This window comes from Streptomyces sp. NPDC127117 (genome assembly GCF_042677325.1).
In the GTDB taxonomy this organism is placed as follows: Bacteria; Actinomycetota; Actinomycetes; order Streptomycetales; family Streptomycetaceae; genus Streptomyces.
Genome location: NZ_JBHXTM010000003.1, coordinates 110921 through 168591 on the forward strand (window position 1 = coordinate 110921; position 57671 = coordinate 168591).

Annotated in this window: 48 protein-coding genes and 3 tRNA genes (1 of these 51 cut by a window edge); 29 read left to right on the top strand and 22 right to left on the bottom strand. The window is 71.4% G+C overall.

Annotation, left to right across the window (positions count from 1 at the left end; all coding sequences use genetic code 11):
- Positions 1-79: 79 nt before the first annotated feature.
- Complete coding sequence (locus tag ACFVH0_RS04000) at positions 80-490, bottom strand: hypothetical protein (RefSeq protein WP_385817877.1); 411 nt, start codon at positions 488-490, stop codon at positions 80-82.
- A 79-nt stretch (positions 491-569) separates the two neighbouring features.
- A complete protein-coding gene (locus tag ACFVH0_RS04005) occupies positions 570-2054 on the bottom strand; it encodes a DHA2 family efflux MFS transporter permease subunit (RefSeq protein ID WP_385817879.1) in 1485 nt (494 codons plus the stop codon).
- Positions 2055-2124: 70 nt separating this feature from the next.
- Between ACFVH0_RS04005 and dusB the strand changes: the two genes are divergently transcribed.
- The 4 genes from dusB (at position 2125) to ACFVH0_RS04025 (ending at position 8675) form a co-directional block, all read left to right on the top strand.
- Positions 2125-3273 (top strand): tRNA dihydrouridine synthase DusB, encoded by a 1149-nt coding sequence (gene dusB, locus ACFVH0_RS04010; RefSeq protein WP_385817880.1) that lies wholly within the window; start codon positions 2125-2127, stop codon positions 3271-3273.
- Between the two features lie 602 nt (positions 3274-3875).
- Positions 3876-6623 (top strand): pyruvate, phosphate dikinase, encoded by a 2748-nt coding sequence (gene ppdK, locus ACFVH0_RS04015; RefSeq protein ID WP_385817881.1) that lies wholly within the window; start codon positions 3876-3878, stop codon positions 6621-6623.
- A 533-nt stretch (positions 6624-7156) separates the two neighbouring features.
- Complete coding sequence (locus ACFVH0_RS04020; RefSeq protein ID WP_385817882.1) at positions 7157-8131, top strand: ArsR/SmtB family transcription factor; 975 nt, start codon at positions 7157-7159, stop codon at positions 8129-8131.
- A gap of 130 nt (positions 8132-8261) precedes the next feature.
- A complete protein-coding gene (locus tag ACFVH0_RS04025) occupies positions 8262-8675 on the top strand; it encodes a VOC family protein (RefSeq protein ID WP_385817883.1) in 414 nt (137 codons plus the stop codon).
- Positions 8676-8706: 31 nt separating this feature from the next.
- Here the strand turns inward: ACFVH0_RS04025 and ACFVH0_RS04030 are convergent, their stop codons facing one another.
- Positions 8707-9636: an oxidoreductase gene (locus ACFVH0_RS04030; protein WP_385817884.1), complete on the bottom strand. Its 930-nt coding sequence runs from the start codon at positions 9634-9636 to the stop codon at positions 8707-8709.
- A 183-nt stretch (positions 9637-9819) separates the two neighbouring features.
- On the opposite strand from ACFVH0_RS04030, the gene ACFVH0_RS04035 reads away from it, so the two are divergent.
- On the top strand, positions 9820-10608 hold the full coding sequence (locus ACFVH0_RS04035) for a sulfite exporter TauE/SafE family protein (RefSeq protein ID WP_385817885.1): 789 nt from the start codon (positions 9820-9822) through the stop codon (positions 10606-10608).
- A gap of 25 nt (positions 10609-10633) precedes the next feature.
- On the opposite strand, the gene ACFVH0_RS04040 is transcribed toward ACFVH0_RS04035, so the two are convergent.
- The gene (locus ACFVH0_RS04040) at positions 10634-11257 is read right to left on the bottom strand and encodes a class F sortase (protein WP_385817886.1); all 624 of its coding nucleotides are present in this window, start codon (positions 11255-11257) and stop codon (positions 10634-10636) included.
- A gap of 99 nt (positions 11258-11356) precedes the next feature.
- Complete coding sequence (locus ACFVH0_RS04045; protein ID WP_385817888.1) at positions 11357-12169, bottom strand: hypothetical protein; 813 nt, start codon at positions 12167-12169, stop codon at positions 11357-11359.
- 621 nt (positions 12170-12790) lie between these two features.
- Between ACFVH0_RS04045 and ACFVH0_RS04050 the strand changes: the two genes are divergently transcribed.
- The 4 genes from ACFVH0_RS04050 to ACFVH0_RS04065 all read left to right on the top strand — a co-directional run bounded on the left by ACFVH0_RS04050 (position 12791) and on the right by ACFVH0_RS04065 (position 18546).
- On the top strand, positions 12791-13774 hold the full coding sequence (locus ACFVH0_RS04050; protein ID WP_385817889.1) for an ABC transporter permease: 984 nt from the start codon (positions 12791-12793) through the stop codon (positions 13772-13774).
- A 13-nt stretch (positions 13775-13787) separates the two neighbouring features.
- Entirely contained in the window at positions 13788-14717 is a 930-nt protein-coding gene (locus tag ACFVH0_RS04055; protein WP_385818062.1) for an ABC transporter permease, read from the top strand.
- Positions 14714-16795: a dipeptide ABC transporter ATP-binding protein gene (locus ACFVH0_RS04060; protein ID WP_385817890.1), complete on the top strand. Its 2082-nt coding sequence runs from the start codon at positions 14714-14716 to the stop codon at positions 16793-16795. The genes ACFVH0_RS04055 and ACFVH0_RS04060 overlap by 4 nt, the downstream gene beginning before the upstream one ends.
- 68 nt (positions 16796-16863) lie before the next feature.
- On the top strand, positions 16864-18546 hold the full coding sequence (locus ACFVH0_RS04065) for an ABC transporter family substrate-binding protein (protein WP_385817891.1): 1683 nt from the start codon (positions 16864-16866) through the stop codon (positions 18544-18546).
- A gap of 60 nt (positions 18547-18606) precedes the next feature.
- Here ACFVH0_RS04065 and ACFVH0_RS04070 read toward each other — a convergent pair whose 3' ends face one another.
- A complete protein-coding gene (locus ACFVH0_RS04070; RefSeq protein ID WP_385817892.1) occupies positions 18607-19434 on the bottom strand; it encodes an aminotransferase class IV in 828 nt (275 codons plus the stop codon).
- A gap of 85 nt (positions 19435-19519) precedes the next feature.
- Between ACFVH0_RS04070 and ACFVH0_RS04075 the strand changes: the two genes are divergently transcribed.
- Both ACFVH0_RS04075 and cutA read left to right on the top strand, forming a co-directional pair.
- The gene (locus ACFVH0_RS04075) at positions 19520-20146 is read left to right on the top strand and encodes an NADPH-dependent FMN reductase (RefSeq protein WP_385817893.1); all 627 of its coding nucleotides are present in this window, start codon (positions 19520-19522) and stop codon (positions 20144-20146) included.
- A 103-nt stretch (positions 20147-20249) separates the two neighbouring features.
- Positions 20250-20588 (top strand): divalent-cation tolerance protein CutA, encoded by a 339-nt coding sequence (cutA, locus tag ACFVH0_RS04080; protein WP_385817894.1) that lies wholly within the window; start codon positions 20250-20252, stop codon positions 20586-20588.
- Positions 20589-20615: 27 nt separating this feature from the next.
- Here cutA and ACFVH0_RS04085 read toward each other — a convergent pair whose 3' ends face one another.
- Entirely contained in the window at positions 20616-21326 is a 711-nt protein-coding gene (locus ACFVH0_RS04085) for a vancomycin high temperature exclusion protein (RefSeq protein WP_385817895.1), read from the bottom strand.
- A gap of 174 nt (positions 21327-21500) precedes the next feature.
- Here ACFVH0_RS04085 and ACFVH0_RS04090 point away from each other — a divergent pair, with 174 nt between their 5' ends.
- From ACFVH0_RS04090 to ACFVH0_RS04115, 6 genes are all read left to right on the top strand, one after another.
- Positions 21501-22298 (top strand): Cof-type HAD-IIB family hydrolase, encoded by a 798-nt coding sequence (locus ACFVH0_RS04090; RefSeq protein WP_385818063.1) that lies wholly within the window; start codon positions 21501-21503, stop codon positions 22296-22298.
- A 68-nt stretch (positions 22299-22366) separates the two neighbouring features.
- Positions 22367-22558 carry a hypothetical protein gene (locus ACFVH0_RS04095; RefSeq protein ID WP_385817896.1) on the top strand — a complete coding sequence of 64 codons (192 nt, stop codon included), beginning with the start codon at positions 22367-22369 and terminating at the stop codon, positions 22556-22558.
- Between the two features lie 65 nt (positions 22559-22623).
- Positions 22624-23943: a deoxyguanosinetriphosphate triphosphohydrolase gene (locus ACFVH0_RS04100; protein WP_385817897.1), complete on the top strand. Its 1320-nt coding sequence runs from the start codon at positions 22624-22626 to the stop codon at positions 23941-23943.
- A gap of 199 nt (positions 23944-24142) precedes the next feature.
- Positions 24143-25402 carry an NAD(P)/FAD-dependent oxidoreductase gene (locus ACFVH0_RS04105; protein ID WP_385817898.1) on the top strand — a complete coding sequence of 420 codons (1260 nt, stop codon included), beginning with the start codon at positions 24143-24145 and terminating at the stop codon, positions 25400-25402.
- A gap of 127 nt (positions 25403-25529) precedes the next feature.
- The gene (gene dnaG, locus ACFVH0_RS04110) at positions 25530-27440 is read left to right on the top strand and encodes a DNA primase (RefSeq protein WP_385817899.1); all 1911 of its coding nucleotides are present in this window, start codon (positions 25530-25532) and stop codon (positions 27438-27440) included.
- A 204-nt stretch (positions 27441-27644) separates the two neighbouring features.
- Entirely contained in the window at positions 27645-28745 is a 1101-nt protein-coding gene (locus ACFVH0_RS04115; protein WP_385817900.1) for an RNA polymerase sigma factor, read from the top strand.
- Positions 28746-28807: 62 nt separating this feature from the next.
- Here ACFVH0_RS04115 and ACFVH0_RS04120 read toward each other — a convergent pair whose 3' ends face one another.
- The 4 genes from ACFVH0_RS04120 to ACFVH0_RS04135 all read right to left on the bottom strand — a co-directional run bounded on the left by ACFVH0_RS04120 (position 28808) and on the right by ACFVH0_RS04135 (position 34502).
- Entirely contained in the window at positions 28808-30739 is a 1932-nt protein-coding gene (locus ACFVH0_RS04120; RefSeq protein ID WP_385817902.1) for an ABC transporter ATP-binding protein, read from the bottom strand.
- On the bottom strand, positions 30739-32472 hold the full coding sequence (locus ACFVH0_RS04125) for an ABC transporter ATP-binding protein (protein ID WP_385817903.1): 1734 nt from the start codon (positions 32470-32472) through the stop codon (positions 30739-30741). Before ACFVH0_RS04125 ends, ACFVH0_RS04120 begins: the two co-directional genes overlap by 1 nt.
- Positions 32473-32640: 168 nt before the next feature.
- Positions 32641-34086: an FGGY family carbohydrate kinase gene (locus ACFVH0_RS04130; protein ID WP_385817904.1), complete on the bottom strand. Its 1446-nt coding sequence runs from the start codon at positions 34084-34086 to the stop codon at positions 32641-32643.
- A gap of 116 nt (positions 34087-34202) precedes the next feature.
- Positions 34203-34502, bottom strand: a complete 300-nt coding sequence (locus ACFVH0_RS04135; RefSeq protein WP_385817905.1) for a YtxH domain-containing protein — start codon at positions 34500-34502, stop codon at positions 34203-34205.
- Positions 34503-34707: 205 nt separating this feature from the next.
- Here ACFVH0_RS04135 and ACFVH0_RS04140 point away from each other — a divergent pair.
- From ACFVH0_RS04140 to ACFVH0_RS04165, 6 genes are all read left to right on the top strand, one after another.
- Positions 34708-34780 (top strand) — tRNA-Asn (locus ACFVH0_RS04140).
- Positions 34781-34785: 5 nt separating this feature from the next.
- Positions 34786-34858, top strand: a tRNA-Asn gene (locus tag ACFVH0_RS04145).
- A 233-nt stretch (positions 34859-35091) separates the two neighbouring features.
- Positions 35092-35165: transfer RNA gene (locus ACFVH0_RS04150), tRNA-Ile, on the top strand.
- Positions 35166-35622: 457 nt separating this feature from the next.
- A complete protein-coding gene (locus ACFVH0_RS04155; RefSeq protein ID WP_385817906.1) occupies positions 35623-35832 on the top strand; it encodes a hypothetical protein in 210 nt (69 codons plus the stop codon).
- 131 nt (positions 35833-35963) lie between these two features.
- A complete protein-coding gene (locus ACFVH0_RS04160) occupies positions 35964-37847 on the top strand; it encodes an ABC transporter ATP-binding protein (RefSeq protein WP_385817907.1) in 1884 nt (627 codons plus the stop codon).
- 95 nt (positions 37848-37942) lie between these two features.
- Positions 37943-39208: an MFS transporter gene (locus ACFVH0_RS04165; RefSeq protein ID WP_385817908.1), complete on the top strand. Its 1266-nt coding sequence runs from the start codon at positions 37943-37945 to the stop codon at positions 39206-39208.
- Between the two features lie 16 nt (positions 39209-39224).
- Here the strand turns inward: ACFVH0_RS04165 and ACFVH0_RS04170 are convergent, their stop codons facing one another.
- The 3 genes from ACFVH0_RS04170 to ACFVH0_RS04180 are packed head-to-tail and all read right to left on the bottom strand — an operon-like array spanning position 39225 to position 43269.
- A complete protein-coding gene (locus ACFVH0_RS04170) occupies positions 39225-40577 on the bottom strand; it encodes a carboxyl transferase domain-containing protein (protein ID WP_385817909.1) in 1353 nt (450 codons plus the stop codon).
- The gene (locus ACFVH0_RS04175; protein ID WP_385817910.1) at positions 40570-42024 is read right to left on the bottom strand and encodes an acyl-CoA synthetase; all 1455 of its coding nucleotides are present in this window, start codon (positions 42022-42024) and stop codon (positions 40570-40572) included. Before ACFVH0_RS04175 ends, ACFVH0_RS04170 begins: the two co-directional genes overlap by 8 nt.
- Before the next feature lie 36 nt (positions 42025-42060).
- Complete coding sequence (locus ACFVH0_RS04180) at positions 42061-43269, bottom strand: nitrate/nitrite transporter (protein WP_385817912.1); 1209 nt, start codon at positions 43267-43269, stop codon at positions 42061-42063.
- Positions 43270-43417: 148 nt separating this feature from the next.
- On the opposite strand from ACFVH0_RS04180, the gene ACFVH0_RS04185 reads away from it, so the two are divergent.
- Positions 43418-43849, top strand: a complete 432-nt coding sequence (locus ACFVH0_RS04185) for an Lrp/AsnC family transcriptional regulator (protein ID WP_124717831.1) — start codon at positions 43418-43420, stop codon at positions 43847-43849.
- Here ACFVH0_RS04185 and ACFVH0_RS04190 read toward each other — a convergent pair.
- From ACFVH0_RS04190 to ACFVH0_RS04205, 4 genes are all read right to left on the bottom strand, one after another.
- The gene (locus tag ACFVH0_RS04190) at positions 43827-45419 is read right to left on the bottom strand and encodes a GAF domain-containing protein (protein ID WP_385817913.1); all 1593 of its coding nucleotides are present in this window, start codon (positions 45417-45419) and stop codon (positions 43827-43829) included. The genes ACFVH0_RS04185 and ACFVH0_RS04190 overlap by 23 nt on opposite strands.
- Before the next feature lie 11 nt (positions 45420-45430).
- Entirely contained in the window at positions 45431-46468 is a 1038-nt protein-coding gene (locus ACFVH0_RS04195; protein WP_385817914.1) for a rod shape-determining protein, read from the bottom strand.
- A gap of 149 nt (positions 46469-46617) precedes the next feature.
- A complete protein-coding gene (locus ACFVH0_RS04200; RefSeq protein WP_385817915.1) occupies positions 46618-47178 on the bottom strand; it encodes a hypothetical protein in 561 nt (186 codons plus the stop codon).
- Complete coding sequence (locus ACFVH0_RS04205; protein WP_385817916.1) at positions 47175-47648, bottom strand: MarR family winged helix-turn-helix transcriptional regulator; 474 nt, start codon at positions 47646-47648, stop codon at positions 47175-47177. Before ACFVH0_RS04205 ends, ACFVH0_RS04200 begins: the two co-directional genes overlap by 4 nt.
- A 151-nt stretch (positions 47649-47799) precedes the next feature.
- On the opposite strand from ACFVH0_RS04205, the gene ACFVH0_RS04210 reads away from it, so the two are divergent.
- From ACFVH0_RS04210 to ACFVH0_RS04225, 4 genes are all read left to right on the top strand, one after another.
- Complete coding sequence (locus ACFVH0_RS04210) at positions 47800-48819, top strand: NADP-dependent oxidoreductase (RefSeq protein ID WP_385817917.1); 1020 nt, start codon at positions 47800-47802, stop codon at positions 48817-48819.
- 98 nt (positions 48820-48917) lie between these two features.
- Entirely contained in the window at positions 48918-49346 is a 429-nt protein-coding gene (locus tag ACFVH0_RS04215; protein ID WP_385817918.1) for an organic hydroperoxide resistance protein, read from the top strand.
- Positions 49347-49514: 168 nt separating this feature from the next.
- Positions 49515-50306, top strand: coding sequence for an EI24 domain-containing protein (locus tag ACFVH0_RS04220; protein ID WP_385817919.1), 792 nt, complete (start codon positions 49515-49517; stop codon positions 50304-50306).
- 15 nt (positions 50307-50321) lie between these two features.
- Positions 50322-50930, top strand: coding sequence for a LysE family translocator (locus ACFVH0_RS04225; RefSeq protein WP_385817920.1), 609 nt, complete (start codon positions 50322-50324; stop codon positions 50928-50930).
- Positions 50931-50951: 21 nt separating this feature from the next.
- On the opposite strand, the gene ACFVH0_RS04230 is transcribed toward ACFVH0_RS04225, so the two are convergent.
- Together ACFVH0_RS04230 and ACFVH0_RS04235 are read right to left on the bottom strand one after the other, a co-directional pair.
- The gene (locus ACFVH0_RS04230) at positions 50952-52907 is read right to left on the bottom strand and encodes a flavin monoamine oxidase family protein (RefSeq protein ID WP_385817921.1); all 1956 of its coding nucleotides are present in this window, start codon (positions 52905-52907) and stop codon (positions 50952-50954) included.
- Positions 52908-53026: 119 nt separating this feature from the next.
- Positions 53027-53623: a TetR/AcrR family transcriptional regulator gene (locus ACFVH0_RS04235; RefSeq protein WP_385817922.1), complete on the bottom strand. Its 597-nt coding sequence runs from the start codon at positions 53621-53623 to the stop codon at positions 53027-53029.
- Between the two features lie 152 nt (positions 53624-53775).
- Between ACFVH0_RS04235 and ACFVH0_RS04240 the strand changes: the two genes are divergently transcribed.
- Positions 53776-56247, top strand: a complete 2472-nt coding sequence (locus ACFVH0_RS04240; protein ID WP_385817923.1) for a glycoside hydrolase family 3 protein — start codon at positions 53776-53778, stop codon at positions 56245-56247.
- A gap of 47 nt (positions 56248-56294) precedes the next feature.
- Here ACFVH0_RS04240 and ACFVH0_RS04245 read toward each other — a convergent pair whose 3' ends face one another.
- Together ACFVH0_RS04245 and ACFVH0_RS04250 are read right to left on the bottom strand one after the other, a co-directional pair.
- On the bottom strand, positions 56295-57293 hold the full coding sequence (locus tag ACFVH0_RS04245; RefSeq protein WP_385817924.1) for an aldose epimerase family protein: 999 nt from the start codon (positions 57291-57293) through the stop codon (positions 56295-56297).
- Positions 57294-57304: 11 nt separating this feature from the next.
- Positions 57305-57671, bottom strand: partial view of an SGNH/GDSL hydrolase family protein gene (locus ACFVH0_RS04250; protein ID WP_385817925.1) — the 3' portion only. Its footprint extends 542 nt past the window's final position; only the last 367 of its 909 coding nucleotides appear in the window; the start codon falls outside the window, past its right edge — the gene reads right to left on this strand; it ends in the stop codon at positions 57305-57307.

The window sequence follows — 57671 nt, forward strand, 5'->3', positions numbered from 1 at the left end:
CCTCGTGATCCGGGCCCACGCCCGTGTCCGCCCCGCGCTCACGCCACCCTGCGCGGCAGCCGCAGGCTCAGCAGCGTCGTCAGCGCCACCGCGCCCGGCTGCACCAGCAGCGCCACGGCCGGCGCGTCCCGCATCCCCACGGCCCGGGACCAGGGCGAGGAACAGTGCCGAGCGTGGCCACCCCCGGGGCGAGCGCGGCCTGCTGGGTCGTCGCGGTCACTCCGCCGCCCACCCCGGCCCGCGCGGCCGGTACGTCGAAGAGCACGATCCGGAACAGGGCGGACAGCGGGAGCCCCTGCCCGGACCCCGCGATCGCGACCCCCGGCAGCAGCCCCGGTGCCCCGAGGCCGGACCGCTCGCGCCGCACGGTGATCGCCGGCACCAGCACCCCCGTCGCCCGGACCGGCCCGCCCGGCGTCACGACCCGGCTGCCGTGCCGCGGGATCAGCCGTGGACCGGCCGGCGACGCCACGAAGGACGCCATCGCCATCGGCGCCACCGTCGAGCGGGCCGCGGACGGTGACGTACGCCCCCGCCGACGAGGGGACCAGGCAGCGCCTCGACCGGCTTCAGGCCTTGGAGCTCGCCGACGTCTGATCCCCGGCCGGCGCGTCCGCCGGCCGCTCCAGCCGCTGCGCGGTCCGCAGTGCCGTCTCCCGCGCCCAGCGCCCACTGGTCAGCGCCCCCACCAGCAGCACGGACAGCCCGCACCCGCCGATGATCCACCAGGCGGGCTTGCTCGCGTCCACGAAGGCCGCCGCGTATCCGGCGCCGCGCGGCGACCCGGTGCCGGCCACCCCGGCCGCCAGCACCGCACCGATCACGGCGACCCCGAGCGTCCCGCCGATCTGCCGGCTGGTCGAGGCCACCGCGGCCGCCACCCCGGCCTGTGAGCGGGGCATCCCGGAGACGGCCGTGTTGGTGATCGGCGCGTTCACCATGCCGAAGCCGAGGCCGAACAGCACATAGCCGGTGAACAGCAGGACGTTGTTCGTCTCGGCGTCGAACGCGGCGAACAGCAGCCCGCACGCCGTCATGGCCACGCCCGCCACGAGCAGTGAGAGCCGGGGCCCGCGGTTGCCGACGAGCCGCCCGGACAGCGGTGCGCAGACAAAGGTCAGGGCCGCCATCGGCAGCATGTACAGACCGGCGTGCAGCGCGCTCAGCCCCCGCACGTTCTGCAGGTACAGGGTGTTGAGGAAGAGAAACCCGCTCAGCGCGGCGAAGGCGCTGACCGCTATGACGGTGGCACCGCTGAACGGGGCGCTGTGGAAGAACCGCAGATCGATCAGGGGCTCGGCCCGCCGGGACTCGTAGAGCAGCAGGCCGATGAGCGAGCAGGCGGCGAGCGCCGCGAAGGCCAGGATGCGCGCCGAGGTCCACCCGGCCGAGGGCGCCTCGATGATCGCGTACGTGAGCGAGCCGAGCAGCCCGATCACCAGCAGCTGCCCCACCGGGTCGGGGCGGCGCGGCTTCGGGGCGCGGGACTCGGGGACGTACCGCCAGGTGAGCAGGAGTGCGGCGAGGCCGACCGGCAGATTGATCCAGAAGATCGACCGCCAGCCCACCGAGTCCACCAGCAGACCGCCGACCACCGGTCCCGCCGCCATGGAGATGCCGACGACGCCGCCCCACACTCCGATGGCGCGGGCCCGCTCGCGGGGGTCGGTGAAGGTGTTGGTGATGATCGACATCGCGACCGGGTTGAGCATCGAACCGCCGACCGCCTGCACCATCCGGAACGCCACCAGCGACTCCAGGTTCGGCGCCACGGAGCAGAGCAGCGAACCGAGGGTGAACAGGACGAGCCCGATCTTGAAGATCTTCCGGCGCCCGATCCGGTCGGCGGTGGAGCCCGCGAGCATCAGCAGCGAGGCCAGTACGAGGGTGTAGGCGTCGATCGTCCACTGCATGCCCGCGACGGTGGCGTGCAGTTCCTTCTGCATGGACGGGAGGGCGACATTGAGCACGGTGTTGTCGAGACTGACGATCAGCAGACTCATGCAGCAGATCGCCAGTACCAACTGCCGTCGGCGGTGGCTCAGCTCGGACATACATGGATAGTACGGTTAACTAACGAACTCCGCTGCCGGGGAGCCCCGCTCCGTACGCGACAATGGAGCAATGACCACGCTCGCCCCCTCGCTCCCGCTGCTCCGGATCGGCCCGCACACCGTGCAGCCGCCGGTGGTGCTCGCCCCCATGGCCGGCATCACCAATGCCCCGTTCCGCACCCTGTGCCGGGAGTTCTCCGGCGGCAAGGGGCTGTTCGTCAGCGAGATGATCACCACGCGGGCGCTGGTCGAGCGCAACGAGAAGACCATGCAGCTGATCCACTTCGACGCGAGCGAGACCCCGCGTTCGATCCAGCTGTACGGAGTGGACCCGGTCACCGTCGGCAAGGCCGTCCGCATGATCGTCGACGAGAACCTCGCCGACCACATCGACCTGAACTTCGGCTGCCCGGTCCCCAAGGTGACCCGCAAGGGCGGTGGCTCGGCGCTCCCGTACAAGCGGCCGCTGCTGCGCGCCATCCTCAACCAGGCGGTCTCCAACGCGGGCGGTCTGCCGGTCACCATCAAGATGCGCAAGGGCATCGACGACGACCACATGACGTACCTGGACGCGGGCCGGATCGCGGTCGAGGAGGGCGTCACGGCCGTCGCCCTGCACGGCAGGACGGCCGCCCAGCACTACGGCGGCACCGCCGACTGGGACGCCATCGCGCGCCTCAAGGAGCACGTCCCGGAGATCCCCGTCCTCGGCAACGGCGACATCTGGTGCGCGGACGACGCCCGCCGGATGATGCGCGAGACCGGCTGCGACGGCGTGGTCGTGGGCCGGGGCTGCCTGGGCCGCCCCTGGCTCTTCGGCGACCTGGTGAGCGAGTTCGAGGGCACGGGGACACGGCAGGCGCCCGGGCTGCGGGAGGTCGCCGACGTGATGCTGCGGCACGCGACGCTGCTGGGGGAGTGGATCGGCGACGAGACGCGCGGCGTGATCGATTTCCGCAAGCACGTGGCCTGGTACCTCAAGGGCTTCGCGGTCGGCTCGGAGATGCGCAAGAAGCTCGCGATCACCTCCTCGCTGGAGGAGCTCGGCGGGCAGCTGCGGGAGCTGGACCTGGACCAGCCGTGGCCGGACGGCGCGGACGGGCCGCGCGGGCGCACCTCGGGCAACAACCGCGTGGTGCTGCCGGACGGCTGGCTGAAGGACCCGTACGACTGCGCGGGCGTGAGCCCGGACGCGGAGCTGGACACCTCGGGCGGCTGAGGGGGTCCGCCCGGTCTTCCGGGCCGCTCTCGGGCACGCGGCGCCACAGGCACCGCGTGCCTCTTCTTTTGCCTCGCTCATCTGAGCGCTACATTCGGCCGGATTCGGTGGTGGTTCGGTCGGCACGCGACCCGAACGAGTCGGAAACGGGCAGCACGCGAGGACTCAGCCCTCCCTGGTTTCTCCTCGGTGATCACGACGTGACGGGCAGTCGCTGATCGGGCGTCCGGATGGTGACATCTGAGCGCCGACCGTAGAGTGATTCTCGCCACCCTGAGAGTCAGTGTGCTCAGATGAGCGCAATTTTGAGGGCTGCATTTCTCAAATGATGGCACTGGGTGCCAAGGGCCTCCAGTTTGATCGATCGACGCTTCCGTCGCGCAGTGTCATCAAAATGGTGGACATCGATATCTCTCGGTGTTTATGTGTTCAGGAGTTGAACGCATGCTGCCGATCGGGCTACAGGTCGTGTCACTTTCGATCTGCTGGCGGACGGGTGGTTGAGACCTCATGACGCGCAAGTGGACGTACCCAGACACCTTCGATCTGGGTATGTTCCTCGCCGTCAGGGCAGCCACCGCGTCCTCGAGGAGTCGAGACCCGTGTCGGAAAACAAAGATCCCCACGTAGCCACCCCGGAATCCCCGGAGCTCAAGGGCGAGAAGTTCGTTTATGACTTCACCGAGGGCAACAAGGATCTGAAGGACCTCCTCGGCGGCAAGGGTGCGAACCTCGCCGAGATGACCAACCTCGGGCTTCCCGTCCCCCCGGGATTCACCATCACCACCGAGGCGTGCAAGGTCTACCTGGAGAGCGGCGAGGAGCCGGCCGCGCTCCGCGCCGAGGTCAGCGCGCATCTCGACGCCCTCGAAGCGCGGATGGGCAAGAAGCTCGGCCAGGCCGACGATCCGCTGCTGGTCTCGGTCCGCTCCGGCGCGAAGTTCTCGATGCCCGGCATGATGGACACGGTCCTCAACATCGGCCTCTCCGACGAGTCCGTGGTCGGTCTCACCGCCCAGGCCGGCGACGAGCGGTTCGCGTGGGACTCCTACCGCCGCCTCATCCAGATGTTCGGCAAGACCGTCCTCGGTGTCGACGGCGACCTCTTCGAGGAGGCGCTGGAGGCGGCGAAGGAGGCCAAGGGCGTCACCGTCGACGTCGACCTCGACGCGGCCGACCTGAAGAAGCTGGTCAAGCAGTTCAAGAAGATCGTCGCGCGGGACGCCGGACGCGACTTCCCGCAGGACCCGCGCGAGCAGATGGACCTGGCCATAAAGGCCGTCTTCGACTCGTGGAACACCGACCGGGCCAAGCTCTACCGCCGCCAGGAGCGCATCCCCGGCGACCTGGGCACTGCCGTCAACGTCTGCTCGATGGTCTTCGGCAACCTCGGCCCCGACTCCGGTACGGGCGTCGCGTTCACCCGCGACCCGGCCAGCGGCCACCAGGGCGTGTACGGCGACTACCTGCAGAACGCGCAGGGCGAGGATGTCGTCGCCGGTATCCGCAACACGGTGCCGCTCGCCGAGCTGGAGTCGATCGACAAGAAGTCGTACGACCAGCTGATGCAGATCATGAAGACGCTGGAGACCCACTACAAGGATCTCTGCGACATCGAGTTCACCATCGAGCGCGGCCAGCTGTGGATGCTCCAGACCCGGGTCGGCAAGCGCACCGCCGGTGCCGCCTTCCGGATCGCGACCCAGCTCGTCGACCAGGGCCTGATCGACGAGGCCGAGGCGCTCCAGCGGGTCAACGGCGCGCAGCTCGCGCAGCTGATGTTCCCGCGGTTCGATGAGGACGCGAAGACCGAGCTGCTGGGACGCGGTATCGCGGCGTCCCCGGGTGCGGCGGTCGGCAAGGCCGTCTTCGACTCGTACACCGCGGTCAAGTGGTCCCGGTCCGGCGAGAAGGTCATCCTGATCCGCCGTGAGACCAACCCCGACGACCTCGACGGGATGATCGCGGCCGAGGGCATCCTGACCTCGCGCGGCGGCAAGACCTCGCACGCCGCCGTCGTCGCCCGCGGCATGGGCAAGACCTGTGTCTGCGGCGCCGAGGACCTGGAGGTCGACACCAAGCGCCGCCGGATGACGGTGGGCGGCCGGGTCGTCGAGGAGGGGGACCTGGTCTCCGTCGACGGATCGACCGGCAAGGTGTACCTCGGTGAGGTCCCCGTCGTGCCGTCGCCGGTCGTCGAGTACTTCGAGGGCCGGATGCACGCCGGTGCCGACGACGCCGACGAACTGGTCGCCGCCGTGCACCGGATCATGGCGTACGCGGACCGGGTGCGCCGGCTGCGGGTGCGGGCCAACGCGGACAACGCCGAGGACGCCCTGCGGGCCCGCCGCTTCGGCGCCCAGGGCATCGGGCTGTGCCGCACCGAGCACATGTTCCTCGGCGAGCGCCGCGAGATGGTCGAGAAGCTGATCCTGGCCGACACCGACCAGGAGCGCGAGACGGCCCTGGAGCAGCTGCTGCCGCTCCAGAAGGCCGACTTCATCGAGCTGTTCGAGGCGATGGACGGACTGCCCGTCACCGTACGGCTGCTGGACCCGCCGCTGCACGAGTTCCTGCCCGACATCACCGAGCTCTCGGTACGGGTCGCGCTCGCCGAGTCCCGCAAGGACGCCAACGAGAACGATCTGCGCCTGCTCCAGGCCGTGCACAAGCTGCACGAGCAGAACCCGATGCTGGGCCTGCGCGGTGTGCGCCTCGGGCTCGTCATCCCCGGCCTGTTCGCCATGCAGGTACGGGCGATCGCCGAGGCCGCGGCCGAGCGAAAGAACGCCAAGGGCGACCCGCGCGCGGAGATCATGATTCCGCTCGTCGGCACGGTCCAGGAGCTGGAGATCGTCCGTGAGGAGGCCGACCAGGTCATCGCCGAGGTCGAGGCCGCCACGGGCACGAACCTCAAGCTGAAGATCGGCACGATGATCGAGCTGCCGCGCGCCGCGCTGACCGCCGGTCAGATCGCCGAGGCGGCGGAGTTCTTCTCGTTCGGCACCAACGACCTGACCCAGACGGTGTGGGGCTTCTCCCGCGACGACGTGGAGGCCTCGTTCTTCACCGCGTACCTGGAGAAGGGCATCTTCGGGGTGTCGCCGTTCGAGACGATCGACAAGGACGGCGTCGGCTCGCTGGTCCGCAGCGCCGTCGCGGCCGGCCGGGCCACCCGCCCGGACCTGAAGCTCGGCATCTGCGGCGAGCACGGCGGAGACCCGGAGTCGGTGCACTTCTTCCACGAGGTGGGTCTGGACTACGTCTCCTGTTCCCCGTTCCGCATCCCCGTCGCCCGGCTCGAAGCGGGCCGTGCGGCGGCGGGTTCGACCGGCAGCGACAGTCGCTGATCCGGCACCGGACCCACTGACTTTGTAGCCCTTCGACCCGGAGCCGCCGTCGGCCGGCACACCCTCACCGGCCCGACGGCAACTCCGGAACACCCGAGGACGGCGGCACCCTGTGCGGGGGTGCCGCCGTTCCGTTCTGTTCTGGGGAAAATCGTTGTGCGGCGTTGTGTCTTTTGCTCGTGCATTACGCAGCTTCGCGCATTACGCAAAGTTCGTTCAATACGCAAAGAGCCGGTTCGGGAACGGACCGGGATGCGGCCCATGGATCCCCATCCATGGGCCGCACCCGGGTTACCCCCATCGGGTACGGAGCCGCACCGGGCATCCACCGCCGCCGGGCGAGCAAAACCCCCCACGGCCTTCACTCGCCCTTCCGGTGGCGCCGGATTCGTACCCGACGTCGTACAGCTTTTCGGGTGACGGTGTGCGGATGCGAGGCGTTTCACCTCTGGCCGAAACCCCGTGGTGACTTGCTGTTACGGATCACCTACCCTGGGGTGGGGGTAATTGCAGGTGCAACAGGTGGGGGACCGGTGCTGCGTATCCATATGTCCGGAGTGGACCTTTCCAAGGTGCGGATGGCCACTCGGCCGGACGCGCTGTGGGAAACCGCTCTGAGTTTCCACCGGCTGCGGGACCGGCGCGGTTCCGCGGTGTTCGGGAAATGGCGTACGGAAACCCGTCCTCGGTTGAATGGTGAAGTACGCCTGTTGTCCGCCGTGATTCCACCGCGCGGCTATTTCCCGGATTTCCTGACGCCTTCTCAGGAAAGCAGCGAACCGTACGGCATCGACGCGGGAATGCAGGCATTGCGCGAGACCCCGCCCACCCGGGTCCGGGCCGAACTCGCCCTGCTCGGCGCCGAACGCCGCGACGCGTACGGCTCCCCGGACGGCCGTACCGAACCGCTGAGCCGGCTCGTCGACGCGCTGCGCGCCTACCACCGCGCCGCCATCGAGCCGTACTGGCCGCACATCCGGGCCAGCGTCGAAGCCGACCGCGCCGTCCGCGGCCGGGCCCTCCTGGACGGCGGCGCGCACGAGCTGCTCGCCTCCCTCCCGCCGATGATCCGCTGGCGGCCCCCCGTGCTGGAGGCGGACTACCCCGTCGACCGGGAGGTCAGCCTGGACGGGCGGGGGCTGCTGCTCCAGCCGTCCTTCTTCTGCCGCGTCACCCCGGTCGTCTACCGCGACCCGAGGCTCCCGCCGGTCCTCGTCTACCCGGTCACCCACTCCCGCGCCCCGGTCTTCGCCGAACCGGGCCCCTGGCTCGGCCGGCTCCTCGGCAACACCCGCTCGACGGTCCTGAGCGCCATCGGCAACGGCTGCACCACCAGCGAGCTCGCGCTGCGGGCCGGGGTGTCCCTCGCCTCGGCGAGCCAGCACGCCTGTGTGCTGCGCGAGGCGGGCCTGATACACACCCTGCGGCACGGCGGCTCGGTCCTGCACACACTGACGCCGCTGGGCGGCTCGCTGCTCCGGGGCGGCGCCCCGCTCGCCCTGTCCTGAGCCGGGCGGACGCGTCGGCGGGCGGACGGGCTCCGGAGCGGCGAAAATTCTTTCGCGGGCGGCGATGAGTTCCGCGATGCCCCGCCGTCTACCTGTCGTACACGTTCGAACAACAGAGAGCGAAGCGACCATGCCTCAGATGATCTTCGTCAACCTGCCGGTCAAGGACCTCGAAGCGACCAAGGACTTCTTCGGCAAGCTGGGCTTCTCGTGCAACCCGCAGTTCTCCGACGAGAACACCGCGTGCCTCGTCATCAGCGACACCATCTTCGCCATGCTCATCACCGAGCCGCGCTTCAAGGACTTCACCAAGAAGGAGATCGCCGACTCCGCGAAGTCCACCGAGGTGATCCTCGCGCTGAGCGCCGAGAGCAGGGAGAAGGTGGACGAGCTGGTCGACGCCGCCCTCGCCTCCGGTGGATCGCCCGCCAACGAGCCGATGGACTACGGCCACATGTACGGCCGTTCCTTCCAGGACCCGAACCACCACATCTGGGAGGTCGTGTGGATGGACCCGGCCGCCGTCGAGGGCGGGCAGGGCTGAGCCGGCCGGTCACCCGTCCGGCGACCGGGCCTCAGGGGGTGAGGCCCGGATACGTCACCCCCGTGAGCTGCTCGGACGCCATCCAGAGCCGCTCGCTCGTGACATCGTCCCGCGTCCAGCCCGCCCGCCAGGACGGCGCGGGCGCACCGCGCCAGCCCAGCAGCCCCGGACCGGTGAACGAATCGGGGCGCACGCCGGGCGCGGTGGCCGCGTACAGGGTGGGCAGCGCACCGGCCGAAGCGGGCTGGGCGATGATCCGGTTGCCCAGGCCGAAGACCCGCTCCACCGCCCTGCGGTTCTCCATCCGGGCTGCGGCGGACTGAAGGTTGGTCGCCGCGTATCCCGGGTGCGCGGCGGCGGCCACCAGCCGGGAGCCCGCCTTCGTGAGCCGCCTGGCCAGCTCGTGGACGAAGAGCAGATTGGCGGTCTTGGAGCGGCCGTAGGCGATCCAGCGCCGGTAGTTCCGCTCGCCGTTGAGATCCCCCATGTCGATGTCGGACAGCGCGTGCATCCCGCTGGAGACGGTCACCACCCGGGCCCCGGGGGTGTCGAGGAGACGGGGGAGCAGCAGCCCGGTCAGGGCGAAGTGCCCCAGGTGATTGACGCCGAACTGCCGCTCGAAGCCGTCGGCCGTCGTCCCGTAGGGGAGGGCCATCACGCCCGCGTTGTTTATCAGCAGATCGATCCGGTCGGGCGCACGGTTCGCGGCGAACTCGCGCACCGAGCCCAGATCGGCCAGATCCAGCGGTACGAACGCCACGTCCGCGCCGGTCACGGCCTTCCGGATCCGGGACTCGGCCTCCTTGCCGCGCTTCTCGTCACGGCAGGCGAGCAGAACCCGCGCACCGTGCCGGGCCAGCTCCCGCGCGGTGTGCAGGCCGAGGCCGCTGTTGGCTCCGGTGACCACGGCCGTTCGGCCGCTCTGGTCCGGGATGTCGTTCGCGCTCCAGCCGTGGCTCATGGGCCCAGCGTACGGCCGCGGTGTGCGGCCGGGACCGGTCAGGTCGGTCCGGATGCGCGCCTGGGCGCGCCCGGCGGCGCAGGGGCGCGCCGGGGGGCGTGAACCTCAGGAGTCGCTCAACTTTTCCGTGATCCGGCCGGCGGGGTTGGACGGCGTGCGTATCGCGTCCATAAAGTCATGATCATGCCCGACATAGCACTCACCACCGTGATCGTCCTCTGTCTCGCCGCGGCCGCGGCGGGCTGGATCGACGCGGTGGTCGGCGGCGGTGGGCTGCTTCTGCTGCCCGCGCTGCTCCTGGGCCTGCCGCACGTCCCGGCCGCGCAGGTGCTGGGCACCAACAAGGCGGTCGCGATCGCCGGTACGTCGGGCGCCGCCGTGACCTACGTACGCAAGACGCCGGTGAAGGTCGGGACCGCGCTGCGGATCGGGCTCGCGGCGCTGGCCGGTTCGATGGCCGGCGCGTTCTTCGCCGCCGGGATCAGCAGCGAGGTGCTGCGGCCGGTGATCATGGTGGTGCTGCTGGCCGTCGCGGCGTTCGTGATGCTGCGGCCCTCGTTCGGCAAGGACACCGGCGACGGTGCGCGGCAGCGGATCACCCGGGCCCGCACTGTCACCGCGATCGTGCTGGTGGGCGGCGGCATCGGCTTCTACGACGGGCTGTTCGGCCCCGGCACCGGCACGTTCCTGGTGCTGGCGCTGACCGCGGTGCTCCATCTCGACCTGGTGACGGCGTCCGCCACCGCGAAGATCGTCAATGCCTGCACCAACTGCGGCGCGCTGGCGATGTTCGCCTACCAGGGCAGCGTGCTGTGGCAACTGGCCGCGCTGATGGCGGTCTTCAACCTGGCGGGCGGGCTCGTCGGGGCGCGGATGGCACTCCGCAAGGGCAGCGAGTTCGTCCGCGGGGTGCTGCTGGTCGTGGTGTTCTCGCTGGTCGCGAAGCTGGCCTTCGACCAGTGGACGGCCTGAGCGGCCAATGGGCGGCGGCCGGGTCTCACCGCACGGTGGTCAGATGCGCGTACGCCACCACATTGCCCTCGTACCCCGTCTCCTTCGAGAAGCCGCCGCCGCAGGTGATCAGCCGCAGCGAGGCGAAGGACGCGGCGCCGTACACCCGCTGGTCGGGGAAGTCGTCTTTCTCGTAGACCTCGATCGCGTCCAGGGAGAAGACGGCGGTACGGCCGTCCTGGCGGACCACCTCGACCGTGCTGCCCTTCTGCAGGGCGCCCAGGTCGTAGAAGACCGACCGCCCCTGCGCGTTGTCCACATGGCCGGCCACGATCGCGCTGCCCCTGGAGCCCGGGGGAGTGCCGTCCCGGTACCAGCCGACGACGTTGCGGTTGCCGGCCGGGGGCACGTCGAGACTGCCGTCCGGCCCCAGGCCGAGACGCATCACCGGGGCGTCCACCCGGATGCTCGGGATGCGGATGCGCACCGGGGCGGAAGGCTTCAGGGGTTCGGCGACCGGGGATCCCGGCTGGGGCTCCGGGCCGCCGGTGAACGCCTGGGCGGCGGTCGGCCGGGGCGGGACCAGCTGGGTGCCGGCACCGTTGCGGATCAGCCAGACACCGGCCAGCGCTGCGATGACCAGCAGCCAGCCCTTGGCCTTCTGGGACACGGTTGTCCTCCGGGTGACGGAACGGGGACGGTCCCGCCCCGGTGGCGCGCGGCCACCGGGACGGAAACCAGGCGGTACGGAGACGTGAATCCGTCTCCGTCAGCCGGCTCCCTGCGTGCCGCTCGCCCGGCGACGCAGGAGCCAGGCTCCGCCGACGGCGGTCGCGGCGAGAACGCCGGCGCCCGCCGCGATCTGGGTGGTGTCGGGCCGGACGCTGCCGCCGACTCCGGTTTCGACGTGCCCGGTGGGACCGATGGGGTCCGAGGGGCGGTGCCCGGAGGACGAGCTGTCATGGCCCGATGAGGAGGAACTGTCGTTCCCGGAGGACGACGAGCCGTCCTGCTTGCCCGAGCCCTCCTCCTCGGACGGGCCCCGGCTCTCGCGTCCGCCCGAGCTGTCCTGCTCGGACGAGGACGACTCTTCGCGCCCGGACGACGAGGACGAGTCCTCGCGCCCGGCTGAGGACGAGTCTTCGCGTCCGGACGACGAACTGTCGCCCCGGTCCGTGTCCTCGTCCCCGGACGGGGTGTCGCCCGCGCCCGGGATGTTGAGGCCGGACAAGGCGTCGAGCCCGCCGGCCGAGTCGAGCAGCGAGGGCGCGTCGAGCCCGGAGAGGTTGTCGAGGCTGAACGGGGTGTCCGTACCGGCCCCGGACTCGTTCCCCGACCCGGCGCTGTCGCCCGAGGCCCCGTCGTCCGAGGCCCTGTGGCCGGGTGCCCGGTCCTCCGCGGTCACGGCGTCGGTGGTCCGCGTCCCGAGGTCGCCGGTGGTCCGGGACGCGGTGTCGGCCGAGCTGATCCGCTGCGCCCCGGCCTCGTCCGCGTACGCGGTGGGGCCGACGGTGAGGAAGCCGAGCGTGGCTATGGTCACCGCGGATGCGGCGGTACCGGTCACTAGGCGGACAGGACGCATGGGGGTTTCCTCCGGCGATGGCGCGAGTAGGTGTGTCCTGCCCCTGAGCTAACGGGCGGGCCGCCACCCATGCCTGCTGACACCGAGTCAGCTTTCACTCGAAAGGACCGGCGCGGCCTCCTTGCCAAGGGGTAAGACTGCAGGTCACGGCGGTGATTGACGCCGGTCGGGATGGTCTCTCGGCGCCCGGTGCCGATCGGGTGATGGAGCCCGATAGGAAAGTGTCGTACGTCACATGCATGACCTCGCGGGTGCCGGGCACACGTCTGTCACCCCCCACGGGACGGTGTACGAGGCCGCCCCCGGCCGCCGCCCTCACCGGGCCCATCCCCCCTGGGCCCGGTGAGGGCGGATTCGTGCGGAGGGGGAGCGGGCCGGGAGCCGAGGGCGCCCGGTCGTGCACGCTCCGTCACCTTTTGTGGCCGAATGCTGCGGCAGTATTTCGGCCTCATGGCGAGAACGATCAAGGGCTGGCGCCTGCCCACCGGTGCGGACCAGGCTGGCACTCGCACATTCGTGCTCACGCTCCGTACCCAGAAAGCCCCTGCCGCAGATGCACACGTCCTCCAGACCCGGCACCTTCGAGGTGCTTCTCCCACATGCGGGGAGGAGGTGCCGGGCATGGTGCGCCATGTGATCCGCAAGGTGACCGGCTGGCTCCTGATGATCGTGGTCGCGACCAACGCCACGTACTTCCTGGCCAGTTGGTTCCTGGACCCGCGGTCGAACTTCAAGGAGCTGCGTCCGGTCCGCAGCGAGGCCCGGATCGACCGGGCCCTCGCCCCGTACAACCTGAGCCCGCAGGAGCCGCTGGTCCACCGCTGGTGGGACTGGTTCACCTCGGTGGTGCTCCACTTCGACTGGGGCAGGTCCCCCACCGGCGTCTCCGTCAACGGCGAGATCGGCTATCGGGCGCTCATCAGCGGCGAACTGGTCATCATCGCGACCGTCCTGTCCGTGGTCATCGGCGTCACGCTGGCCGTGTTCACCGCGTCGCGGCAGTACGGCTGGGCCGACCGGATCTCGCAGGCCGTGTCCATCGCGGTGTTCAACATCCCGACCTCCGTCGCCGCGCTCGCCGTGGTCTTCGTCGCCATCTGGCTGAACCAGAACGCCGGGCTGCACTTCCTCTACGTCGCCGGTGAGAACTCACCGGGCGTCCAGGGGCTGCTCCCGACGATCGGCGACCGCCTGCTGCATCTGATCCTGCCGACCCTGAGCCTGACGCTGATGGGTTACGTCGGCTACCACCTGACGCAGCGTTCGCTGCTGCTGGACACGGTCGACGCGGACTTCGTACGCACCGCCCGGGCCACCGGGCTCACCCGGTCCAGGGCGATCCGCAGGCACGCCCTGCGCGCCGCGCTCATTCCGACGGCGACGTCCGTGGCGTTCAGCATCCCGGCCATGTTCACCGGCGCCGTCATCACCGAGACGATCTTCGGCTGGAACGGCATGGGCCGCTACTTCATCCAGACCATCGCCAAGAACGACGTGCACGGCACGGTCGCGACCGCGGCCTTCGCCGCCGCCCTGACCGCGATCGGCGCGATCCTCGCGGATGCCGCCACCGTCTTCCTCGACCCCCGGGTGAGGGTGAACTGACGTGGCCACGGACATGACGACCGACGCCGCGGCCGGTGCGACGCCGGCGGATTCCCCCGCGCGGAAGGCGGACGCGCCCCACCTCGGCCTCGGCCGGCTCTACCTGCGGCGCTTCCTGCGCAACCGCCTCGCCGTCGTCGGGGTGGTGATCTTCGTGCTGCTGGTGCTGTTCAGCCTGTTCGGCGGGGTGTTCACCTCCTACGCGTACTCCGACGCAGACTTCGCCGCGCTCACCCAACCACCGAGCGCCACCCACTGGTTCGGCACCAACCAGGGCGGCAACGACGTCTACGCCTCCGCCGTGCACGGACTCCAGCGCTCCCTGGCGATCGCCGTGAGCGTCTCCGCGCTGACCATCGTCGTCGCAGCGGTCATCGGCTCCAGCGCCGCGTACTTCGGGGGCCGGGTGGAGAAGGCGACGCTCGCCGTCATCCACTTCCTGCTGGTCGTCCCCTCGTTCCTCATCCTCGCCCTGGTCTCCCACCGCCTCGCCGGGGACTGGCGGGTCCTCATCGTCGTGCTCACGGTGTTCGGCTGGATGTCCACCGCGCGGGTCATCTGGTCGGTCTCGACCTCGCTGCGGGAACGGGACTACGTGACGGCCGCCGAGTTCATGGGCATCAGCGCACCGCGCATCATCCTGCGCCACATCATCCCCAACCTCGGCTCGCTGCTGATCGTCAATCTGACGCTCGGCGTCGTCGCGACCGTGCTCAGCGAAACCGCCCTGTCCTTCCTCGGGTTCGGCGTCCAGACCCCCGACGTGTCCCTCGGCACGATGCTCGCGGACGGTGCCGGCACCGTCACGAGCGCCCCGTGGCTCTTCGCCTTCCCCGCGGGGCTGGTCGTCCTGCTCACCATGTCGATGACCTTCGTCGGCGACGGGCTGCGCGACGCGCTCGACCCCACGTCCGTGACCGGTGCGGCAGGAGGCCGACGATGACCCTCACCACCCTGGCCGGATCCCCGGCAGCCACCGGCGCCACCCCCGTGCTCTCGGTGCGGGACCTGCGGGTCACCTTCCCCTCGGAGGCCGGCCCCGTCGAGGCGGTGCGCGGCGTCGGCTTCGACCTCCTGCCGGGCCGGACCCTCGGCATCGTCGGCGAGTCCGGCTCGGGCAAGTCGGCCACCGCGATGGCCGTGATGGGCCTGCTGCCGCCCTCCGCCGAACTGCGGGGCCGGGTGCTGCTCGGCGGACGGGACCTGATCGGCCTCGGGGACAAGGAGCTCTCCTCGGTACGGGGCAACTCCATCGGCATGGTCTTCCAGGACCCGCTGTCCGCGCTCACACCGATCTTCTCCGTGGGCCGGCTGCTCTCCGACGCCCTGCGCGTCCACCAGGACCTCACGAAGCGCGCGGCCTGGGAACAGGCCGTCGAACTGCTCGATCTCGTCGGCATACCCGACCCGCGGGGCCGGGCCAAGTCGTTCCCGCACGAGTTCTCCGGCGGCATGCGCCAGCGCGTCGTCATCGCCATGGCGATCGCCAACAAGCCGTCCGTCCTCGTCGCCGACGAGCCCACCACCGCCCTCGACGTCACCGTGCAGGCCCAGATCCTGGACGTCCTGCGGCTGGCACAGAAGGAGACCGGGGCCGGCCTCGTGCTCATCACCCACGACCTCGGGGTCGTGGCCGGCCACGCGGACGACATCGCCGTGATGTACGCGGGCCGGTTCGTGGAACGGGCGGGCGTCGACGAGCTGTTCCGCCGGCCGGCCATGCCCTACACCGCGAGGCTGCTGGCCGCCGTGCCCACCGTGGACAGCGGGGTCCACCGCCCCCTGGTCCCGATCGGCGGGGAGCCGCCCGCCCTCGTGGACCTGCCCGGCGGCTGCCCCTTCGCGAGCCGCTGCGCCGTCGCGCGGGACGAGTGCCGGGCCGACGAGCCCGAGCTGCGCGAGATCACCGGACACGGGCACGTGGCCTGCCTGCGCGCCGACGAGATCGCCGACGGATCCCTGGACCCCGCCGGGGGGACCGGGCCGGACGGCGATCCGGACGGGGCCGGGACCGCGGCGGCCGGCGAGGTGGTGCTCCGGGTCGAGGACCTGGTCAAGACCTTCCCGGTCACCAAGGGCGCCCTCCTCAAGCGCCGGGTCGGCACGGTGCACGCCGTCAACCGGGTGAGCTTCGAGCTGCGTGCCGGGGAGACCCTGGGGCTGGTGGGCGAATCGGGCAGCGGCAAGACCACGACCCTGCTGGAGGTCCTGAGGCTGAAGCAGCCCGAGGGCGGCCGGATCGAGGTCGCCGGCACCGATGTCGCGACGGCCGGATCCGCCGCACGGGTACGGGAGCTGCGGCGGGACGTACAGATCGTCATGCAGGACCCGCTGGGGGCCCTGAACCCCCGGCTGCCCGTCTTCCAGCTGCTCGCCGAACCCCTCCGGGCCATCGGGCAGGACCGCGAGTCGATCCGCTCCCGGATCCACGAACTGCTCACGCTGGTGGGCCTGGACGCCTCGGTGAGCGGCCGCTTCCCGGCCGCGCTCTCCGGCGGCCAGCGCCAGCGGGTCGGCATCGCCAGGGCCCTGGCGACCGAGCCGAAACTGCTCGCCCTCGACGAGCCGCTCTCGGCCCTCGACGTGTCGGTGCAGGCCGGGGTGATCAACCTGCTGGCCCGGCTCAAGCGCGAACTCGGGCTCGCCTACCTGGTGGTCGCCCACGACCTGGCCGTGGTCCGGTACGTCTCCGACCGCGTCGCGGTGATGTACCTGGGGCACATCGTCGAGACCGGGGACACCGAGACGATCTTCGCCGACCCGAAGCACCCCTACACCCGGGCGCTGCTCTCGGCGATCCCGGTGCCCGACCCGCGGCGCGAACGAGCCCGTGAACGGGTCGTGCTGCGGGGCGAGCAGCCGAGCGCCACCCGGCCGCCCGCGGGCTGCGTCTTCGTCGACCGCTGCCCCCTGTACCGCCTCGCCGACGAGGACGTGCGCCGGCGCTGTCGCACGGAGCGCCCCGAGCCGACGGCGGTGGCCGGACGCCCCGGCCACCGGTACGCCTGCCACGCCGTCTGAGCCCCGCCGCTCCCCTCGTACACACCATTCCTCCCGACCTCACCGAAACCAGAAGGAACCCTTCCGCCATGCGCGCAAGACTGGCCCTGCCCATCGCACTCGTCGCCGCCGTCTCGGTCGCCGCCACCGCCTGTGACGCCTCGTCCGGGAAGGACGGGTCCGACGCGGCGGGCAAGGACGCCCCCGAGGCCGCATCGGCCGCGGCCGACTACAACCCGGTGCCGTACGACCGGATCAAGGACGGCGGCACGTACACCACCGCCGGGACCTTCGACGACCAGGGCAACCCGTTCAACGTCAACGCCACCCTGACCGCGTCCCGGGTCTGGGCCTGGTACAACGCCGACGCGATCACGTACTCGCCCACCGGCGAGGTGCAGTACAACCCGGACTACTACAGCGATGTGAAGGTCGCCGTCGAGGGAGGCAGGCAGAAGGTCACGCTGACCATCAACGAGAAGGCCACCTTCAACGACGGCACCCCGATCGACTGGACCGCGATCGAGGCCACCTGGAAGGCCAACAACGGTTCCGACAAGGCGTACGACACCTCCTCCACCGACGGCTACGACCGGATCACCTCGGTCCACAAGGGCGCGAACGCCAAGCAGGCCGTCATCGAGTTCAAGGGCGTCAACGCCTCCTGGACGACCCTGTTCACCACCTTCCTGCACCCGAAGGCGGCCACCGTCGCCAACTTCAACAAGGCGTACGTCAAGAAGGCCCACCCGGAGTGGGGCGCGGGTCCGTACACGGTCGGCGAGTGGGACACCCACTCCGGCGGCATCACCTTCGTCCGCAACCCGAAGTGGTGGGGAAAGAAGGGCAAGCTCGACAAGCGTGTGTACGTCAACCTGGAGTCGACCGCGGCGGTCAACGCCTTCAAGAACGGCCAGCTCGACTACACCTCGGCCGTCGACGCGGAGAGCCTGAAGCAGGTCAAGGGGCTCAAGGGGACGGAGATCCGCAGCGGCGGCAGTCCCTTCGAATACTCCCTCTACTTCAACACCAAGTCGGCGAACCTCTCGGACACGGCCGTCCGCAAGGCCATCCAGGAGAGCATCGACCGCTCCCAGATCGCGAAGATCCAGTTCCAGGGGCTCGACTACAAGGAGCCGCTGCCCGGTTCGGCGGTGCTGTACAGCTTCCAGAAGGGCTACCGGGACAATGTCTCCGCCGTCCTGAAGCACTCACCGGACGAGGCGAAGAAGACGCTCGACGCGGCGGGCTGGAAGCCCGGCGGCGACGGCATCCGGGTCAAGGACGGCAAGAGGCTGGAGGTCGGCTACACGATCCTCGGCGACCAGCCGCTGGACAAGGCCATCGCCGGTGCCTTCACCGCGATGCTGAAGCCGGTCGGCGTCGAGGTCGTCACCAGGAAGGCCGACGAGGCGGACTTCTCGAAGATCCTCAGCGAGCGCAGGTTCGACCTCTTCCTGTCCGGCAACCGCTCCATGGACCCGTTCGGCGCCCGCTACCTGTGCGACTTCTACTGCTCGGACCGTGATTCCAACATCACCGGCGCCGGAACCCCGGCCCTGGACAAGGAGATCCGCGCGACCACCGGGATAGCCGACCTGGACGAGCAGGTGAAGGCGGTCAACGAGGTCGAGCAGAAGGCCCTCGGGCAGTACGCCTTCCTGCCGTTGTTCAGCGGCCCCTCGACGTACAGCGTGAAGAAGGGCCTCGCCAATGTCGGCGCCACCATCTTCCACAGCCCGCTCCCGGAGACCATCGGCTGGGAGAAGTAACCCGCACCCGCACGGGCTCCGGCCCCGGTACGGCCGCCGGCCGCACCGGGGCCGGGCGCGTCAGATCGCGTCCCAGCGGGCACCCGCGTACGCCTGCCCGATCCGCTTCATCAGCTCCTCGTCCACCTCGAACCGGGTGTCGTCGATCCGCCCGACCGGCGCGATGCCCTGCGAGTTGGTGATGAACGCCGAGCGGTAGGCGCCCAGTCCGTCCAGGGTCACCGGACGCCGTACGGACTCCAGCCCCGCGCCGGGCAGTTCCCGCTCCAGCAGCCCCATGGTGATGCCGATCAGACAGGGGGCGCCCGGCCACACCACCGAAGTGCCGTCCCAGAAGCCGATGTTGGTGATCGCGCCCTCCGTCACCGTGCCGTCCGGCAGGGTCAGCAGGGCCTCGTCGAACCCGGCACGGGCGGCCGCTCGCGCGTAGTACGTCTGGCCGAAGTCGCCGGGCCGCTTGATGTGCGGCACGGTACGGGCGTACGGGACGGACATCAGGCCGTGCGGTTCGGCGGACTTCCGGGCCGGGCCGCGCACCGTGACCATGACGGTCGTCTCCGGGGTGCCGACGGGCGGGGAGCCGTGGACGCCTTCCGGCAGCAGGAGGCCGTGGACCCGGACCGAGGCGTCCCGCACCCCGGCGCCGTCCAGCGCGTGCCGGACCAGCCCGCGGACCCGTGCCCCGTCCAGACCGCGCCCGAACAACTCCCGGCCGGCGGCGTCCAGCCGAGCCAGATGCAGATCCAGGCCGCGTACCTTTCCGCCCCTGATCTGCATGGACGTGAAATGGCCATAACCGGCGGAGGCCGGAATCCGCAGGTTCGCCTCGCTGGCCGGACGGCCGTCGAACTCGGTGTACGGGAAGGGCGCGGGTGGGGGAGCCGTCATGCGGTCCACGGTATGCCGCGACGGCCGGCGGGGCCCGGCGGAAGGGGCTTGACCTCGACCATGGTTGATGTACGAGGCTCTCCGCATGGACCTCACCACGGCACCTTCATCCACCGCATCCACGGCCGGCTCCACCGCACCCCTGAAGGTCGCGGTCATCCTCGCCAGCAACCGCGAGGGGCGCTTCGCCCCCGTCATCTCCGACTGGTTCCTCTCGCACACCGGCCCCCACCCGGACATCGAGACCGATCTGATCGACGTCGCCGAACTCGGCCTCCCGGCCGCGCTCTCCTTCCGGCCGGACGCCGACGCGCAGGCCCGGCTCGCGGCCGTCGCGTCCAGGCTGGCGGCGGCCGACGCCTTCGTCGTCGTCACCCCCGAGTACAACCACTCGTACCCGGCCCCGCTGAAGAACCTCATCGACTGGCACCGCGACGAGTGGCAGGCCAAACCCGTCGCCTTCGTCTCGTACGGAGGGGTCTCCGGCGGGCTGCGCGCCGTCGAGCACCTGCGGCAGGTCTTCGCGGAGCTGCACACCGTGGGCATCCGCGAAACCGTGTCCTTCCACAACGCGGGCGCGCTCTTCGACGACGAGGGCAGGCACCAGGACCCGGCGGGCTGCGACGCGGCGGCCAAGGTGCTGCTCGACCAGCTGGTCTGGTGGGGGCACGCCCTGCGCGACGCCAAGGCCGTCCGCCCGTACGGCGTCTGACCCGGGAGCGCCGAGCCGCGACGTCCCCGACAATCGACGGAGGGGGAGCACTTCGTAACCACCCCAGCGAGCGACCACGCGACCGACCTCGTAGGAGCCGAAGGTGACGACGCCGGCATGGCTGACCGTACTGACCACGACGGACAGTGAGGAGAAGGCCCATGCCCTGGCGCAGGGCGTGGTGGAGGCGCGGCTCGCCGCCTGCGTACAGATCTCCGCGCCCGTCACCTCGGTCTACCGCTGGCAGAACGCCATCGAGACCACCGAGGAGTGGCAGCTGCTGTTCAAGACGACGACCGAGCGCTACCCCGAACTGGAGGCCCATCTGGAGGCGGCGCACGACTACGAGACCCCGGAGATCATCGCGATCCCGGTGGTACGGGGCAGCGCCCGCTACCTGGCCTGGGTCTCGGCCGAGACCGCCCCGGTCACGTCCCTGTAGCCCCGGGCCCCTCCGGGGCCGCGGGGCCTACCGCTCCTGCGCCGCCAGCGCCTCCCCGACCCCGGTCTCCCGGGGCCCCAGGAAGTGCGGGTCGGGCTTGAAGACGGCGTCCAGCGCCGCCTTCCCCGCCGCGAACACCTCTCGTGTGCCGCCGTAGTACCAGGTCGCGTCGTGCTTGGCGTCCACGCCCACCCCGTACGCGTCGATCCCCGCGGTCCGGCAGAGCGCGATCGCCCGGCGGATGTGGAACCCCTGGCTCACCAGCACCGCGCGGTCGACCCCGAAGATCTTCTTGGCCCGCACACAGGAGTCCCAGGTGTCGAACCCGGCGAAGTCGCTCACGATCCGCTCGTCCGGCACTCCGCGCTCCCTGAGATAGGTGCGCATGGCGTCCGGCTCGTCGTACTCCTTCCGGCTGTTGTCCCCGGTCACGAGCACGACCTTCACCTTGCCGTCCCGGTACAGCTCGGCGGCGGCCTTCAGCCGGTTGGCGAGATACGGCGACGGTCTGCCCTGCCAGAGCCCCGCCCCGAACACCATGGCCACCTGCTGCGGGGGCGCGTCCGCGGTCGTCCTGACCCGGGCGTCCGCGACGGAGTACATCCAGGTCATGGGCGCCAGCCCGGCCACACACGCGAGCATCACCGCCTGCACGGTCCGCCGCTGCGCCCGCCGCGTCCGCGGCCACCGCGGACGCAACCGCCCGAGCGACTGCCGCCCCGGCCACTTCACCCGCATGGGAGCCCCCCCTCTTTCCTTACCGTGTTCGGTCGTCCCACTTGATCGGACGATCAGGAGGCCGAAAGGGTTCTCGAACGGACGGGACGAATGCCGCACCGCCGCCCCGGAACCCGGGGCGCGCGGACCGCCGGGCGGGCCGCCCCTTAGCATCGCCCAATGCTGCGTCCACGACTGATCGCGTCAGATCTCGACGGCACCCTCCTGCGCAACGACGGCACCCTCTCGCCCCGCACCCTGCGCGCCCTGCGCACCGCCGAGAGCGCCGGCGCGGAGATCGTCCTCGTCACCGCCCGGCCGCCCAGGTTCGTCGACCGGCTCGCCGACGCCGTCGGCCTCGTGGGAACGGCGGTGTGCAGCAACGGGGCGATGGTGTACGACATCGGGACGCGCACCGTCGTCTCCTCCCGCGCCCTGCCGCTCACCACCGCCCGCCGCGTGGCCACCGCGCTCGCCGCCGCCGTGCCCGAGATCGGCTTCGCCCTGGAGACCGGCAATCAGATCCTCTACGAACCGGCCTACCGCCTGCGGCTCTCCGAGGACACCGGCGCCGAACTGCCCGTGCCGTCGCTCGCGGACCTGTGGCTGGCCGACGTCCCGGTCACCAAGCTCCTCGCCTGGTCCGACCGGCTGGACGCGGACGCGCTGCTGGCCGCGGCCGAGGCGGGGGCCGTCGACGGGGTGCAGCTCACCCATTCCGGCGGGCGCGGGCTGCTGGAGATCAGCGCGTCCGGGGTCACCAAGGCCGGCACCCTGTCGGTGCTGTGCGCCGGGCGGGGCATCGACGCCGCGGAGGTCGTCGCCTTCGGCGACATGCCCAACGACCTGAGCGTCCTCGAATGGGCCGGCGCCGGTTACGCGATGGGCAACGCCCACCCGAGCGTGCTGGCCGCGATAGCGACGCACACGCTCAGCAACGAGGAGGACGGCGTCGCGGACGTCATCGAGCGGCTCTTCGGCCCCGCCCGCTGAACCCGGCGGCACGCCTCCCGTCACCCGCCCGCAACGGCGCCGCAACCTCCCTCCCGCACCATCGAGCCATGACGCAGCCGGCACCGGCACAAGCCCAGGAGTCCCTGCCCCTCGACAGCACGGCGCAACTGCTGACCCGTATCACCGCACAGCTCGGCACCCAGCTCTGCCTGGTCACCCGGAACGGAACCCGCAGAACCGCATCGGCGGAGTCCCGGCCCCCGGGCGGCGCCAGAGGCGTATCCGCAGGAAAAACCTGATGAACGGACATCTCCGGGCGGCCGCCTGAGCCTTCTTGTCGGTCCGGCCGTTTACTGTCGGAACCATGGACGGCATGGACGGTAAGCAGGGCACGCAGGACCACGGCACCGGCCCCTACGGCCCGGCCGACGCCGAACGCTGGGACACCGAGCCGGACAAACGGCCGGGCCGCACCGCGTTCCAGCGCGACCGTGCCCGGGTGCTGCACTCCGCCGCGCTGCGCCGGCTCGCCGGGAAGACCCAGGTCGTCACCCCGGGCACCCGCAGCCACGCCTGGGACGCCAGCCCCCGGACCAGGCTCACCCACTCCCTCGAATGCGCCCAGGTCGGCCGGGAACTCGGGGCCGCGCTCGGCTGCGACCCCGACCTGGTCGAGACGGCCTGCCTCGCCCACGACCTGGGCCACCCGCCGTTCGGGCACAACGGGGAGCAGGCGCTCAACGACTTCGCGTCGGACTGCGGGGGCTTCGAGGGCAACGCCCAGTCGCTGCGGCTGCTGACCAGGCTCGAACCGAAGCGGTTCGTCCCCGACACCCGCACCGGCGAGCTGGTCAGCGTCGGACTCAACCTGACCCGTGCCGCCCTGGACGCCGCCACCAAGTACCCCTGGCCGCGCGGCGCACACCCCACCGACCCCGGCTCGCCGAAATTCGGGGTGTACGAGGACGACCTGCCGGTCTTCGAATGGGCCCGCAAGGGGGCACCGAAGGACCGCAAGTGCTTCGAGGCCCAGGTCATGGACTGGTCCGACGACGTCGCCTACTCCGTGCACGACTTCGAGGACGGGCTGCACGCCGGGCACATCGACCCCAACTGCCTCTACGCCGAACCGGAGCGGAACGCGATCTGGGCGGTCGCCATCGGCCGCTACGTACCGGCGGACACCGAGCCGCAGGAGCTGGCCGACGCGCTGGACCGGCTCATCGCCCAGGACTGGTGGCCGCACGGCTACGACGGCTCCGCCGTCGCCCAGGCCCGCCTGAAGGACGCGACGAGCCAGCTGATCGGCCGGTTCTGCCTGGCCGCCGAGAGCAGCACCCGGCAGGCTCACGGGACGGGCCGCCTCGGCCGGTACGCCGCCGAGCTGGTCGTGCCCCGCGAGGCCCGCGACGAATGCGCCGTGCTCAAGGCGGTCGCCGACCGGTACGTCATGCAGCGCGCCGAGCAGGAGGCCATCCGCGCCGACCAGCGGATCGTCATCGCCGAGCTGGCCGCCGCCCTCACCGCGCGCGCCCCGGAGGGGCTGGAGCCGCAGTTCCGGGCGCTGTTCGACGCCGCCCGCGACGACCGGACCCGCAAGCGGGTCCTGGTCGACCAGATCGCCGCCCTGACCGACGCCTCGGCCCGATCGCTGCACGCCGCGCTCACCGGACAGCGCCGATGACCGGCTCCCGGAGCCCCGTCCGGCCCGACCCGTTTCCGCCCCGTCTGCGAGCCGTGCCCCGTGCCGGGGTCCGCGCCGCGCAGACTGGACCCGGCCACTGGGTGTGACCTGATCGGGGTACACCCTCTTTCGCCATCACGCTGCGTGCGGGACGCTCGCAGTTGGCGGCGCCGCGAAGCAAGCACCGAGGAGGCATCAAGTGGTCGACGCACATCGGACGTTCGTCATCGTCGGCGGAGGACTGGCGGGAGCGAAGGCAGCCGAGACGCTCCGGGCGGAGGGTTTCAGCGGCCGGGTGATCCTGATCGGCGATGAACGCGACCATCCGTACGAACGGCCTCCGCTCTCCAAGGGCTATCTCTCCGGCAAGGAGGACCGGGACAGCGTCTTCGTCCACGAGACCGCCTGGTACGCGGGCGCCGACATCGAACTGCACCTGGGACAGCCGGTCACCGCACTCGACCGGGAGGCCCGCGCCGTACGGCTCGGCGACGGCACCGTCGTCCACTACGACAAGCTGCTGCTCGCCACCGGGGCCGAGCCGCGCCGTCTGCCCGTCCCCGGCACCGAGCTGGCCGGCGTCCACCATCTGCGCCGCCTCGCCCACGCCGACCGGCTGCGCAACGTACTGGCCGCACTCGGCCGGGACAACGGCCATCTGGTGATCGCCGGGGCCGGCTGGATCGGCCTGGAGGTCGCGGCGGCGGCCCGCGGCTACGGCGCCGAGGTCACCGTCGTGGAACCGGAGCCGACCCCGCTGCACCAGGTCGTCGGCCCCGAACTCGGCCAGATCTTCACCGATCTGCACAGCGACCACGGGGTCCGCTTCCACTTCGGCCTCCGCCTCACCGAGATCATCGGCCAGGACGGCCTGGTCCTCGCCGTCCGCACCGACGACGGCGAGGAGCACCCCGCCCACGACGTGCTCGCCGCGATCGGCGCCGCGCCCCGCACCGCCCTCGCCGAGACCGCCGGGCTCGCCATGGCCCCCCGCGCGGACGGCGGCGGCATCGCCGTCGACGCCTCGCTGCGCACCAGCGACCCGCACATCTTCGCGGCCGGTGACGTCGCCAACGTCGCCCACCCGCTGCTCGGCACCCGGCTGCGCGTGGAGCACTGGGCGAACGCGCTGAACAGCGGCCCGGCCGCGGCCCGCGCCATGCTCGGCCAGGACGTCAGCTACGACCGGGTGCCGTACTTCTTCTCCGACCAGTACGACCTCGGCCTCGAATACTCGGGCTGGGCGCCGCCGGGCAGCTACGACCAGGTGGTCATCCGAGGCGACGCCGGGAAGCGGGAGTTCATCGCCTTCTGGCTGAAGGACCGCCGGGTACTGGCCGGGATGAACGTCAACGTGTGGGACGTCACCGAGACCGTGCAGGGGCTGATCCGGTCCGGCCGGCAGGTCGACCCGGACGCGCTGGCGGACCCGTCGGTACCGCTGGAATCCCTGGGCTGAGCGCGGCCCGGCCGTCCCGCCGGGGCTCCCGGACGGGACGGGCCGGCCGCTCCGCACCGCACCGGCGGTTCCACGGATCACATCGGCGCGCTCCACGGCTGTCGTACCCCACCCGTAGACTTCACCCGTGGCAGGCAGGATCAATGACGACGATGTGAAGGCGGTACGGGACGCGGTCCCGATCGACGCCGTCGTTTCCGAGTATCTCCAGCTGCGCAACGCGGGCGGTGGCAACCTCAAGGGACTCTGCCCGTTCCACGACGAGAAGTCCCCCTCCTTCCAGGTCAGCCCGAGCAAGGGTCTCTTCCACTGCTTCGGCTGCCAGGAGGGCGGCGACACGATCGCCTTCGTGCAGAAGATCGACCATCTGACGTTCGCGGAGGTCGTCGAGCGGCTGGCCGCCAAGGCCGGCATCACCCTGCGGTACGAGGAGGGCGGGTACAACCCCTCCCACCAGCGCGGCGAGCGCATCAGGCTGGTCGAGGCGCACAAGGCGGCCGCCCGGTTCTACACCGAACAGCTGGACGGCCCGGAGGCCGAGATCGGCCGGAAGTTCCTCGCCGAGCGCGGCTTCGACCAGGCGGCCGCCGCCCACTTCGGCGTCGGCTACAGCCCGGCCGGCTGGGACCACCTCACCCGCTATCTGCGCGGCCAGGGCTTCAGCGACAAGGAGCTGATCGCCTCCGGCCTCTCCCAGGACGGCAGGCGCGGCCCCATCGACCGCTTCCGCGGCCGGCTGATGTGGCCCATCAGCGACACCTCCGGCGACGTCGTCGGCTTCGGCGCCCGCAAGCTGCGCGACGACGACAACGGACCGAAGTACCTCAACACCCCCGAGACCGCGATCTACAAGAAGTCCCAGGTGCTGTACGGCATCGACCTGGCGAAGAAGGACATCGCGAAGGCCAGCCGGGCCGTGGTCGTCGAGGGCTACACCGACGTCATGGCCTGCCATCTCGCCGGGATCACCACCGCCATCGCCACCTGCGGCACCGCCTTCGGCGGCGACCACATCAAGATCCTGCGCCGCCTCCTGATGGACAACGGCAGCGCCCGGGTGATCTTCACCTTCGACGGTGACGCGGCCGGGCAGAAGGCCGCCCTGCGCGCCTTCGAGGACGACCAGAAGTTCGCCGCCGAGACCTACATCGCGATCGCCCCGGACGGCATGGACCCCTGCGATCTGCGCCTGGTCAAGGGCGACGAGGCCGTCCGTGACCTGGTCGAACCGCGCACCCCGCTCTTCGAGTTCGCGCTCCGCCAGATCGTCGGCCGGTACGACCTGGAGACCCCGGCCGGACGCGGCGCCGCGCTCGACGAGGCGGCCCCTGTCGTCGCCCGGATCAAGAACAGCTCCTCGCAGCACGAGGTCGCCGTCCAGCTGGCCGGCATGCTCGGAATCCTGGACACCCAGTTCGTGGTCAAGCGGGTCGGCCAGCTCGCCCGCTGGGCCCGCGAGCGGGGCGACCAGCGGGGCCCCGGCCAGGCCCCCGGTCGGGGCGGCCCCCGGCAGCAGCAGGTCCAGGCGCCCCCCGCCGCCCCCTCGGGCCCCGCGCTCAACCTCCGCAGCCCCGCCCACCGCACCGAGCGCGAGCTGCTCAAGCTCGCCCTGCAGAAGCCCGCCCTGGTCTCCCCGGCCTTCGACGCCTACGGGGCCGACGAGTTCACCGCCGCGCCGTACGCCGCCGTACGGCAGTGCATCGCGGAGGCCGGAGGCGCCGAGACGGGCGTTCCGGAGACCCGCGAATACCTGGTCCAGGTCCTGGACGCGGCCCCCAACGACACGGTGCGCAACCTGGTCACCGAGCTGGCGGTCGAGGTCTTCCACGGCAAGACCATCGACGAGACCTACGCGGGCATGCAGCTCGTCCAGGTCCGGCTGCGCGCCGTGGACCGCCGGATCAACGACGTACAGGGCAGCCTCGCCCGCCTCGGCAGCAATGTCGCCCCGGACCACCTGGCGGCGGCGCAGAACGAGGTCTGGGTCCTCCAGCAGTACGCCCAGTCCCTGCGCAACAACGGGGCCGACGCGCTCTGACGCGTCGCCCCGGCGCCGGGAGCGGCCCCGTGTAACCGGCCGGTCACGGACCGGACTCAGAAAGTCCCCGCACGCCCCTCGTGGCAGCGATGTGTCTTCCCCCACACTGGGGTGCGGTGCCTGAGACATCGGAGCGCGGCCGGCCCATCGAACGGTGGTCCTCCATCCCCGCGGTCCGGCAGCGATCACCTGGAGGTCGCCCCCGTGCAGACCCGGACCCTGACCGAAACCGAGCACGTCTCGGCCATCCCCGCGCAGAACCGGGCCGTGCACCATCCGGAGGCCGAGGCGGAGCCGCCGACAGCGAACGATCCGCCCGACCCGCCCGAGGTGCTCATGGAGGAGCCGCAGTCGCCGGGGCCGTCCGGGGCGCGGAGCCGCCCGGAGACCGCCGGCCCGTCCTCCGACCTCTTCCGCCAGTACCTGCGGGAGATCGGCCGGATCCCACTGCTCAGCGCCGCCGACGAGGTGGAGCTCGCCCGCCGCGTCGAGGCCGGGCTGTTCGCCGAGGAACGGCTCGCGAGCACCCCGGACCCGGACACCCGGCTGGCCGTCGATCTCGACCGGCTGGTGGTCATGGGGAGGATGGCCAAGCGCCGCCTCATCGAGGCCAACCTCCGCCTCGTCGTCTCCGTCGCCAAGCGCTACATCGGGCGCGGGCTGACCATGCTCGACCTGGTCCAGGAGGGAAACCTCGGGCTGATCAGGGCCGTCGAGAAATTCGACTACGCCCGGGGTTACAAGTTCTCCACGTACGCGACCTGGTGGATCCGCCAGGCCATGTCCCGCGCCCTCGCCGACCAGGCGCGGACCATTCGTGTCCCGGTCCATGTCGTCGAGCTGATCAACCGCGTCGTACGGGTCCAGCGCCGGATGCTCCAGGAACGCGGCTACGAGCCGACGGCGGAGGAGGTCGCCGGCCAGCTCGACCTCACCCCGGAGCGGGTCGGCGAAGTCCTGCGGCTCGCCCAGGAACCCGTCTCGCTGCACGCCCCGGTCGGCGAGGAGGACGATGTCGCCCTCGGTGACCTGATCGAGGACGGCGACGCCGCGTCCCCGGTGGAGTCCGCCGCGTTCCTGCTGCTGCGCGAGCACCTGGAGGCGGTGCTCTCCACCCTGGGCGAGCGCGAACGCAAGGTGGTCCAGCTGCGCTACGGGCTGGACGACGGGCGGCCCCGCACCCTGGAGGAGATCGGCAGGATCTTCGGCGTGACGCGCGAACGCATCCGCCAGATCGAGTCCAAGACCCTCAGCAAACTCCGCGACCACGCCTTCGCCGACCAGCTCCGCGGCTACCTCGACTGACGCACGAGGGCCCGCACCGCCGGCCGGCGGCACGGGCCCTCGCATGCGAACGGGCAGTGCTCCTAGTCGACTTCGGCGACCGCCTGGGCGAACTGCGCCGAATACAGCCGGGCATAGGCGCCCTCGGCGGCCAACAGCTCCTCGTGGGTGCCCTGTTCGACGATCGAGCCGTTCTCCATCACCAGGATGACGTCGGCGTCCCGGATGGTGGAGAGCCGGTGCGCGATCACAAAGCTCGTACGGCCGTGGGCCAGCCGCGCCATCGCCTTCTGGATCAGCACCTCGGTACGGGTGTCGACGGAGCTCGTCGCCTCGTCGAGCACCAGGATCACCGGGTCGGACAGGAACGCCCGCGCGATGGTGATCAGCTGCTTCTCGCCCGCGCTGACACCGGAGCCCTCGTCGTCGATCACCGTGTCGTAACCGTCCGGCAGGGTGCGGATGAACCGGTCGGCGTGGGCCGCCTTCGCCGCCTCCTCGATCTCCTCGCGGGTGACCTCGCGCGACGCCCCGTACGCGATGTTGTCCGCGATCGAGCCGCCGAACAGCCAGGTGTCCTGGAGGACCATGCCGATGCCCTGCCGCAGGTCGTCACGGGACATCTTCGTCACGTCGACCCCGTCCAGCGTGATCCGGCCGCCCGTCACCTCGTAGAACCGCATCAGCAGATTGACCAGCGTGGTCTTGCCGGCCCCGGTCGGGCCGACGATCGCGACCGTGTGACCCGGCTCGACGTTCAGCGAAAGGTCCTCGATGAGAGGCTTCTCCGGGTCGTAACGGAACGACACCTTCTCCAGCGATACGCTGCCCCGCAGCTCCTTCGGGCGCTGCCGCTCGCCGGGCGCGGGGTCGGCGCCCTGCTCCTCGGCGTCCAGCAGCTCGAAGATCCGCTCGGCCGAGGCGACGCCCGACTGCACCAGGTTCGCCATCGAGGCGACCTGGGTCAGCGGCATCGAGAACTGCCGCGAGTACTGGATGAACGCCTGCACATCACCGATCGACAGCGCGCCGGAGGCGACCCGCAGACCACCCACGACGGCGATCAGCACATAGTTCAGGTTGGAGACGAACATCATCAGCGGCTGCATGATCCCGCTGTTGAACTGCGCCCTGAACCCGGCCTCGTACAGCGCCTCGTTCTGCTCGGCGAAGTCCCGCGCGGACTCCTCCTGCCGGCCGAAGACCTTCACCAGGGTGTGCCCGGTGTACATCTCCTCGATGTGGGCGTTGAGCTTGCCCGTCACCTTCCACTGCTGCACGAACTGCGGCTGAGAACGCTTGCCGACCTTCGTGGCCACGACCGCCGAGAGCGGCACCGTCACCAGCGCGACCAGCGCCAGCAGCGGCGAGACCCAGAACATGATGATCAGCACGCCGACGATGGTGAGCAGCGAGTTGATGAGCTGGCCCATCGTCTGCTGCATCGTCTGCGAGATGTTGTCGATGTCGTTGGTCGCCCGGCTGAGCACCTCGCCGCGCTTGGCCCGGTCGAAGTACGACAGCGGCAGCCGCGACAGCTTCGTCTGGATGTCCTCGCGCAGCTGGAACACGACCCGGTTGATGATCCGGATCGAGAGCCGGGTCGACACCAGCATCAGCAGACCGGCGCCGACATAGACCGCCAGCGCCAGCAGCAGTACGTCGCCCACCGCACCGAAGTCGATGCCGTGACCGGGGACGAAGTCCACCTTGGCGAGCATGTCGGCCAGGCCGCTGTTGCTGTTGCGCAGGCCCTCGACGGCCTGCTCCTTGGTCGTCCCCGCAGGCATCTTCCGGCCGACCACCCCGGCGAAGACCAGGTCGGTCGCCCGGCCGAGGATCTTCGGCCCGATCACCGACAGGCCGACGCTGAGCGCACAGGCCAGCAGCATCACGTACAGCGAGGTCTTCTCCGTCGCGAAGCGCTTCAGCAGCCGCTTCGAGGACCCCTTGAAGTCCATGGACCGGTCGGTCGGCGCCCCGCCCGCCATCATGCGTCCGCCAGGCCCGGCCATTACGCGGCCTCCGCTTCCGTCAGCTGGGAGAGCACGATCTCCCGGTACGTTTCATTGCCGTCCATCAGCTCGTGATGGGTGCCGGAGCCGACGACCCGGCCCTCGTCCAGCACCAGGATCCGGTCCGCGTCGCGGATGGTGGACACCCGCTGCGCCACGATCACCACGGTCGCCTCGGCCGTCTCCTGCGAGAGCGCCCCGCGCAGCGCGGCGTCGGTGGCGTAGTCGAGCGCGGAGAACGAGTCGTCGAAGAGATAGATCTCCGGGCGCTGCACCAGCGTCCTGGCGATGGCCAGACGCTGCCGCTGCCCGCCCGACACATTGGTGCCGCCCTGCGAGATCGGCGCGTTCAGACCGTGCTCCAGCGCCGCGACGAACTCCTTGGCCTGCGCGACCTCCAGCGCGTGCCACAGCTCCTCGTCGGTCGCGTCCGGGTTTCCGTACCGCAGATTGGTCGCGACCGTCCCGGAGAACAGATACGGCTTCTGCGGAACGAGACCCACGGTCCTCGCCAGCAGCGCCGGCTCCAGGGTCCGCACATCCGTGCCGTCGACCAGCACCTGGCCGTCCGTCACGTCGAACAGCCGCGGTACGAGACCGAGCAGCGTCGACTTCCCGCTGCCCGTCGACCCGATGATCGCGGTGGTCTCGCCGGGGCGGGCCACCAGATCCACCGACCGCAGCACCGGCTCCTCGGCGCCCGGGTAGCGGAAGTCCGCGCCGCGCACCTCCAGATGACCGTGGGCGCGCAGCTCACGGACCGGCTTGACGGGCGGGACCACGCTGGACTCGGTCTCCAGGACCTCCTGGATGCGCTCGGCGCAGACCTCCGCGCGCGGCACCATCATGAACATGAAGGTGGCCATCATCACCGACATGACGATCTGCATCAGATAGGCGAGGAACGCGGTCAGCGCCCCGATCTCCATGCCGCCGCTGTCGATGCGGTGGGCACCGAACCAGATCACCGCGATCGAGGAGACGTTCACGACCGTCATCACGGTGGGGAACATCAGAGCCATCAGCCGGCCCGTGGACAGCGCCACGTCCGTCAGCTCGGTGTTGGAGCCGCGGAACCGCTGCTCCTCGTAGCCGTCCCGGACGAAGGCGCGGATGACGCGGTTCCCGGTGATCTGCTCGCGCAGCACCCGGTTCACCGTGTCGACCCGCTCCTGCATCGTGCGGAACAGCGGGCGCATCCGCTTCACGATCAGGCTCACCGCGATGCCGAGCACCGGCACCACCGCGAGCAGCACCGCGGACAGCGGGACATCCTGGCCGAGCGCCATGATGATGCCGCCGACGCACATGATCGGGGCCGACACCATCAGCGTGAACGTCATCAGCACCAGCATCTGGACCTGCTGGACGTCATTGGTCGTACGGGTGATCAGCGAGGGCGCCCCGAAGCGCCCGACCTCACGCGCCGAGAACGACTGCACCCGGTCGAAGATCGACGCCCGGACATCGCGGCCGAGGGCGGACGCGGTACGGGCGCCGATGTGGACGGCCCCCATGTTGCAGACCACCTGGGCGATGCTGACGGCGATCATGATGCCGCCGAATTCGAGGATGTAGCCCGTGTCCCCCTGGACGACACCGTTGTCGATGATGTCGGCGTTCAGGGTCGGCAGATAGAGGCTGGCGCAGGTCTGCAGCAGTTGGAGGAGGACCAGCAGCAGGATGGGTTTTCTGTACGGACCGAGATAGGCCCGCAGGAGTTTTATGAGCACGCGTGTCTCTCGGAGTCGGCGGAAGGCAGGGATCGACCCATTTTCCGGCACCGGCGGCCGTGACTGCGAGCGTTTTTACTCAAGACCAGGTCAAAAAACAGACCGAGTACACAAGTGGAAGGGTTCACGTCGCTCCGTGTACTCGGCCCGTTCGCACAGGCGGACGGCTCAGTGCGCGGAGTCGAACGCCTCCGGGTGGATCTGGTCCCGCGTCGCCGTGTACTGCTGGCGCACCGCCCGCCCGACGGCCGACTCCTCGCCCGGCTCCAGCACCTGCGCCGCGGCACCCTGCCAGGCCGGGGGAGTGAGCGGATCGCCGGTCCCCCGGGAGACCGCCAGCGCCCAGGCCGCCTGTCGGGCCGCGCCCAGCGCCGCGTACTCGGCGGGCTGTGGCACGACCACCTGCGTGCCGAAGATCGCGGGCGCCAGCCCCTGTACGGCGGGCAGTTCGGCCGCCGCCCCCAGCAGGAACACCCGGCGCACCTCGACACCCCGGCCGCGCAGCACATCGAGCGCGTCGGCCAGCGAGCACAGCATCCCCTCGAACGCCGCCCGCGCCAGGTGCTCCGGCTTCATCGACTCGCGCCGCAGCCCGCAGAGCGTCCCCGCGGCGTGCGGCAGCCGCGGCGTCCGCTCGCCCTCCAGGTACGGCAGCAGCACCAGCCCGGACGCCCCCGGCGTGGACTTCAGCGCCAGCGCGGAGAGCTCCTCCAGGCCCTCCACGCCGAGCATCTCGGCGGTCCCGCGCAGCGCCCGCACCGCGTTGGACGTGTACACCACCGGCAGATGCATTCCGGTCGCGTCCGCGAACGAAGTGATCATGCCGTCCGGATCGGACAGCGCCTCGTGATGCACCGCCATGACCGAGCCCGACGCACCCAGCGAGACCACCGCGTCGCCGACCCCGACCCCGAGCCCGAACGCCGCGGCCATCGTCTCGCCGGTCCCCGCGGAGATCAGCAGCCCCTCGGGCGTCGTCCCGGCCGCGTCGGAGGGGCCGAGCACCTCGGGCAGCGCCGCCTGGTGCCCGAGCGCCAGCTCCACCAGGTCGGGCCGGTAGGAACCGCTGCCCGCCGACCAGTACCCGGTGCCGGACGCGGCACCCCGGTCGGTGGTCCGCCGGGCCGGACGCCCCAGCAACTGCCACACCAGCCAGTCGTGCGGCTGGAGCACCGCGGCCACCCGCTGGGCCGCCTCCGGCTCGGTCCGCGCCAGCCAGCGCAGCTTCGCCACCGGCTGCGCGGCCTGCGGCACCGCCCCGACGGCCTCGGCCCAGGGCTGCCGCCCGCCGAGCCCGTCGACCAGATCGGCCGCGGCGGCCTGCGCCCGCTTGTCGTTGCCGAGCAGCGCCGGGCGCACGAGATTGCCCTGGTGGTCCAGGGGCACCAGGCCGTGCTGCTGGGCGGAGACGCCGATGGCCTGCACCCCTTCGAGCAGTCCGCCGCCGGCGGCCTCGCCGAGCGAGAGCAGCCATGCCTGCGGATCGACCTCGGTGGCCTTCGCCTCGACGGGGTGCGCGGCGAACCCCCGGCGCAGCACTGCGCCCGTGTCCGTATCGCAGACGACGATGTGTGTGAAGGCGGAAGAACTGTCCAAGCCGGCGACTATCCCCATGCCCAAGATTCTGCCGCACCGCCGGGCCTTTTCCGTACCGGTGGAGCGGCAGCGGCCGGGTCGGCCCCGCAGGGCCCTTCGTTCGGATCGGCCCGGCCTGATCCGGACGAAGGGCCCTAGGTGTTGCTGGTGCCCCAGTCGTCCTCGCCGTTCCGGCCGCGGCCCCGCAGCGAGCGCACCCGGTCGGCCACGCCGGCCGGGACCTTCTCGCCGACCTTGTCGCTCACCACGTGGTACGCCTTGCCGGCCAGGTCACGGCCGCTCTGCGCCGCGGACTCGGCGGTATTGCGCACGGCCGGGTTCTCGGCGAACCGGCGCGCGGACTTCTTCATCTGCTCGTAGCGCTCGCGCCCGGCCCGTGTCCCGATCACGTATCCGAGGGCCAGTCCGGCGATGAACGTGAGCCGGTACCGCATGGCTGCCACCCTTCCTTGCTCAGTGCGACGCTCGGTGCGGCGCTCACTGCGACGTGTGCTGCCCGCCTACCCGCGGGCACCTGAGATCACCCCGGGGGATACCGATTGGCAAAGCACCCCCCTGCTTGCGCTAATGTATGTGTCGCAGCGAACGCGCGCCGCCCGGCAGGAGCCAGGTAGGTGGGGTTCGGTGCACACGCAGCAATCCCCTGTAGCTCAATTGGCAGAGCAGCCGGCTGTTAACCGGCAGGTTACTGGTTCGAGTCCAGTCGGGGGAGCGCGATCCCCTGTAGCTCAATTGGCAGAGCATTCGGCTGTTAACCGGAGGGTTACTGGTTCGAGTCCAGTCGGGGGAGCGGAACGGAAGAGGACCCCGAGGGGTCCTTTTTCGTGTGCCCGCCGGCGGTCGTCACCGTGATGCGTGTGAGGTGCAAGTGACTCTTTCGCGTGTACTTCGCTCCATCCGGAACCGGACAGCCGACGGTGAGGTCTTCATGGTCATGCGAAGCCGACCATCCGGAGCGAGAGATCGTATGACCGGCTATGCTGCGGCAGACGGCGCGCACACTTGTACGCGCCACGCCGAAAAGGGGCGGTAGCTCAGCCGGTTAGAGCAGCGGACTCATAATCCGTCGGCCGTGGGTTCGAGTCCCACCCGCCCCACTGCCGATGTTCCGGCAGAAACGTTATGACCTGCGTATACGTAGGCAGCAGGGCCCTCACGGATTCCTTCCGTGGGGGCCCTCACCATAGCCCCGTCGCGCGATCAAGTGGCCACGCTGCGGCCCGGCGGGTCGTGCCGGTGAAGTCCGGCCGGTTCTGCCCGTTCCGCATCGAAGCGTCAGTACGTCGGCGCGTCAGTGTCCGTACGGGCGGCCCCGGTTGCGCACGACCCGGCGGTGGCCGCCATGGCGTCGAGAAGCGTGCACCTCCCACGGCCCTCCCGAAGGTGTCCGGAGAGTCACTTGTGACAACGCTCCGAAGGATTAGGGTATTTCGTCATCTTTAATCGTTGATTACGGCTTCTACGACTTGTTGGCCGCAGGGGTCGGACGTAGTGTCGAAAGTGCCGCAGCAAGAGCAAGGAGCGGCACAGCGAAATCCTCCAGAGGAGGCGAAGATGAAGGTACGTAGCATCTTCGACCACAGGGACGGCGGACACGGTGGCGGCGGCGGCTATGGAGGCCGCGGCGGTTACGGCGGACGCGGTGGATACGGCGGACGCGGCGGTTACGGCGGACGCGGTGGATACGGCGGACGCGGCGGCTATGGCGGTTACGGCGGCTATGGCGGCTACGGCTACGGCCGGGGCGGTCGCTGGGGTCGCTGACACCGTTCACCTCCCGACCCCTGATCCCGATTCGAGGCAGGCTCGCGCACCGCGCGGGTCCGCCTCGTTGTTTGAGGGGCCTGTTCCCATGGCCAGATCCTTAGCCCGAGCACCTCTGCGATGTGACGCCCATGCGCTTTCACAGCTCGCTCAAGCGTTCCGACCGTACTGAAGAGCCGCCCGAGGACCCGGTGACGGATGTTCCGATCCGTACCGACCCCATCAGCATCCTGGCGTCCTTCCGGCGCTTCTGGCCGTTGACCGGAGGCGACCGGCGCTGGCTCATCGTCATCTTCCTGTGCGCCGTCCTGGCCGCCCTCGCCGAGACCATCACTGTCCTGCTGTTCGCCAAACTCACCGACACCGCCCTGCAGAGCGGCGACGTCAGCGCCTTCTGGAAGCCCGCCGGCCAGTGGCTCGCCGTGGCGGTGGCCGGTGCCGTGGTGGGGTACCTGGGCAGTTCGCTCGCGGTCTGGACCGCCGAACGCTTCGTGCTCCGGCTGCGGGCCCGCGTCTTCGGCCACCTCCAGACGCTCCCGCCGCACTTCTTCCAGCGCAATCGCCGCGGCGACCTGGTGGAGCGGCTGACGGGCGACGTGGAGGCCATCGAGGCGCTCGTGGTCTCCGGCATCGTCGGGGCGGCGTCGGCGGTGTTCGGCACCGTCTTCTACGCCGGCGCGGCCCTGTTGCTGCGCTGGGATCTGGCGCTGGCCACCTTCGTCATGGTCCCGATCCTGCTGGTCGTCACCCGCGGGTTCGCCAAGCCCCTGCGCGCGGTGTCCCGGCGCGGCCGCGCGGCGGACGGCGCCATCACCGCCGTGGTCGAGGAGACCCTGGTCAACGTCGTCATGACCCAGGCGTACAACAGGCAGCAGGACGAGGAGGACCGGCTCAGCGGCAAGGCTCGGCTCCGGTTGCGGACCGCGGTGAAGGCGGTCCGCCTCACCGAGTTCTACGAGCAGTTCATCGAGGTCCTCGAAACGTTGTGCGTCCTCACGATCATCGGCCTGGGCGCGTGGGAGATCTCGGCGGGCCGGATGACCCTCGGACAGCTGCTGGCCTTCGCCGCCTTCATCGGCTACCTCTACCCGCCGATCCGTTCGCTGGGCCAGCTCGGTCTGACGGCCACCGCCGCGACCGCGGGCGCCGAACGACTGCTGGAGATCCTCGACGCCGAGCCCTCCGTCACCGACCCGGGCGACTCGGTACCGGTGCCGGAGCGCAGCCGGGCGCTCGGGGAGGTGGAGGCGCGTCAGGTGTTCTTCCACTACCCCGGAAGCAGCGAGATGGTGCTCCGGGACCTGTCGTTCACCGCAAGTCCCGGGGAACTGCTGGTCATCACCGGCCCCAGCGGTGCGGGCAAGTCGACGCTGGCGGCGTTGCTGCTGAGGTTCTACGACCCGGAGACCGGCACCGTCCTGCTGGACGGCGTCTCCGTGGACCGGATGCCACTGACGTACCTGCGCCGGAACATCACGCTGCTGCCGCAGGACACCCTCGTCCTGCACGACACCATCGAGGAGAACATCGGCTGCGGACGCCCCGACGCGAGCCACGACGATGTCGAGACGGCCGCGCGGGCGGCCGACGCCCACGCGTTCATCGAAGCCCTGCCGGAGGGATATGACACCGTCATATCCACCGGCACCTCCCGGCTCTCCGGCGGCCAGTTGCAGCGCATCGCCATTGCCCGCGCCATGCTGCGCGACGCTCCCGTGCTCCTCCTCGACGAGCCCACCACCGGACTGGACCGGCTGGCCGCGGAACGCATCCTGGAGCCCCTGCGACGGCTGGCCCGCGGCCGTACCACCATCGTGATCACCCACGACCTGGCGCTGGCCGCGGACGCCGACCGCATCCTCGTACTGGACGAGGGGCGGCTGGTGGAGTCCGGCACACATACCCAACTTCTCGGCCGGAGCGGCCTGTACGCCACGCTCTTCGAACGCCGCTCCCGGCCGCACAACGGAGCCGTGTACAAGTCTGCCCGGCCGTCAGGAATCCACTGGAGGTAGCCGGCCGGCGGCACGGAGCCCGAACGGCACCACCGGGACGGCCGGTTCCCGGCGGTGACCGGACCACCGGAGAGAGCCGGTGGTTACCATCCGCTGTGACCGAAACGGCCGAAGAACCCGCCCCCCGCACCCGAATACTCGCCGACCTCACGCCACTGCGGACCTCCCCGGACTACCGGCGGCTCTGGTTCGGGAACACGGTCTCCTGGGTCGGGCAGGGGATGACGGCGCTCGCCGTGTCGCTCCAGGTCTACGACATCACCGGATCGGCCTTCTCGGTCGGGCTCATCGGGTTCTGCTCGTTCCTGCCGCTGGTCGTCTTCGGGCTGTACGGCGGTGCCGTCGCCGACACCATCGACCGGCGGAAGCTCGGCCTGGCCAGCTCCGCCGGGTCGTTCGTGCTCTCCGTCGCCCTGGTCGTCATAGCCGTCGCGGGCGTGGAGCAGGTCGGGCTGCTGTACGCGATCGTCGGCCTCCAGGCGGCCTGCTTCGCGGTCAACTCACCGGCCCGCAGCTCGATGATCGCCCGGCTGCTGCCGGCCGAGCAGCTGCCCGCCGCCAACGCCCTCACCTCCATGACCAGCACCACCGGAACGCTGGTCGGGCCGATGCTCGGCGGGCTCGTCGTCGGCTGGTGGGGCTACCGGGCCGCGTACACCGTCGACGCCGTCACCTTCACCGCCTCGCTCTACGCGATGTGGCGGCTGCCCGCCATGCTGCCGGAGCGGGAGGAGGGCGCGGGGGACAAGCGGGCGTCCGTCGCGGACGGGCTGCGCTTCCTGGGGACCAGGCCCAATCTCCGGATGACCTTCTTCACCGATCTGTGCGCCATGGTGCTGGCCCACCCCCGGGCACTCTTCCCCGTCGTCGCCGTCCTCTGGTACGGCGGCGACGCGAAGACCACCGGACTGCTGGTCGCCGCCCCGGCCTTCGGGGCCCTGCTCGGCGGGGTGTTCTCCGGATGGCTGGGACGCGTCCGGCGCCACGGACTCGCCGTGCTGCTCGCCGTCGCCTGCTGGGGCACCGCCATCGCGGTCTTCGGCCTGACCCGGCAGCTCTGGCTCGGGCTGATCTTCCTGGCGCTCGCCGGATGCGCGGACACCACCTCGATGGTCTTCCGCAACACCATGCTCCAGGCGGCCGTGCCGGACGAGATGCGCGGACGGCTCCAGGGCGTGTTCATCGTCGTCGTGGCGGGCGGACCGAGGCTCGGCGACTTCGTGGCGGGATCGGTCGCCGACCTGGCCTCGCCCGGCCTGGCGGTGACCGGGGGCGGGATCGCCTGTGTCGTCGCGGTGGCCCTGCTGGGGCTGCGGTGGCGGGGGTTCGCCCGGTACGACGCCAAGGATCCGCAGCCGTGACGGCCTCGCCCGCGCCTCACTCCCCGGGCGGCCCCACCACCGAGCGGGCGAAGCCCAGTTCCACCAGGTCCTGGGGGCGCAGCCGCAGCTGGTCGGCCGTGGCGAGCACCTCGTCCGGGGTGCGCTTGAGGATTGCCGCCGCCAGCTCCGGGGCGATGACCGAGAAGTAACTGTCCCGGGTGACATGGGTGTTCCCCGGCGCCGCCAGCGCCAGCGCGCCGCCCGAGCCGCCCTCGCCGATCACCAGGGTGGTGAGCGGAACTCTGGCCTCCGCCATTGCCGCGAAGGCGTCGGCGATGGCGGCGCCCGCGCCCGCCCGCTCCGCCGCCGCGTCGTTGGCCGCGCCGGGGGTGTCGATCAGGGTGAGCACGGGGACGCCGAGCCGGTCGGCCAGCCGGACCGCCCGCGCCGCCGTGCGGTAACCGGCCGGGCGGGTCGCGGTGCCGCACTGGGCCACGTACGCGATCGAGCGGCCGTCGCGCCACCCGAAGCCGCAGAGCAGCCCCGGGTCCGTACCCCCGCAGCGGTCGCCGGCGAGCGGGAGCCGGTGGTCGAAATACGCGTCCAGATACGCCTCGGCGCGCGGCCTGGCCGGCGAGCGGGCCTGCCTCACCGCGTCCCAGCCGGTCACCGGGAGGCCGGTGGTGGACAGGGCGTGGGGCACAGGGGCGGGGACCGCCGGGGAGTCCGTGCCCCGGAGCGCCCGCAGCCAGTGGGCCACCGTCCTCGGGAGCTCGTCCGGCGGGACGACCGCGTCGATCTGGCCCGCGGCCAGCTGCCCCTCGGCGCTGTACGCGTGGGGATCCGCGTCCGGCGGTCGCACCCGGGAACCGGCGAACCCGACCTGGGCGCCCGGCAGCGCCAGGATCACATCGGCGCCCGCCCCCAGCGTGGCCCAGCCGCCGCCCGTCGTCGGGTCGCGCAGGACGGCGAGCTGGGCGGGGCCCGCCGCCCGCAGCCGGGCCGAGGCACGGGCCACCCGCTGGAGCTGGGTCAGGGCGACCATGCCCTCCTGCATCCGGCTGCCGCCCGTCGCGATGAGCGAGACCAGCGGCAGTGCCCGTACCCGGGCGGCCTCGTACGCGGCCTCCAGCCGGTCCCCGGTGCGCTGCCCCAGCGAACCGCCCAGGAAGCCGAACTCGAAGGAGACCAGCACACACGGCCGGCCGCCGACCGAGGCGAGGCCGTACACGACGGACTCGTCCTCGCCGGTCCGGGCGGCGGCGCGGGCCCGGGAGTCCGCGTACCCGACCCAGGAGAGGGGCCCGTCCCCGGCGCCGTCCGGACCGGGCGCGGTGGTGTCCGCGAACTCCTCGAACTCGGTGGTGACGGCGGCGATCGCCGCTCTCGCGCCCGGCCGGTCAGCCATGGAGCGACCGCTTCATGATCTTGCCGAGGTCGTTGCGGGGCAGCGCGTCCAGGTAGCGCACTGTGCGCGGGCGCTTGTGCGGGGACAGCTGGGCGGCCACATGGTCCGCGAGCGCCTGCTCGGACGGCGGCGCCGCCGGGTCGGCCGGCACCACCCAGGCGACGATCCGCTCGCCCAGGTCCGGGTCCGGTTCGCCGGTGACGGCGGCCTCGCGGACGCCGGGGTGGTCCAGCAGCGCGTTCTCGATCTCCCCGGCGCCGATCTTGTAACCGCCGCTCTTGATCAGGTCGGTGGCCTTGCGCCCGACGATCCGTACGTAGCCGTCGGCGTCCCGGGTGGCCATGTCCCCGGTGCGGAACCAGCCGTCCTCGGTGAGTGCGGCGGCCGTGGCGTCGGGGCGGTTCAGATAGCCGGTGAAGAGGTTCGGGCCGCGCACCTGGATCTCGCCGATGGTGTCGGGGCCGGTGCCGTCCCCGGGCAGGACGGTGCCGTCCTCCTCGACCAGGCGGAGCTCCACGCCGCGCAGGGGTGCGCCGACCGTTCCGGGCCGCGGCTCGCCGTCGGCCCGGACGCCCGTGTTCATCAGGGTCTCCGTCATGCCGTACCGCTCGATGACCCGGCGGCCGGTGGCGGCCGCGATCCGTTCGTGGTCGTGCACCGGCAGCGCGGCCGACCCGGACACCAGCAGCCGGGCGCCGGCCAGCGCCTTCGCCAGCCCGTCCGCCCCGGGGCCGTCGAGGGCCTCGGCCAGCCGGTGGTACATCGTCGGAACGCCGAAGAGCATGGTGCCGCCGGACGACAGCTCCCGGGCCACCCCGTCGGTGGAGAACCTGCCCAGGTGCCGCACCGAGCCGCCCCGGCGCAGCGGCCCCAGCACGCCCAGGATCAGGCCGTGCACATGGAACAGCGGCAGGGCGTGGACGAGCACGTCGTCACCGGTCCACTGCCAGGCGTCCTCCAGCGCGTCGAGCGAGGCGGCGATCGCCCGCCGGGGCAGGATCGCGCCCTTGGGCGGGCCGGTGGTGCCGGAGGTGTAGACGATCAGCGCGGGGGACTCGGGGGAGGGCTCGGGGAGCGTGGGGCGGGCGCCCTCACCGGCCGTGTCGACGTCGATGCGGTCCAGTGCCTCCAGTACCGGCGGGAGCGTGTCGCCCGCCCCGGCCAGCACCGCGGTCGGTTCGCTGTCGGCCACGATGTGGGCGAGTTCGCGCGTCCCCGTCTTCGGGTTGAGCGGAACCGCGGGCACCCCGGCACGCAGCGCGGCCACGACGGCGACCACCGTCTCGGGGGTGGGGGTGGCCCAGACCGCGACCCGCCCGGCCCCGGCGAGACGCCCGGCGAGCGCGGCGGAGGCGGTGGCCAACCGGTCGTAGGTCATGGTGTGTTCGCCGAACCGGGTGGCTTCCCGGGTCGAACCGTCATCCGGCACAAACAGAAGAGGAGTCACCCACCGCACCCTAAGGGCTGATCCGGACGGAAGACCCTAGTCCCGCTTGAGCCCGCGCATGCGGCCGTACGCGTACACGCACCCCGCCAGCGCCAGGTCCGACAGCAGCATGAAGCCGATCGAGTACGAGCCCTTCGCGCTGTAGATCGCGCCCATCACCAGCGGTGGCACGAAGCCGCCCAGGCCGCCCATCGCGCCGACGATCCCGGTCACGCTGCCCACCTTCGCCTGGGGGGTCACCTGCGAGACCAGGGCGAAGACGCTGCCGCTCGCGGTGCCCAGACCCGCCGCCATGCAGAGCAGCGCGATCGTGCCGCCCGGCGCCAGCGGCGGGTCGAAGGCCTGGACGATCGCCATCAGGGCGGCCAGCCCGAGCGCCCCCGCCGTGACCACAGCGGGGTGGACGCGGTCCGAGAGCCAGCCGCCGATCGGCCGGAAGACGACCGTGACCAGGGCGAACCCGGCGGCCTTCGTGCCGGCGTCGGTGGGCGACAGGCCGTACCAGGTCTTCAGATACGTGGGGAGGTAGACACCGAACGCGACGATTCCGCCGAACCCGATCGCGTACAGCGCGGACAGCTCCCAGGTGACCCGCAGCCGTCCGGCGCCGGCCAGCCGGTGGGCGAGCGAGTCGGTCGGCACCGGGCGGCCCGGCCGGTCGCTGACCAGCACCGCGGCCAGCGCCGCGTACACCACGAGGGCCGCCGCGACCACCAGGTACGGCAGGTTCTCGCCGTGCCCGGCGATCCTCGGGGTGAAGTACCCGGACAGCGCGACACCGCCCATGCCCATGCCGAAGATCCCGAGCGCGAGGCCCCGCTCGGCGGGCGGGAACCACGAGTTGACCAGCGGGATGCCGATCGCGAACGTGGTGCCGCCCAGGCCCAGCAGAAAGCCCACGGCGAGCATCGCGCCGTAGGAGTCCCGCGCCGGGATCAGCAGCAGCACGGGCACGATGGTGAGCGCCGAGACCAGCGGGAACATCAGTCGTGCGCCGTACTTGTCGGTGAGCGCGCCCGCCGGGATCCGGCCCAGCGAACCGACCAGCACCGGCACCGCCACCAGCAGCGACTGCTCGAACGAGGTCAGCCCCAGCCGTTCCTTGTAGTCCCCGGACAGCGGCGCGATCAGATTCCAGGCCCAGAAGGTGAGCCCGAAGCCGATCGTGGCCATCGCGAGGTTGCGATAGGCGGCCGCGGACGGCGCGTCGACCGGGGCGGAAGACTGTTTGACGGCTGTATCCACCCCTTCAGTCAAGGGCGGGAGAGGGCCGCGAGCCTGCCGGAATGCGCCATGCGGGTCACCCGCGGCCGGCGGATCGGGTACGGGGGCGGGGTACGGCCGGACGCGACTTGCACAGTCACGAACCGGACAAAGCTGCGACAATCGCAGTATGGACCGGCTGGACAGAGAAATCCTCGGCATCCTCCAGGAGGATGCCCGGATCTCGTACCGCGATCTGGGCGTACGGGTCGGGCTCAGCGCCAACGCGGCGGCCGACCGGGTGCGCAGACTGCGCCGCGACGGTGTCATCCGCGGCTTCACCGTGATCATCGACCCGGCCGCCGACACCCGTACCGGTCTCGTCGTCTTCATCGATGTGACGCTGCGCATCGACACGACCAACGAGGTGTTCGAGCGGGCGGTGCTCGCCCTGCCCGGCATCACCGAGGTGGTCCATGTGACCGGCGGCCACGACTATCTCGTACGGGCCACCGTCGCCGACACCGCGGCCCTGGACGGGCTGCTGCGCAGACTGAAGCGGGAGGCCGGGGTCGCCCACTCCAACACCCGGGTCGCGCTCAGAGCGGCGCCTGCCAGGTGACGGCCGGCGAGCGCGAGCCGTCCTCGTCGCGCCCGTCGTCGGCGACCGTCAGCCGGACCGCCGCCCGTCCGTCCGGCAGCACGGCCGTCGCGTCCACCGCCACCTCGATCGCCGACACCCCGGCCCGCCGGTGCGCGGACGCGAGCGCGCCCCGCAGCGCGGCGAGCAGCTGCCGGTCCACGGGCTCCCGGACCAGCGCGTCCACCGCCCCGGTGAAGTGCACCGACGGCTGGAAGCCGAGTACGGCGGCGGCGCCCGCGGTCTCCCGCAGCACCCGGCCGCGGAAGGTGGCGGGGGCCTCGGCGGGCGGCTGCTGGAGGGCGAAGATCGCCGTCCGCACCTCCTGAATCGTGGAGTCCAGCTCGTCCACGGCCCTGCCGAGCAGCTCGTCGGTGTCCGGGGCGGCGGCCCTGCGTCGGGTCGACTCCAGCATCATCTCGGTCGCGAACAGCCGCTGGACCACGAGGTCGTGCAGATCGCGGGCGATCCGGTCCCGGTCCTCGTACACCGCGAGCTGCTCCCGGTCGTGCCCGGCGTCCGCCAGGACCAGCGCCAGCGCGGCCTGCGAGGCGAACTGGGTGGCCAGCAGCCGGTCCACGGCCGTGTACGGGCGGTCGCCGCGCCGCCGGGGCAGGGCGAGGGTGCCGATCAGCCGCCCGCCGCTCTGGAGCGGCAGCATCATGCTGGGGCCGAAGCGCGAACGCACATGCGTCGTCATCCGCGGATCGGTCGCCGAGTCCTCGATGAACACCGGTTCCCCGCCCAGCAGTTGGACCAGCACCTCGGAGCCGGGCGCGATGGCCGTACCGACGATCCCGGCCGGGTCGTCGAGCGTGGACGCGGTGACGATCTCCATCCCGCCCTCCTCGTTCGGCTGGAGGATGACCCCGGCACAGGCGTCGGCGAGCGCCCTGGCCCGTTCGGCGACGGTCATCAGCGCGTCGGCCGCGCTCCCGCCGGTCAGCAGCGCGGTGGTGACGGCGGCCGCCCCCTCGATCCAGCGCTCCCGCTGCCGGGCCGTCGCGTACAGCCGGGCGTTGGCGATCGCGATCCCGGCCTGCGAGGCCAGCGCGCCGAGCACCGCCGTGTCCGAGTCGGTGAACCCGCCGGTTCGCTTCTCCGCGAGGCTGAGGTTGCCGAAGACCTGGCCGTGTACCCGGATCGGCGTGCCGAGGAAGGACCGTGCCGACGGATGGCCTGGCGGCAGACCGCCTGCCCGCGGGCCGGCGGTCGGGTCGTCGCGGCGCAACGGCTCCGGTTCGTCGGCGAGGGCGCCGGGCATCCCCGGGAACCGGCCGGTCCGCTGCCACCCGGTCTCGTCGGGCCCCGAGGTGTACCGCTCGACGGTGGTGCCGCGCTCCGGGTCGAGCACGCCGAGCGCGCCGTACCGGGCCCCGGTCAGGGCCGTCGCGGTGTCCACGATCTGCTGGAGCATGGTCCGCAGTTCGAGATCGGAACCGATGCTCAGCACCGCTTCCAGAAGCATCGACAGCGCCGGTTTCTCCGGGGCCGGGGCCGGAGCCGCTCCGCACGGTCCCGCGTCCGCCGCCTCGTCGGTCGTGCGCCGCATGCCCGCGGTGCTCAGCAGGCCAGCGGGTCGAGGACCAGCGGCTCGATCTTCCCGTCCAGCATGGCGCCGAGCCCCAGCACCGCGCAGACGTCCGGCCGCTCCGCGATGTGCACCGGCACGCCCGTCGCCTCCCGCAGCATCTGGTCGAGTCCGGGCAGCAGCGCGCTGCCGCCGACCATCATGATTCCGCAGTCCGCGAGGTCGGCCACCAGATCGGGCGGGCAGTCGCGAAGGATCTTGCCGAGCCCGTCCAGCACCGCGGTGAGCGGGGCGTGGATGGCCTCCCGCACGGCGGCGGTGTCCACATGCACCGAGCGGGCCAGACCGGTCGCCACGTCACGGCCGTGGATCTCGGTGGTGGCGGGCCCCTTCGCGGTGAGGCCGCTGCCGCTGAGCGCCAGCTGCAACGGGCGTACGGACTGGCTCGGCAGCATCAGCGCATGGTGCTGCCGCAGATGCTGGATCACCGCGTGGTCGATGGCGTCGCCGCCCACCGGGATGCGTACGGCGCTGACGATCGAACCGAGCGAGAGCACCGCGATCTGGGTGGTCGCCGCCCCGCACACCATGATCATGGTGGCGGTCGGCTGCTCGACCGGCAGTCCGCAGCCGACGGCCGCCGCGATCAGGGTGTCGACCAGCTCGACCCGCCGTGCACCGATTCCGACCATCGTCTCCACGGCGGCCCGCTGGGCGAGCGGATCGCTGTCGTGCGGGGTGCAGGCGGCGGCCCGCAGCCGCGGCTTGCGGCGCAGCTGCCGGCGGAGCTTCTCGCCGAGCAGATGGCGGAGCATGCGCTGGGCCATCTCGATGTCGACGACGGTCCCGCCGGTGACCGGGCGGGCCACCCGGATGTAGTCGGGGGTGCGGCCCGTCATCTGTTCGGCGAGCGCGCCGACGGCGATGAGCGACCCGGTACGGGTGTTCACCGCGGCGACGCTCGGCTCGTCGACGACGAGCCCGAGGCCCTTGACGTACACCCGGGTCCGGGCGGCCCCGAGGTCGACGGCGACGTGGCAGCGGCGCAACTGCTCAAGACTGACGGTCACGGCAGGTCTCCCGAGAGCGCGGACGGTGGCACCGGCGGCAGCCGGTTCTCTCCCGCAATCGTGCGCCGTTCGGAGTCGTGGCGCGCGCTGGGATGAGCCGTCGGGGGGACCGTGCTGACGGGCCGACAGAATCGCGCGGTACGCGGAGATCAGCCCGGCAGCAGCCGCTGGAGGAGCCCCCAGGTGAACTCGGCGACGTACGGCTCGCCCGTGCCCGGCGCGGTGATCGCGAGCGCCCACCGGGCCGGCGCACCGCCCTCCATCGGGCGGGCCGGCGCGAAGGCCCGCGCGACCTCGTCGACCGTGCCCGACCAGGGGCGCAGATCCTCGACCGTACGCAGCTCGGGGCCCGGCGCTCCCGGCGCCCGGACCAGCCACTCGTTCCACACCGCGCCGCCCGGCGCGACCATCACCTCGAACCACAGGTCCGGCCACAGCACCGTCGGCCACCGCAGCGCGTCGCACTCCAGGTCGCCGATGGTGCGACGGACGGACGACACGGGCTCGCCGAGCACCGAACGGTAACGGCGCAGCGCCCCCCGCCCGCCGGGCGCCCGCACCATGGCCTGCCAGCGGCGGTTGGCCTCGCGCATCTCGGCGAGCGTGGCGCTCAGCTCGTGCCGGGCGTCCTCGACGAGGCCGGGCTGATGGTCGGCCATCCGGCGCAGCAGGACCAGCTGGAACTCACGGGGGCCGAAGGGCGCGGTCATGGTGTCAACGGTTCCACACCGGGTTCCCGGCTGCCGGACGGCCCCGGCTCGCCCAGCATCCGGCGCAGCAGGTCCCGCAGCACCGCCCGGTCCCCGTCCGACAGCTCGGCCAGCGGCTCCCGGGCGAAGGTGAGCGAATCGCGCAGCTGCTGCGCCGTCCGGGCGCCCAGCTCCGTGGGAGCGGCCAGCTTCACCCGCCGGTCTGCCGGGTCCGGCCTGCGCTCCACCAGGCCGCGGGTCTCCAGCCGGTCGACGATGCCGGTGACGTTCGACGGCTCGCACTTCAGCTTCTGGGCGATCCTGCGCATGGGCATCGGCTCCAGCGAGAGCAGCCCGAGCACCCGCGCCTGAGCACCGGTGAGCGAATGGGCCGCCGCGGCCTCGTCGTACTCCTCGTAGTAGCGCGCCACGACGGTGCCGATGAGTTCGACGACTTCGAGGGTCAGAGGGTCTGTACGGGTGGTGGCCATGACACCCAGGATAGCCGGTTGCTTGACAACATGAAATATTCAGGAGCATGGTTGTTTCACCATATGAAGTATTTCGCTTCTCCGGTACCGCCCCGACCGCCCCGGCCGGAGCTTCCCCCACCGCGTAGGACTTCGAGGAGAACCCGAGCCCATGTCAGCAGCACTTCCCACGTCCGGCCGTGAATGGCACCTCGTCGCCCGCCCCCACGGCTGGCCGAAGGCCGAGGACTTCGCGCTGCGTGAGGTCCCGGTCGCCGCTCCCGGCGAGGGCCGTGTCCTCGTCCGCAACCTGCACTTCTCGGTCGACCCCTACATGCGGGGCCGGATGAACGACGTGAAGTCGTACACCCCGCCCTTCAAGCTCGACCACCCCATGGACGGCGGAGCGGTCGGCGAGGTCATCGCCTCGAACGCCGACGGCTTCGCGGTCGGCGACCACGTCCTGCACGGTCTCGGCTGGCGCGAGTACGCCGACGTCCCGGCCAAGCACGCCGTGAAGGTCGACCCCTCGCTCGCCCCGCTCTCCGCCTACCTCGGCGTGCTCGGCATGACCGGGCTCACCGCCTACGCGGGCCTCTTCGACGTCGCCTCCTTCAAGCCGGGCGACGCCGTCTTCGTCTCCGGCGCGGCCGGCGCGGTCGGCAGCCAGGTCGGCCAGATGGCCAGGATCAAGGGCGCCTCGCGGGTCATCGGCTCGGCCGGCTCCGACGAGAAGGTCAAGCTCCTCGTCGAGGAGTACGGCTTCGACGCCGCCTTCAACTACAAGAACGGCCCGGTCGCCGATCAGCTGCGCGAGGCCGCCCCCGACGGCATCGACGTCTACTTCGACAACGTCGGCGGCGAGCACCTCGAAGCGGCGATCTCCTCGCTCAACCTGCACGGCCGCGTCACCGTCTGCGGAATGATCGCCCAGTACAACGCGACCGAGCCGACCCCCGGCCCGCGCAACCTCGCCCTCGTCATCGGCAAGCGGCTGCGCATCCAGGGCATGCTCGTCGGCGACCACGCCGACCTCCAGCCGCAGTTCGTCCAGGAGGTCGCCGGCTGGCTGGCCTCGGGCGAGCTGAAGTACAACGAGACCTTCGTCGAGGGCATCGAGAACGGCTTCGACGCCTTCCTCGGTCTGCTGCGCGGCGAGAACACCGGAAAGATGATCGTCTCCCTCGCCTGACGTACGTGACAGCCGTCCCGGCACACCCGTTAGGCTCATCCACAGGCCGTCGCGATCGTGGGCGCGAGTCGCGGCGCACAGCAGGAGGAATCCTCAGCATGACCATTCAGGACATAACCGTTGCCTACACCGCCGTCGCCACCGCCGAGAACGGCCGTGACGGCCGCGTCTCGTCCGACGACGGCAACCTCGACGTCATCGTCAACCCGCCCAAGGCTCTGGGCGGAAGCGGCGCCGGTACCAACCCGGAGCAGCTTTTCGCGGCCGGCTACAGCGCCTGCTTCCAGGGCGCGCTCGGCGTGGTGGCCCGCCAGGAGAAGGCGGACATCACCGGCTCCACGGTGACCGCCGAGGTCTCCATCGGCAAGACGGCCGAGGGCGGCTTCGGCCTGGAGGTGGCGATCAGCGCCACCATCCCGAACGTCGACACCGCCACCGCGCAGTCGCTCGTCGAGAAGGCCCACCAGGTGTGCCCGTACTCGAACGCCACTCGCGGAAACATCAAGGTCGAGCTGTCGGTCGCCTGACCGGCCTCCGCACCAGGTGGAGGGCCGCACTCCCGAACGGGGTGCGGCCCTTCGCCGTCGCCACTCGCGGCAACGGCCGCCCGACCATTGGGGACAAACCGTCCGACGGGCCCCGCCCCGTCCCAACTCCCAGGTCAAGGGCCCCCTTCGCCCCAGTACGCTGACGCCATGCGTGATCTAGGGGCGGGCTTCGGCTACTTGATAAAGGGACAGCGCTGGGTCGGCCGGCACGGGCGCTGGTTCGGCTTCGGGCTGCTGCCCGGACTCATCACACTCGTGCTGTACGCGGGTGCCCTGGTCGGTCTCGGCTACGGCGCGGACGACCTCGTCGACTGGGCGACCCCGTTCGCCGACGACTGGTCCTCGCCCTGGCTCGGGCTGCTCCGCAACACCCTGACCGTGCTGGTCTTCGGCTTCGGACTCTTCCTCGCGGTGATCACGTTCACCGCCGTGACCCTGCTGGTCGGCCAGCCCTTCTACGAGTCGCTCTCCGAGCAGGTCGACCGCGCCGAGGGCGGTGAGGTCCCCGAGTCGGGGCTGCCGCTCTGGCGGGAGCTGTGGATCTCCGCCCGCGACAGCGTCCGCATCCTGGTGCGGGTGGGGCTCTACTCGGTGCTGCTCTTCGCCCTCGGATTCATCCCGGTGGTCGGTCAGACCGTCGTCCCCGTGCTCGGCTTCTGCGTCACCGGCTACTTCCTCGCCGAGGAGCTCACCGCCGTCGCGCTCCAGCGCCGCGGCATGGTGCTGCGCGACCGGCTCGCGCTGCTGCGCGGCCGGCGGCTGCTGACCCTCGGCTTCGGCGTACCGCTGGGGCTCGCCTTCCTGGTCCCGTTCGTCGCCGTGTTCCTGATGCCGGGTGCCGTCGCCGGAGCGACCCTGCTGGCGCGCGAGCTGGTCGCGCCCGACGAGGACGAGGACGAGGACGACGCCCCGACCCCGTACACCCTCGACAAGGACTGAGGAGAACATCCGCCCATGACCGAGCTCATCGCCGTCGCCGTCATCACCGTCCTCGCCGTCATCAGCCCGGGTGCGGACTTCGCGATGGTCATCCGCAACAGCTACCTCTACGGCCGTACGACGGGGCTCATGGCCGCCGCCGGGGTCGCCGCCGGCGTCCTCGTCCACGTCACGTACACGATGCTCGGCGTCGGGCTGCTGATCGCCTCGTCGACCGCACTGTTCACCGCGATCAAGCTGGTCGGCGCGGGCTATCTCGTCTACATCGGCCTGCGGACCTTCTTCGCCCGCGGTGACCTCGACGTCGATCTGGAGTCCAAGCCGCAGCTGACGCGGCTCGGGGCCCTGCGCACCGGCTTCCTCACCAACGCGCTGAACCCCAAGACCACGCTTTTCGTCGTGTCGACCTTCACCCAGGTCGTCGGGCCCGACACCGGTCTGTGGCAGCAGGCCGGTTACGGACTGTTCATGTCCGCCGCCCACTTCGGCTGGTTCGCCCTGGTCGCGCTGTTCTTCTCGAACTCGCGGCTGCGCACCTCGATGCTGAGGTGGCAGAAGGCCCTCAACCGAGGCATCGGATCCGTGCTCGTCGGACTGGGCGTCACCCTGGGCCTGGCCCGCTGAGCGACGCCCGCCGGGCCCGGGTCAGCTGCTGTGCACCTCCAGCGCCGACCTGACCGCCGACTCCAGCGCCCCCTCGATCCAGGCCGGCTTGACCGAGGTGTGGTCGCCGGCGAAGTGCAGCGGCCCCTCGGCCGACCGCACATCGGCGAGGAGTTCGGTGTGCTGGCCCGGCAGCAGCACCGAGGCCTCGCCGTACGCGTACTGGTCGCGCATCCATGACTGGGTGGCCCCGGCCCCCGTGTAGAACACCTCGATGCGCTGCCCGTACACGTCCTGCACCCCGCCGAGCGTGTGCGGGTAGCGCTCGTCGTCGTCCAGCGAGTCCCACTTCAGGGCGTCGTCGGCCCAGCTGTACGAGGCGAGGAGGACACCGCCCTTGCTGTTCTCGACCGGGTGGGAGGGCTGGTAGATGAAGCGGTTGGCGTTGTCGGTGACCGATCCGCCGCCGATGACGTGCGCCGCCTCGGGCTGGTTGCGGGCGGTGGCCCGGGAGGCGGCGTAGTGCACCCGCTGGTTGGCGGTGATGTGGCCGGGCGGTACGGAGGGGTGCGCGCCGAGCAGCGAACCGTCGGCCGGTGCCTTGCCCAGCCGGTAGGCGTCGTACAGGCCCGGCCTGACCTTCTCCAGCTCGATCTTCCAGTCCTTCTCCTCGAACTCCCACCAGCGGCGGCTGAATTCGAGCAGCACCTTGGTCGCCGCGTCGTAGTGGATCTCGGTGATCGCGCGCCGCTTGCCGTACGAGAGCGCGGGCGTGACGGGGATGTGGCGCAGCCCGGAGAACGGCACGGTGATGATCGCCCGGTCGCCGGTGAACTTCTGACGCACCAGCGGCTTTCCGTCACGGCCCTCGGAGACCGTCTCGACCTCGACGCCGTCGGGGCCGTAACTGATCCTGGTGGCCCGGCGATCCAGCCGCACCACGTCCTTGACCCGCTTGTACATCGCGTCGGCCAGGGTGGCCGTGCCGTCCGGCAGCTCGTAGAACGCGGTGTCCGGGCTGATCAGGGAGGCGCCGATGAAGCTGTGCACAAAGGCGAGATGGAGGCGGGACGTGAGGTTCTCGACCGTGCCGATGAGGTCGATGGTGCGCTCGTCGAGCTTGGCCGCCTCGGTCAGGAAGCGGAACATCGACCAGTGCCCGTACTTCTGGATCACCCGGGCCCAGCCCTCGACGAGCTCCCGGCCCTCCTTGCCCTCGAACTCCTGCCGCACGGGCTTGAAGGCATCCCGCACGATCGCCGCGGCGGTCTTGTTCTCGAACTCTGCGGGAACCCCGAACGAGCGGTTGATCGCCTGGGGCTTCTGCGCGTAGTCGGCCTTGCGCATCCGGACGCCGTTGACGTGGATCCAGGTGTGGTTGACGGGCCGGCCCTGGGCGTCGACGTCCACCAGGTAGAAGCGGCGGCGCTTCAGGCCGAAGCTGTCCATGAGGCCGGTGACCAGCGGATGACTGTCGGGGATGCGCATCGCGCCGGCCTCGGCGTACTGGTTCGGGTCCGCGAACGGCGCCTCGGCGTTCTCGTGGCCGCCCTTGCGGAAGGTCTTGATCCGGCCGCCGACGCGGTTGCCGTTGGCCTCGATGACGGTGACGGTGTGCCCGGCGCCGCGGAGCAGATGGGCGGCGGTGAGCCCGGCCGGTCCGGCGCCGATGACCAGCACCTTCTTGGGGCCCTTGCGGCTGCGCGGCAGGCCCTTGGACAGCAGGATGTCGCGGTAGAGGGGGACCAGCGGCCGGTCCTGCTCGTCGAGTACGAGGATGGCGCGGGCGACGGCCAGGCAGGTGTCCCAGTCGGAGCCGGTGGCCGCGGGGGCGAGCGCGGTACCGGAGGCGGTGGCGGATCCGGCGGCGCCGGGCGCGGCGGCGCGCGCGGTCCCGGCGGCGGTGACGGCCAGGGCCGCGGCACCGGCGGTGGCGCCGGTGATCAGGGTGCGGCGGGAGGCCAGGCCGGAGGTGGATCCGGTGGGGTTGGAAGTCATGCGGCAACCCTGGGGCGCCCCGGAGGGTGCCCTGTGCCCGAACGCGCGTAGACCGCCCCGAAATCACCCGCAGGTGGCGCTCATTGAGCGTTCTCCTACCTGCGTCGCCGCAGGTCATGTCATGATTGCGGGTTCTTCGGAGTGCCTGGTTCCGTCGGCTGCAACAGCGCCAGGAAGTCCTCGAACGCCGCGGGCATGTCCACCGAGTCCGGGTCCAGCAGCCACTGGTACTGGAGCCCGTCCATCACCGCCACCAGCAGCGGCGCCGCGCGTTCCGGGGTCAGCCCGCCCGGCAGCCGTTCGCCGTACTCCGCGCGCAGTATCGCGGCCATGCTCGCCCGGACCTGGGTGTAGCGGCGGGTGAAGAACTCCCGCGCGGGATGCCCCTCCGTCACGCTCTCGCCCAGCAGCGCCGAGAACGTCTGGACGATGCCGGGCCGCATCGCGTTGTACTCCACCAGCGAGGCCAGCAGTTCGATCCGCCAGACCCCGTCGCTCCGGGTGCCGCCCCCGGTGTCCCACTGGTCGCGCTCCTCCAGCACGGCGACGAGCAGCGCCTCCTTGGTCGGGAAGTAGTGCAGCAGCCCCTGCTGGCTGAGGCCGACCCGCTCGGCGACGGCGCTCAGCGAGGCGCCGCGATAGCCGCGCTCGGCGATCACTTCGAGCGCGGCCCGGACGATCTCCGCCCGGCGCTCCGTACTTCTGGCCCGCACCATCGCCCCGGCCCCTTTCGGCGCTCCATCGGTCCCGCTCCGGGGACCGTACGCCATCCCCGAACATCACGGAATGGCAACGAAACCTACTGGTCTACCTGTAGCGGGGTCAGTATGGAGGTATTCAGTCCAGAATCCGACCAGGAGGCACGGCCGTGGCAGACGCGTCCACACCCACCAACCCCGATGCGGTCCGTGAGGCCGTGGTCGACGCGGCGCTCGCCGCGCTGGGACTCGACGACAAGGCGCGACTCCTGGCCGGCCAGGACATGTGGTCGCTGCCCGCGCTCCCGGAGATCGGGCTGCGTTCCCTGGTGATGTCCGACGGGCCGATCGGGGTCCGGGGCGTCTCCTGGAGCGCCGACGACCCGTCCGTCGCGCTGCCCTCGCCCACCGCGCTGGCCGCGACCTGGGATCCGGCCCTGGCCCGCCGGGCCGGCCGGCTGCTCGCGCAGGAGGCCCACCGCAAGGGGGTGCACGTCCTCCTCGCCCCGACCGTGAACATCCACCGGTCCCCGCTCGGCGGGCGCCACTTCGAGACGTACAGCGAGGACCCGTACCTCACCGGCGAGATCGGCACCGGCTATGTGCTCGGGGTGCAGGACGGCGGGGTCGGCACGACCGTCAAGCACTTCGTCGCCAACGACGCCGAGACCGACCGCTTCACCGTCGACAACATCGTCTCCCCGCGCGCCCTGCGCGAGATCTACCTCGCCCCGTTCGAACGGATCGTCAGGAACGCCCACCCCTGGGGCATCATGTCGGCCTACAACCGGGTCAACGGCTCCACCATGACCGAGCACCGCTATCTGCAGAACGCGGTGCTGCGCGGCGAATGGGGCTTCGACGGCTACATCGTCTCCGACTGGCTGGCCGCCCGCTCCACCGTCGCCGCCGTCAACGGCGGCCTCGACGTCGCGATGCCCGGCCCGAAGACGGTGTACGGCAAGGCGCTCGCCGACGCCGTGCGGGCCGGCGAGGCCGAGGAGTCCGTCGTCGACGGCGCCGTACGCAATGTGCTGCGGCTGGCCGCCCGGGTCGGCATCCTGGACGGTGCCCCGCCGGTCGTCGACGAGGCCGCCCGCCCCGACGCCGTCGACGGCGACGCGCTGGCCCGCGAGATCGCCCGCCGCTCCTTCGTGCTGGTGCGCAACGAACGCGCCGCCCTCCCGATCGACCCGGCGGCCGTCCGCAGGATCGCGGTCAGCGGGGCGCTCGCCCGGGACGCCCGGGTCCTCGGCGGCGGCTCCGCCCAGGTCTTCCCGCACCACATCGTCACCCCGCTCGACGGCCTCCTCGCGGCCCTCCCCGGGGACGTCGTCGACTTCCGGGTCGGCGCCGACCCGAACACCGAACTCACCCCCGCCGAGAAGGGCTTCGACCTCACGGCGGTCTGCTACGACGAGGCCGGCACCGTCATCGGCACCGCACCGCTGCGCGGCGGCACCGTCCAGTGGATCGGTGACGACCTCCCCGAGGGCGTCACCCGCGCGACCCTGCACACCGTCGAGATCACCGGCACCTTCGTCCCGCGCGACAGCGGCGAGCACGTCTTCGGCACCCGTGGCACCGGCGCGCTCACCCTCACCGTCGCGGGCGAGACCCTGTACGACGAGATCCACCGGGTCACCGGATCCGCCGACCCCGGCGAGGCATTCTTCGGCAACCCGCTGGAGCGCGGCCGGATCAGCCTCACCGCGGGCGAAGCCGTCGAGGTCTCGCTGCGGCAGATCCCCGAGACCCTGGGCGACGACCAGCCGGTCCTCGGCGTCTCGTTCTCGCTCTGCCACCTCGGCCCGCGCCGCGACCCGCAGGAGCTGATCGACGAGGCCGTCGGGGCGGCCCGCGCCGCGGACACCGCGATCGTGGTCGTCGGCACCACCGAACGAGTCGAGTCCGAGGGCTTCGACCGCACCGACCTGAGGCTCCCCGGCCGCCAGGACGACCTGGTCCGTGCCGTCGCCGCCGTCAACCCGAACACCGTCGTGATCGTCAACTCCGGCTCCCCGGTGGAGCTTCCGTGGCGCGACGAGGTCGCCGCGGTGCTGCTCAGCTGGTTCCCCGGCCAGGAGGCCGGCCACGCGCTCGCGGACGTCCTGCTCGGCGCCGCGGAACCGGGCGGGCGCCTCCCCACCACCTGGCCGGCCGCGCTCGCCGACGTACCGGTCCTCAACACCACGCCGACCGACGGCGAACTCCACTACGACGAGGGCGTCTTCGTCGGCTACCGGGCCTGGGAGAAGGCCGGCACCACGCCCGCCTACCCCTTCGGCCACGGACTGGGCTACACCACCTGGGAGTACGAGAGCCTGGAGGCCGGCCCGGACTCCGCCACCGTCCGCGTCCGCAACACCGGCACCCGGCCGGGCGCCGAGACCGTCCAGGTCTACCTGGCGCCCCGGGACGGCACCGCCGGACGCCCGGTCCGCCGGCTGGCCGGCTTCGCGCGGGTCGAGGCGGCGCCCGGCGAGAGCACCGAGGCGGTCATCGCGCTGGAGCGGCGCGCGTTCGAGATCTGGGACGAGGAGGCGTACGACTGGGTCGTCGTCCCCGGCACCTACGAGGTGCAGGCGGCCCATTCGCTCGGTGACGTACGCCGGACGGCGGTCCTGGACATCAAGGAATAGGCGGCCGGGCAGGGGGACCGGACGGCACCCGTCCCCCTGCCACCCCGTCAGCGCACCGAGAATCCGTACACGGTCGTCGAGACGAACTCCTCGCCCGGCCGCAGCACCGTGCTAGGGAACGCGGGCCGGTTCGGGGAGTCGGGGAAGTGCTGGGTCTCCAGAGCGATCCCGGCACACGGTCCGAACGGCCGCCCGTCGAAGTGGTCCGCCGTGTACAGCTGGAGCCCCGGCTCCGTGGTGGTCACGGTCAGCACCCGCCCCGAAGCCGCGTCGTACAGCTCGGCCGCCGGACCCGTGCCCGCCGTGTCCAGCACGAAGTTGTGGTCGTAGCCCGCGCCGACCGGCCCCGGCTCCCGGAAGTCGAACCGGGTGCCGTCCACCGGCAGGAACTCGCCCGTGGGCAGCGATTCGGCGTCCGCCGGAGTGATTCGCCCGGCCGCGATCCGCAGCGTCTGCCCGAGCGCGCTGCCGCTGTCGTCGCCCGCCAGGTTCCAGTACGTGTGGTTCGTCAGGTTCAGCACCGTCGGCGCGTCGGTGCTCGCCCGGTACGTGATCCGCAGCGCCCCGCCCTCGTCCAGGGTGTAGGCCGCCGACACCGCCAGACGGCCCGGGAAGCCCTCCTCGCCGTCCTCGGAGACCAGCGACAGCTCGACACCGTCCGCCACCTCCCGGGCCCGCCACACGCGCTTGTCGAAGCCCTCGGCCCCGCCGTGCACCTGGTTGCGGCCCTCGTTGGCCGTCAGCCGGTGGACGCGGCCGTCCAGTTCGAAACGTGCCCCGCCGATCCGGTTCGCGTACCGCCCGACCAGCGCGCCGAAGTACGGGCCGGGGAACGTCCGGTACCCGGCGAGATCGGGCAGCCCGAGCGCGATCCCGGCCCGCACCCCGTCCCGGTCGGGCACCTCGACCGACTGCACGATGCCGCCGTACGTCAGCACACGCACCCGCGTACCGTCCCGCTCCAGCGTCCAGCGGTGCACCCGGGTGCCGTCCGCGAGGGTGCCGAACTCTTCCGTACGCATCGCCGTGCCCGGACCAGTGATCATGATCATGGAGCCTACGTGGGTGGCCGGGCCGCGGTGACATTGCGGTAGGCGATCTCCGCCAGCCTCGCCTGCCCGTCGCGCCCCGGATGGAACCAGTCCCACTGGCTGAGCTGCTCGCCGGTGAACGGGTAGTCGAAGACCGCCCCGCCGTCGTAACGGCAGCGCAGGTCCTTCGCGCAGACCTCCCGGAGCACCTTGTTGTACGCCACGACCCGGTCCTGCACCGATGCCCGCCGGGCCATCGCGGGCGCGCCCATGTCGTCCGCGTCGCCCAGCATCGACCGGCAGATCCCCAGCTTCCAGATCTGCTTGCCCAGCGCGTTCCCGCGCCCCGTCGACCAGAGCCGCTTGAGATCCGGCACGCTCGACACGTACACC

Bases quoted from the DNA above. Each gene is read 5' to 3' on its own strand.
- ACFVH0_RS04000 (WP_385817877.1), bottom strand. From the start codon at position 490: ATGGCGATGGCGTCCTTCGTGGCGTCGCCGGCCGGTCCACGGCTGATC.
- ACFVH0_RS04035 (WP_385817885.1), top strand. From the start codon at position 9,820: ATGCCCGACATAGCACTCACCACCGTGATCGTCCTCTGTCTCGCCGCG.
- ACFVH0_RS04030 (WP_385817884.1), bottom strand. From the start codon at position 9,636: ATGAGCCACGGCTGGAGCGCGAACGACATCCCGGACCAGAGCGGCCGA.
- ACFVH0_RS04160 (WP_385817907.1), top strand. From the start codon at position 35,964: ATGCGCTTTCACAGCTCGCTCAAGCGTTCCGACCGTACTGAAGAGCCG.
- ACFVH0_RS04235 (WP_385817922.1), bottom strand. From the start codon at position 53,623: ATGGTGCGGGCCAGAAGTACGGAGCGCCGGGCGGAGATCGTCCGGGCC.
- ACFVH0_RS04045 (WP_385817888.1), bottom strand. From the start codon at position 12,169: ATGCGTCCTGTCCGCCTAGTGACCGGTACCGCCGCATCCGCGGTGACC.
- ACFVH0_RS04100 (WP_385817897.1), top strand. From the start codon at position 22,624: ATGGACGGCATGGACGGTAAGCAGGGCACGCAGGACCACGGCACCGGC.
- ACFVH0_RS04230 (WP_385817921.1), bottom strand. From the start codon at position 52,907: ATGACTTCCAACCCCACCGGATCCACCTCCGGCCTGGCCTCCCGCCGC.
- ACFVH0_RS04185 (WP_124717831.1), top strand. From the start codon at position 43,418: ATGGACCGGCTGGACAGAGAAATCCTCGGCATCCTCCAGGAGGATGCC.
- ACFVH0_RS04135 (WP_385817905.1), bottom strand. From the start codon at position 34,502: ATGCGGTACCGGCTCACGTTCATCGCCGGACTGGCCCTCGGATACGTG.
- ACFVH0_RS04070 (WP_385817892.1), bottom strand. From the start codon at position 19,434: ATGACGGCTCCCCCACCCGCGCCCTTCCCGTACACCGAGTTCGACGGC.
- ACFVH0_RS04245 (WP_385817924.1), bottom strand. From the start codon at position 57,293: ATGATCACTGGTCCGGGCACGGCGATGCGTACGGAAGAGTTCGGCACC.
- ACFVH0_RS04220 (WP_385817919.1), top strand. From the start codon at position 49,515: ATGCGTGATCTAGGGGCGGGCTTCGGCTACTTGATAAAGGGACAGCGC.
- ACFVH0_RS04190 (WP_385817913.1), bottom strand. From the start codon at position 45,419: ATGCGGCGCACGACCGACGAGGCGGCGGACGCGGGACCGTGCGGAGCG.
- ACFVH0_RS04075 (WP_385817893.1), top strand. From the start codon at position 19,520: ATGGACCTCACCACGGCACCTTCATCCACCGCATCCACGGCCGGCTCC.
- ACFVH0_RS04055 (WP_385818062.1), top strand. From the start codon at position 13,788: ATGACGACCGACGCCGCGGCCGGTGCGACGCCGGCGGATTCCCCCGCG.
- ACFVH0_RS04005 (WP_385817879.1), bottom strand. From the start codon at position 2,054: ATGTCCGAGCTGAGCCACCGCCGACGGCAGTTGGTACTGGCGATCTGC.
- ACFVH0_RS04225 (WP_385817920.1), top strand. From the start codon at position 50,322: ATGACCGAGCTCATCGCCGTCGCCGTCATCACCGTCCTCGCCGTCATC.
- ACFVH0_RS04060 (WP_385817890.1), top strand. From the start codon at position 14,714: ATGACCCTCACCACCCTGGCCGGATCCCCGGCAGCCACCGGCGCCACC.
- ACFVH0_RS04200 (WP_385817915.1), bottom strand. From the start codon at position 47,178: ATGACCGCGCCCTTCGGCCCCCGTGAGTTCCAGCTGGTCCTGCTGCGC.
- ACFVH0_RS04215 (WP_385817918.1), top strand. From the start codon at position 48,918: ATGACCATTCAGGACATAACCGTTGCCTACACCGCCGTCGCCACCGCC.
- dusB (WP_385817880.1), top strand. From the start codon at position 2,125: ATGACCACGCTCGCCCCCTCGCTCCCGCTGCTCCGGATCGGCCCGCAC.
- ACFVH0_RS04130 (WP_385817904.1), bottom strand. From the start codon at position 34,086: ATGGGGATAGTCGCCGGCTTGGACAGTTCTTCCGCCTTCACACACATC.
- ACFVH0_RS04210 (WP_385817917.1), top strand. From the start codon at position 47,800: ATGTCAGCAGCACTTCCCACGTCCGGCCGTGAATGGCACCTCGTCGCC.
- ACFVH0_RS04065 (WP_385817891.1), top strand. From the start codon at position 16,864: ATGCGCGCAAGACTGGCCCTGCCCATCGCACTCGTCGCCGCCGTCTCG.
- ACFVH0_RS04155 (WP_385817906.1), top strand. From the start codon at position 35,623: ATGAAGGTACGTAGCATCTTCGACCACAGGGACGGCGGACACGGTGGC.
- ACFVH0_RS04085 (WP_385817895.1), bottom strand. From the start codon at position 21,326: ATGCGGGTGAAGTGGCCGGGGCGGCAGTCGCTCGGGCGGTTGCGTCCG.
- ACFVH0_RS04205 (WP_385817916.1), bottom strand. From the start codon at position 47,648: ATGGCCACCACCCGTACAGACCCTCTGACCCTCGAAGTCGTCGAACTC.
- ACFVH0_RS04120 (WP_385817902.1), bottom strand. From the start codon at position 30,739: ATGGCCGGGCCTGGCGGACGCATGATGGCGGGCGGGGCGCCGACCGAC.
- ACFVH0_RS04170 (WP_385817909.1), bottom strand. From the start codon at position 40,577: ATGGCTGACCGGCCGGGCGCGAGAGCGGCGATCGCCGCCGTCACCACC.
- ACFVH0_RS04050 (WP_385817889.1), top strand. From the start codon at position 12,791: ATGGTGCGCCATGTGATCCGCAAGGTGACCGGCTGGCTCCTGATGATC.
- ACFVH0_RS04095 (WP_385817896.1), top strand. From the start codon at position 22,367: ATGACGCAGCCGGCACCGGCACAAGCCCAGGAGTCCCTGCCCCTCGAC.
- ACFVH0_RS04025 (WP_385817883.1), top strand. From the start codon at position 8,262: ATGCCTCAGATGATCTTCGTCAACCTGCCGGTCAAGGACCTCGAAGCG.